Origin of the sequence: Streptomyces sp. KR80, assembly GCF_052245555.1 — a bacterium.
Classification (GTDB): Bacteria; Actinomycetota; Actinomycetes; order Streptomycetales; family Streptomycetaceae; genus Streptomyces.
In genome coordinates, this window is record NZ_JBQQCD010000007.1 from 170,139 (window position 1) to 226,626 (window position 56,488).

Sequence of the window (56,488 nt, forward strand, 5' to 3'; positions counted from 1 at the left end):
TATTTGCTGACCACCTGCGACAGATCGATGATGAACAGGTCGAGGCCGAGCTCCTTGGCCATCACCTCGGCCGCGAGGGTCTTGCCGGTGCCGGAGCCGCCCGCGAACAGCGCGGTGACGCCGAGGCCGCGGCGCAGCGTGCGGGCGAAGCCCCACTGCTGGTGGACGGTGGCCCGCTGGCGCACATGCGCGACGATCTCGCGCAGGATGCTCGTCTGCCGCTCGTGCAGCACGAGATCGTCCCAGCCGGCCTCCGGCTCGATGCGCCGGCCCAGCTCGTCCATGCCGATGCGCGCTTCGTGGAGCCCGGCCCGCCAGGCGAGCCCGGCGACGTCCAGCTGGTCCTCGTCGGCCAGATCACGGTGTACGGCGGCGGCAGCGGACCGTACGACGTGCGGGGGCAGCTCGAACTGCGCGACGAGCGACCGCAGCTCGCCCTCGCCGATCTCCGGAAGTTCCGCGAACGCGCCCGCCCACAGACCGAGTTGCTCTTCATCGTCCAGGCGCGGCACGGTGACGCGCGCGCCGCGCGGCCGGTCCGTCTGGCGCGGATCAGGACTCGATACGACGAGGGGGACGCCGGCTCCGGCGATGAACGCCTCGGTGGCGGCGTGCTGTTCGCGATCCAGCTCCCCGACCTCCAGCAGCAGCGCGGCGGGCAGCAGGATCGCCTCCCGCTGCCACAGCCGGGCGAGCCGGTCCCGCTCGGCGGCGTCGGTGGGAACGTCCTCCGCACTCATGGAGTACAGCCCGAGCCCGGAGCGCGCGGCCGCGGCGGCGGCGATATCGGCCCGGGTCCGCAGATCTCCGCCGACCAGCTCGACGAGGAGCGGCGCGTCCGGCCGCGAACCGGCCGCCCAGCCCGCGGCGACGCGGTTCGCGGCCAGGTCGTACGAGGGGGGCAGCTCGTCCGGCACGGTGGCGCGGCGCAGCTGCCCGTGCAGCCGGGCGTCCAGATAGGGCGAGCCGAGCAGAAAGTGCAGGATGCGCTCGTCCAGCCGGAGCCGTGACGTGGTCAGCCGCGTCTCGTCGTCCAACTCGACCAGCCGCCAGCGGCGCAGCGGCGCGACGGGGGTGAGCGCGCTCCAGTGCGGTTCGGCGAGCGCGGCGAGCGCGAGTGAGAGCGTGGGGTACGCGCGGTCCGGATCGCCGCTCGCCGCGGCACAGCGGCTGCCGGTGCTCGGATCCAGCTCCGCTGCGGCGGCGAGAAGGATCACTTCGCGCTCGAAGCTGCTGAGCCCGAAGCAGGTGACGAGCGCGTCGAGCGCGACGGGCCCGACCGTCGCGGCGTCCGCTTCGCGGACCCCGGACAGGGCCGGGACCGGCTCCCCGCCCTGGCCACGCCCGCCCGCGCGAGCGGACCGCCGCCCCGCGGCGTCCGCCGCCGGGCGCGGCCCCGGACCTCCGTCGGCCTCGCCTCGGGCTGGGCCGGTGGTGCGTTGCGACTCGCCGACGGGCGCATTGAACTCGCTGCCGGAAGGCGGATGTTCGCCACTCCCGGTGGCGTCCGCGTGCCCCGCGCCCGCACCGCTGCCTTGCAGGCGGACGTGGGCGGCGCGTTGTGCGTGGGCGTCGATGCGGGCGAGGACGGACCGCACGGCCGCGGCCAGCGCCCGGCCGTCCGCAGCGGCGCCCGCCGTGACGGTGCCGCTTTCGGCCCCGGTTTCGCTGAACGTGCCCATGCTTTCACCCACCCCCGTCTCTCCCACCGTGCTCAGTTCTCCTTGCCCTCAGCCCCGTCGGCGGACGTGCCGGACCGGCCGGCGCTGCGCCGCGCGGTGCTGGTGCCCCCCGACGCCTTGCGCGTACGCGCGTGCGGGGCGGCCGACTTGGCTCCGGAGCGCTTCTTCGCGGGCTGGGCCACGGCCTCGGCGGCCGTCTCGGCGCGCTCCGTCGCTGACCTCCCCTCCGCCCGGCTGACGCCCGTACCCGCCGTTCCCGCAGCTTCCGCAGCACCTGCGGTGCCCGCGGTGGACGGCGAGTCGTTCGCGGCGGCTGATGCTCCGGTGCCGGCGCGGCCCCGCCGGGCAGTGGCCTCGGTGCCGGAAGTGGGCCCCGCGTCCGTCCCACCGGGCTCCTGGGTCTCCGGTCGCTTCGTCCCGACGCCGCCACCCTTCGTCGACGTTCGCTGGTTCCTCGCTCCCCGCTCTTCGCCGCCTTCGGCCTTGGCTCGCCCTGCGGCACGCTCGCCGACGGCCGCGGGACCCGCGACCGTGGCTGTGGTGCCTCGGCCGTCGGTCGCGGAGTCGGCGTCGGCACGGCCGGAGGAAGCGCGTACGGCTCCGCCCGATTCCGCCCCTGCGGAGTCCGCCGCGCGGGTATCCGCCGACGTCGCGCCGTCCGGTGCGGTCGTCGGCGGCTCCGGTGCTCCCGGGGCGCCGAACGGCAGTACGCGGACCGTGCGTTCGCGCACCGGCGTGGCCGGGACCGGCTTCTCGCGGCCCTCGATGAGGACGAGCGCCGCCTGGTAGACGACCGACAGCGAGTACGGCGTCTGGTGCAGCATCCCCCAGAGCTTCGACGTCTCGTCGACGTCCATCACCGTCGGCGAGAAGCGCACCTTCTGCGGGGACTCCGCCAGGTCGCTGCCCGCCAGATACGGCCGCTCGGCTGCCGCCTCGATCACATCCTTCGGCAGGATGGGGATTTCGTGCAGCGTGCGCACCACGGAGCCGATCAGCCGCTGGCCGACCAGCTCCGACTCCTCCCCGTACGCGCTGATCAGGAAGTGCAGATCCAGTGCCGCGGCCGGGCGTTTGAGCAGGGTGCCGTCCGATGCCCGGGTCACCAGGTCGTTGTTGCGCATCGACGGGTTCGGCGTGACCTGGTAGAGGAAGACCGTGATGGTCGGATCGGTGGGCGGATCGGTGTAGGGCTTGCGGGTCTCGACGGAGACCGCCATGTCGATCTCGGGTTGCAGATTGTTCCCGATCAGCAGCGCCAAGGCTTGGGTGACGTGCGCGATGGCGAGTGCGTTGCTCATGAAGTCGGGCCCCCGCTCAGGCAGTTCACACGGTTGCTGCGGTTGATGCCGCTTGTGCCGCTCATGACGTCAGTTCCTCTTCTCGCCGCGCGTAAGGAAGTCGTCCAGGCTCATCGCGGGCGCGCGGCGCCCCGAGGGCTCGGAGCGGGCGCCGGCCGGGCGGTTCGCGCCTGGCCCGCCGGCGGCGCTGACCTCGAGCCGTCCGATCTGTACGTGCACGACGCGCTCGGCGGGTCGGCCACCCCGTCGTGCAGCCGCGGCCCGTGCGGCCCCCCGCGCCGCCGTCGCGTCCGCAGCGCGGGGCCGCGGGGGCGCGGGGGCGGCCAGGGGCGCGACGTTCCCGTCCGCAGGGGCGGGCTTGGGTGCCGAGGCCCACGGGGACGCGTCGGCGGCGGGCGACGCGGCCCGTCGTCCGGCACGTGGCGCTTCGGGCGGGACGGACCGCAGCAGGGGAGTGACCGGTGTGGCGGGGCGCAGCAGCGGCGCCGCGGTCCGCGCTGCGTCGACCACGGGTCGGTCCGGCTCCTCGCGCGGCACCGCCTCGGTCCGTACGACGGTGTGGCGATCGGTCCTGATCTCGCGCTCGTGCCGGACCAGAGCGCGCGCTGGAACGTCCGGTCGGGGCGCGGCCGGGAAGAGGGGCGCGGGCTCGTCCGGCTGCGGCGGGTCCGCCCGGAGGGCCTCGACCCGCTCGAACGGGCCGGGCAGCCGGGGCCGCACGCGCACCGCGGTGCACGACGCCTGAGGGGCGTGGCGCGCCAGCAGCCGGTCGAAGTAGTCAGGCATCTGCGCACAGCTCCAGGTAGTAACGGCGCCGCAGCGGGCTGAGCGCCAGGATCTCCGGCTCGCTCCAGCCGTACGCGGTGGCGAGCAGGTGGACGTCGAGCATCAGGTCCCGTGCCCAGGCGTCCAGTTCGGTCCACAGGTGGGTGGCGATGTCCAGCTCGGCCGGGGTGGCCTCGCCGCACTCCGGGCAGGCGATGTTCAGCGTCACCGCGGCGGCCGGGTCGGCCCGCTCGGCGGCCTCCGCGAGCAACCGCTGCACGGAGTCGGGCAGCTCACGCAGCCGGTCCGCGGGAACCGGCCGGCCGTCCCGTACGGCGGAGATGACGCAGCGCTCGAGCAGCACCTGTCGGGCCGCGGCCCGCGCGGTGCCGACCGCGTCTTCGCCCGTCCCGGCCGCCGGATCAGCGGTACGGGCCTCGGCGGTACGGGCCGCCGCGGTGAGGTCGGCGACGGTGGGCAGCCGGAACTCGACCGCCCAGCCGTCCGCCACGACCCGCAGCGGCTCATCGGACCGCGGCGGTCGCCCGGCGGCCTGAGGACCGTCCAGCGCCTGGGCAGCGAGCAGTTCGCGTGCGTCGACGTCGAACTCCATGCCCTCGCCGCACGCCCCGCACTCCACCAGCACCTGCATCCGGTCGCCGAACAGCGCCCGGCGCAGGCCCAGCAGATCCGCCTCCCGCTCGCCGGCCGGCACCGACAGCAGTGCGTCGGTGCCGGCGTCCGGCCGGGCCGCCCGGTGCAGCAGTAGGGCGCGTTCCGGGGCCGGGTGAGCCAGCCCCGCCTCCCAGGTCGCCAGCAGCTCCGCGGGCCCCGTGTACGCCATTCCTCACCCCGCCCCGGGCTCAGGCGGGATGGGTGAACGAGGGCTCGGTGGGTTCCGGCACCTCGTAGTCCCGCTCCCAGCCCTCGCACTCGAGCTTGAGGCTCTGGATCGCGACCGCGTTGGCGTTCGCGTCCAGCTCGCCCAGCACCTGGTACTCGCTCGGCCAGGTTCGGTAGAGCTTGTGCGAGACGGCCACCTGCCCGGCCTCGTTGAGGACCTGGATCACGATGTCCTTGCGGAAGTCCGCGAGCGAGACCTCGGAGCCGAGCCCGGCGCCCACCTGCCAGACCTTGTTGGCCCAGCGGTCGAACTCGGGGTCGTGGGTGACGCCGCGCTCGAGCGTGATGCCCTCGAACTCGGAACGGCCCGGGGACTTGCGCGGCGAACTGGGGTCGCCGCCGTGCCGGTGCTTGACCACCTCGGTGGTGCGCTTCAGCGGGCTGATCTTGCTGATGCCCGCGACCGTACGGCCGTCCCAGAGAACGAGGAACTTGAAGTTCTTGTACGGGTCGAAGCGATGGGCGTTGATCTGAAACTCAGCCATCGGGTTCCTTCGGATTCCTAGAGCTCGAACTGTCCGGCCAGCTGCTGGATCTTGACGATCACGAACTCCGCAGGCTTGACCGGCGCGATGCCGACGATGACGTTGACCACCCCGCGCTCGATGTCCGCCTCGGTGGTGGTGTCCTTGTCGCACTTGACGAAGTACGCCTCGCGTGGCGTGCCGCCCTGGAAGGCGCCCTGCCGGAAGAGGGTGTGCAGATACGCGGAGGCGTTGAGCCGGATCTGCTGCCACAGCTGCTCGTTGTTCGGCTCGAAGACGACCCACTGCAGGCCGCGGTGGAGGCTCTCCTCGACGTGCAGCGCGAGCCTGCGCACCGGCACGTACTTCCACTCGCTGTCGAGCGCGTCCGCGCCCTCCAGGGTGCGCGCGCCCCACACCAGCGAACCCACTGCGGGCAGGGTGCGCAGGCAGTTCACGCCCAGCGGGTTGAGCAGCCCGTTCTCCCGGTCGGTCAGCCGCACGGTCAGCGACCGCACCCCGGCCAACCGGGCCTCGGTGCCCGCCGGTGCCTTCCACACGCCGCGCTCGGCGTCCGTACGCGCGATGACTCCGGCGATGGCGCCCGACGGCGGGAAGGAGCGCAGCCGGCCGGTGAGCGGATCCGTCAGCTGGATGTGCGGGAAGTACAGGCCCGCGTGGTTGCCGCGCACCGGCTCGAAGGCGGCGAGCCCGGCCCGCGCGGTGTCGACGCTGACCCAGGTGGCGGGCGAGTCGACGAGGAGGAAGATCCGGCGTTCCTGGCACAGCCGCTGCGCCGCCGAGATCACCGTGATCATGTCCTCGGTGGACTCATACGCAGCCAGCTCCGGGATCGCGAGCAGGTTGACGTCGTCGACGTCGCGCAGCGCCTGCAGGCCGGTCTTGCGGGCCTCGCTCCCGATGAGGTCGCGGGGGCCCGGCGGGTCGCCGTCCACGCCGCCGCTCAGCGGGAAGACCGGCGGATTGACGGACGCCTCCAGACCCAGGTCGTTGGCGCATTCGCCGACGAAGCGGACGACGTCCTCGGGATCGGTGGACCCGGCGACGACCTGGAGCCGCCGGCCGAAGGCGGTGACCTCGGCGCCCGCGAAGGCCCGTTTGCCGGGGGCGTCGGGCAGGGCGCGCAGCTTGCGCTCCAGCAGCAGGGCCAGTTCGGTGACGGTGCTCGGCGGCTCGCCGTCCTGGTCCGGGTCGTACAGCGTGAAGTCGCGCTCCACGTCCCCGATCTTGACGGTGAGGTCGACGGCGAGATCGGGCAGTTCGGCACCGAACGGCTTGGAGACCGTGCCGGACGGGTCGGGCCGGTCCTCTTCGAGGGCCTCGACCCGGATGAGCGAGGAACCCGCGTTGATCACGGTCTCGACGAAGCGGCCGTGGCCGGGGCGCATGGAGACCCCGGTGTACGCCTCCCGGGCTGCGCCCTTCGCGTCGAAGACCTGGAGGTTGAACGTCTCGTCGGGGCATGTGGTGTCGTAGTCGACGGCCACCCGCAGGCCGTTCCCCCAGACGCCGGGCTCCTTGGCGTGGACGGTCAGCACCGGGCACTCGCTGCGGCCCTCGGTGGAGTCGAGCGTGACGCAGGCCTCCTTGCCGGAGCCTGCGGCGGCCACCCGGACGATCACTGCGACGGTGCCGCCGTTGCCGAAGAACTGGTGCACGGCGTAGCTGACCGCGCTCTGGGAGCTCAGGCCCCCGAAGCGGCGCTCGAACTCCGCGAAGCTGGTGACCCGTACGGGGCGGCCCAGTGGGCCACGGCGGGTGTGTCCCACAAAAGCGGTCACCGAGGTGGTGACCGCGGCGATGGTGCGGACGCTGCTGGGAAGTTCCTCGATATAGACGCCGGGATAGCCCGTTTGCAGCGGCATTCCCCCTCCTTTCCCTTCGCGCATCAAGAGATTCGAGAGATGAGGAGGGGACGTGAAGGGATTGCGCGCGCCACTGCCGATGGGCACACTTTCTTCACCCGGAGTTCCCCCGTCGCACACCCCGTGCGACCTCGGTACCGCACGGTCAAGCGCAGTGGCTTGTGGCTCTTGATGCATGAGTGCCACACCGAGTCTTCAGGCCCGGTCATGTTCGGGTCAAGGCGATATTCCGGTCATCCCGCCTCAGTCGACCGGCGCCGAATTCGTGCCGCTTATCGCCGGTGATTACGGGTTTGACCGGGTTAAATAGCGGACTTAATAGACGCTATTCGCGATGGTGATGAGGCTCACGCGAATGGATCAAGCCGAACCGCCGAAGGCCTCGGCGCGCCGGTTTGCGGTCCGGCGGATGGGTTGATCTGCGGAATCTGTGGCGCTATGCGAGGGAAGAGCGTTTCGTTCCTACTTGCGGAGGCATGGGCCATGCGAGCGACGCCCGCGCCCCCGCTGTGACCACCATCACCGCTCGCATGTGACCTGTGTTTTAGGGCGGTCGCTCCGACGGGGATAACCTGCGGGACGGACATGCCGCGTACTCGGCCATCGTGTGCGCCTCCGTTGTGACCGCGTCGTCACGCTGCCCGTAGCGGCACGCCCACGCAGACAACGAACCGCTCATCTCCACGACAGCGGTATTGAAGCGGTATAGAGACGCAAAGGGACGGACGCGCGTGGACCTGTTCGAGTACCAGGCGAGGGACCTCTTCGCCAAGCACGGTGTACCGGTGCTGGCCGGTGAAGTCATCGATACGCCTGAGGCGGCGCGCCAGGCGACTGAGCGTCTCGGCGGCCGCGCGGTCGTCAAGGCCCAGGTCAAGACCGGCGGCCGCGGCAAGGCCGGCGGCGTGAAGCTGGCCTCCGACCCGGCCGACGCGGTGGAGAAGGCCGGTCAGATTCTCGGGATGGACATCAAGGGCCACACGGTCCACAAGGTGATGCTCGCCCCGACCGCCGAGATCGCGGAGGAGTACTACGTCTCCTTCCTCCTCGACCGCACCAACCGCACCTTCCTGGCCATGGCCTCCGTCGAGGGCGGCATGGACATCGAGGAGGTCGCGGCCACCAAGCCCGAGGCGCTGGCCAAGATCCCGGTCGACGCCATCGAGGGTGTGACCCCGGAGAAGGCCGCGGAGATCGTCGCCGCCGCCAAGTTCCCGGCCGAGCTCGCCGACCAGCTGGTCGACGTCCTGCAGCTGCTGTGGAAGGCCTTCATCGCCGAGGACGCGCTCCTCGTCGAGGTCAACCCGCTCATCAAGTCCGGCGCCGGCAAGATCATCGCGCTGGACGCCAAGGTGACGCTGGACGGCAACGCCGAGTTCCGCCAGCCGCACCACGCCGACCTCGAGGACAAGCTCTCGGCCAACCCGCTCGAGGCCGCCGCCAAGGCCAAGAACCTCAACTACGTCAAGCTCGACGGCGAGGTCGGCATCATCGGCAACGGCGCGGGTCTCGTGATGAGCACCCTCGACGTCGTCGCGTACGCCGGCGAGGCCCACGGCAACGTGAAGCCCGCCAACTTCCTCGACATCGGCGGCGGCGCCTCCGCCGAGGTGATGGCCAACGGCCTCGAGATCATCCTCGGGGACCCGGACGTCAAGTCCGTCTTCGTCAACGTCTTCGGCGGTATCACCGCGTGCGACGCGGTCGCCAACGGCATCGTCCAGGCCCTGGAGCTGCTCAAGTCCAAGGGCGAGGACGTCACCAAGCCGCTCGTCGTGCGGCTGGACGGCAACAATGCGGAGGTCGGCCGCCAGATCCTGACCGACGCCAACCACCCGCTCGTACAGCAGGTGGACACCATGGACGGAGCGGCCGACCGCGCCGCCGAGCTGGCTGCTGCGAAGTAAGAGGGACGAGGACACCGACAACCATGGCTATCTTCCTCACCAAGGAAAGCAAGGTCATCGTCCAGGGGATGACCGGGTCCGAGGGCCAGAAGCACACCCGCAGGATGCTCGCTTCGGGCACCAACATCGTCGGCGGTGTGAACCCGCGCAAGGCCGGCACCGTCGTCGACTTCGACGGCACCGAGATCCCGGTCTTCGGCACCGTCCAGGAGGCCATCGACAAGACCGGCGCCGACGTCACCGTCATCTTCGTCCCGGAGAAGTTCACCAAGGGCGCGGTGATCGAGGCCATCGACGCCGAGATTCCGCTGGCCGTGGTGATCACCGAGGGCATCGCGGTGCACGACACCGCCGCGTTCTGGTCGTACGCCCAGGCCAAGGGCAACAAGACCCGGATCATCGGCCCGAACTGCCCCGGTCTGATCACCCCGGGTCAGTCCAACGCGGGCATCATCCCGGCCGATATCACCAAGCCGGGCCGGATCGGTCTGGTCTCGAAGTCCGGCACGCTGACGTACCAGATGATGTACGAGCTGCGTGACATCGGCTTCTCGACCTGCGTCGGCATCGGCGGTGACCCGATCATCGGCACCACCCACATCGACGCCCTGGCCGCCTTCGAGGCCGACCCCGAGACCGACCTGATCGTCATGATCGGCGAGATCGGCGGCGACGCGGAGGAGCGGGCCGCGGACTTCATCAAGGCCAACGTCACCAAGCCGGTCGTCGGCTACGTGGCGGGCTTCACCGCGCCCGAGGGCAAGACCATGGGCCACGCCGGCGCCATCGTCTCCGGCTCGTCCGGCACCGCTCAGGCGAAGAAGGAGGCCCTCGAGGCCGCGGGCGTGAAGGTTGGCAAGACGCCGTCCGAGACGGCTCGGCTCGCGCGCGCCGCGCTTGCCGGCTGACGCGTTCTCAGCTGCGCTGAGCTCTTCTGAGGGTGTGGCCCGGACCAGATGGTCCGGGCCACACCCCTTTCCGCGCCCCGCCCTGCGAGTCCGTGGACTCGCAGGGCGGGGCCATGCCCGGACGGGACACCCCCTCCGATCCCGTCCCCGGCACTACGCACCCCCAGCCGCACCCGGGAACGACGCGCAACCCTGCGCGGGGGCCTCCGTCTCGTACGAGGCTGCACGCCGGTAGCCGGGGGAGGAACGATTGCCCACAACCCGGTGGGTCAGCGGGTCTCGGGCAGCAGCGAGCCCTGCCGCGGCACGGGGCGCCCGGCCTTCCGCTGCGCGGGGCCTTGGCCGGACCGGGCATCGACCCGGTCTTCGTGGCCCGGCTCCCGCCGGTCCGGCTTACGGCTCTCCCGCCCCTCCTCCATCTGGGTCACCGGGGACGCGGTGGCCACCGACTCGCCGGGCGCCTGGGGCGCGCGGTAGCCGTCGGGCCGGACCGCCGCGACGAATGCCGTCACCACCGCGATGAGTGCGGTGAGCCCGAGGGCACCCCGCGTCCACCAGCGCGTACGGCGCTCGCTCCCGAGCCGTACCGCGTCCGCGGGACGGGTGCGCACGGGCTGCGCGGCGATGAGCTCGCCGAGCATCCGGCGCAGCGCCTCGTCCTGTTGCGAGGGGGACACGCCGCGCAGCTCCGGCAGCAGTTCGGCGACACAGGCCCGGGCGTGCGTCACCCGGCCGACGGTGGCCATCGCGCTCGCCTCGCACTCGGCGGCCGTCTCGGCGATTCCGAGACCGAGCCCGTCGTGCAGCAGCAGCGCACGGCGGTACGAGGGCGGGAGGGCGACGAATGCGGCCGCCAGCGCGGGGTGGGGTCCGGCGTCCGCCAACGGGCGCTGCCGGGCCGGAAGCAGCCGGTGCCACGGCGCCAGCGCGTACTCGTACGCCGCCGCGCGGACCCACCCGGCCGGGTCTCTGGCCACGGCCACCCGCGGCCAGCGCTGCCACGCCCGGTGAAAAGCCCGCTCGACGGCCCGGTACGCGAGACGCTGCCGTCCGGTGAGCAGACGGGTTTGCCGTACGAGGCCTGCGGCGTGCTCCGTGTAGAGCGCGTCAAAGCCGCGGGCCGCCCTGGACGCCACCTGGTGCGGCTTCGGTGTGCGGGGCCTGCGCATCCGGCCGGGGCTCCGGCGTCGTCCGCGCGACATCATGTCGCTCCGCCCGGACCGGTGCCGGACGAGAAGCCGGACCGTGCGGGCCATCTGGTGCTCCACTGCGGCAATGAGTGCATAACCACATATTGACGACACGACAGCCATTCAACGCTGCACGGACGAATGGTGTGTTGTTGGCAGCATGGCCCTGTGACACACGTGACCGAATGGACCGATGACCGCTCGGCGTCGTCCACCCCCGGCCAGGAAGGTCCGGAATTCCGGGAGTTCCGGGCCGCACGGCAAGGCGGTGACGGTCCGCTCCGCGCCCCGGCCGCCTCCGGAGAGGGGATGCTCGGCGGAGTGGTGGCCGCAGCGCTCGGGCTCGGGACGGTGACCGTCGCCGTACTCCTGCTGTGGATCACCACGCCGTACCCCGACAGCGGGCCCAGCGGGGCACTCCACGTCGCGGCAGGACTCTGGCTGCTCGCGCACGGTGTGGAGCTGGTCAGGGCCGACTCTCTGACCGGTGTCTCCGCGCCCGTCGGCGTCACGCCCCTGCTGCTGATCGCCCTGCCCGTGTGGCTGCTGTACCGGACGTCCCGATACACGGTCGAAGCGCGTGAGGACCGGAAGGGCACGGCCGGGCAGCCGCCGGCAGGTCCCACGATCGGGTGGCTGAGCGCGGGTTACCTCCTGGTCGGCGTGGTCGCCGTGCTCTACACCTCCGGCGGTCCGCTGGGCGTCGACGTGTTCAGCGCGCTGCTGCATCTGCCGGTCCTGGCGATGGGTGCCGCGGCGTACGGGGTGTGGGTGGCTCTCGAGTGCCCCTGCGAACCGCTGCCGCCGCTTGCCCTGCGGGCGCTCGACCGGATTCCGGACGGCGTGCGATCCGTCCTCACTCTCCCTCGTCTCACGGTCGCGCTCCCCGGCGCCGGGGCCGGCACGGCCGTCCTGCTGGCAGGCGGTGCCCTGCTGGTCGCGGTGTCGCTCGCCTGGCACGGCGTCACGTCCTACGAGTCCCTCGGGGAACTCACCCGGCCGTGGTCGGGGCGACTGTCGGTGCTGGTGCTGTCCCTGACTCTGGTCCCGAACGCGGTCGTCTGGGGAGCGGCGTACGGCCTCGGTGCCGGTTTCATGCTGGGCTCGGACACCTGGATGGCACCCTTCGGCGCACCAGCGCCCCCGGACCTGCCGTACTTCCCGCTGCTCACCGCGATCCCCGGACCGGGCCCGGGCGGGCCGCTCACCTGGGCGGTGCTGGTCGTACCGGTCGCGGCGGCGGTCGCCCTGGGGTGGTTCACGGCCTGCGCGGCGGTGCGTGCCGACCTGGGGTGGCGGGACACGGCGGCGGCAGCGGCGATCGGCGGCGCGGGCTGCGCGGTCGCGATGGCGCTGCTTGCCGGGGTGGCGGGCGGTTCGCTGGGGACGGGAGCTCTCGAGGAGTTCGGCCCCGCCTGGTGGCTGACGGGTGCGGCGGCGCTCTTCTGGACGACGCTGGTGGGGACTCCGGCGGCACTCGTCCTGCGATGGTGGTGGATGCGCAGGCGGGAGCGAGCGGCGGAGGCCGCGACCGAGGGCCACGCCGGCGGCCCCGGCTCGTGGCTGCGGGGTGGCCTGGCGAAGCCGGGGCATGTCTGGCGGAGGGTCTGGGGGAGTGCCCTCGGACAGCCCCTGTCACAAGGGTGGTTCCGGCTCGGTTGGTTGCGCTGGCCGGCGGGGGTGGCCGCCGGCCACGCCGCGGCGGCCGCCTCCAAGGCCGCGGCCGCGCTCTCGCATCGCGCGGGCGCGATCCTTCGCGTGCGCACCCCGTGGCCGAAGCGGTCGGCCGAGGCCGACGAGCCGACGGACGGCGGTCCCGAGTGCTCGGGGGAGGACGGCGGTTCCGAAAGCCCGCAGGGGGACGCTGATCCCCAGGGTTCAGGAGGGGACGTGGATTCCGGGCGCTCGGGGGAGCACGTTCAGTCCGAGTGCCCCGACGGGGACGTCACTCCTGCGTGCTCAGGAGCGGCCGCAGTTGCTCCGGCAGAAGCTTCTCGCACGACTGACGGGACGGCTGAGTGAGGGCGTCCTCCACGCAGGCGTAGTAGTCGCGGTAGACGATCTGGAACGTGAAGGTGGCCGCCACGATGGCCAGTGCGAGGCCGCCGGTGACCAGACCGCTGACGGCCGACGTCGTCTGGGGCCTCGAGTTCCCGGCGGGACCGGCCCCCGGACCCGCGCCGGGGCCCGCCCAGGGAGTCCTGCCCTGCCTGCCGGGCTCGGCGCCGCCCTCGGTGGCCGCGGCGTCCGCCGAGCCGGCGCTCGTACGGGCCGGCTTCCCGCGCAGCGAGCTGACACCCCAGTACATGGCCAACGCGCCCAGCAGCAGCGCGATCTCCGGCAGGCTGAACAGCGCGAAGAAGAAGCCCCACATGCCCGCGAGCAGGGCGTAACGGGCCCGCCGCTGCAGCGGGTCGGTCGGGTCCCAGCGAAGCCCGCCCGGACCGCCGTTCCCGTCCGGCCCCTTCCCGCCGTTCTGCCGCCGGCCGCCGCCCGGGCCCGTACCGAAGTCGCCGTCGTGGCGGCCGGGCTGGCGGCTGCTCCACTTGCCACCCCAGTCCGGCTGCTGGTCCCGGCTGTCGGGCCCGGCATGGTCGCCGCCGCCGGGGTCGCCGTCCTGGCCGTCGGGCCCGGCTTCGTCGGGGCGGCCGTGGGCGCTGTACGGGGAGCGAGGACGCCAGGGCTGGTCCGGCCGGTCCTCGGGCGGCGGCGCGAAGGGGTTGTCCTCGCTCTCCGGGGGCCGGGACGCAGACGAGGACGATCGGCGCTCACGCAGCAGCGGCTCGGCGAGCGCGCGCTCGCGCGACGACGTCGACGGCATCCGCAGCATCGTCGACGGGACCCGCAGCGGCACCGTCGCACCTGGCAGTGCCGCGGGCCCGGGTCCCCCCTGCCGCGGATCGACGTCCCCTGGCCTGCGGCATGGGGAACCCCAGGACGGTGCCGTGGGCAGCGGAACGCTGAGGGCCGCGCTGCGGCGTCGGTCCGGCATCTGGAGTGTGTCTTCCCCTTGTGTCGTCGTCCCGCCCTCCCCTACCCGGCAAGACGGTTCCCTGTCTCAGACGCTACCTCCCGCGCCTGCCCCCGTCCCATGGGGGCCGCCGGGTGTGCCGGTATCGTTGCTGACGGTCTGCGGCTTCGTAGGGTCTTCCGGATTCCGGGATCCCCTCGCTTGTACGACCCTACGATCCGAAAAGTTCCGAAACCCGCCCAGAGGGTCCTTCCCCCACCTTCGGCTGGGGGAGGCCCACACCCCCTCGGCTCCGCCGGGAGGGACTTCCACGAAAGAGCCCGCTGTGACCTCGCTCCTCCCCAAGGCCGGTCCGGCCCGCCTGGTCGTGCTGGTCTCCGGCTCAGGCACCAACCTCCAGGCTCTGCTCGACGCGATCTCCGCCGACCCGGAGGGCTATGGCGCGACGGTCGTGGCCGTGGGCGCCGACCGCGACGGCATCGCCGGACTCGAGCGGGCCGAGCGCGCCGGGATCCCCACGTTCGTGTGCCGCGTCAAGGACCACCCGACGCGCGAGGCGTGGGATCTCGCCCTGGCCGAAGCCACCGCCGCGTACGAGCCGGACCTCGTCGTCTCGGCGGGCTTCATGAAGATCGTGGGCAAGGAATTCCTCGCCCGGTTCGGCGGCCGGTTCGTCAATACGCACCCCGCCCTGCTGCCCAGCTTCCCCGGCACCCACGGCGTCCGCGACGCGCTCGCGTACGGCGTGAAGGTGACCGGGTGCACCGTCCACTTCGTCGACGACGGCGTCGACACCGGCCCGATCATCGCCCAGGGCGTGGTCGAGGTACGGGACGGGGACGACGAAGCCGCTCTGCACGAGCGGATCAAGGAAGTCGAGCGCCGCCTGCTCGTCGAGGTCGTGGGCCGTCTCGCCCGCGACGGCTACCGCATTGAGGGACGAAAGGTACTGATCCCGTGACCGCCACCTCTGAAGCCACGAAGCGCCCCATTCGTCGTGCGCTCGTCAGCGTCTACGACAAGACAGGTCTGGAGGAGTTGGCCCGCGGCCTGCACGAGGCGGGTGTCGAGCTGGTTTCCACCGGCTCCACCGCGGCCAGGATCGCCGCCGCCGGGGTCCCGGTCACCAAGGTCGAGGAGCTGACGGGCTTCCCCGAGTGCCTCGACGGCCGCGTCAAGACGCTCCATCCCCGGGTGCACGCCGGCATCCTGGCCGATCTGCGGCTGGACACCCACCGCGCGCAGCTGGCGGAGCTCGGCGTCGCCCCGTTCGAGCTGGTGGTCGTCAACCTCTATCCGTTCCGCGAGACCGTCGCCTCCGGCGCGACCCCGGACGAATGTGTCGAGCAGATCGACATCGGCGGCCCCTCCATGGTCCGCGCCGCCGCCAAGAACCACCCGTCCGTCGCCGTGGTCACCAGCCCCGAGCGGTACGCGGACGTGCTCGAGGCGGCGCGCGGCGGTGGCTTCGACCTGACCGCTCGCAAGCGCCTCGCGGCGGAGGCGTTCCAGCACACGGCCGCGTACGACGTGGCCGTCGCGTCCTGGTTCACCAGCGGCTACGCGCCCGAAGACGAAGGCGGCAACCTGCCGGAGTTCGTCGCGGGCAGCTGGGAGCGCAAGAGCGTCCTGCGGTACGGCGAGAACCCGCACCAGGCCGCCGCCCTCTACACCGACGGGACCCCCGAGGGCCTCGCCAACGCCGAGCAGCTGCACGGCAAGGAGATGTCCTTCAACAACTACATCGACACCGAGGCCGCCCGCCGCGCCGCCTTCGACCACGACGAGCCGTGCGTCGCGATCATCAAGCACGCCAACCCGTGCGGCATCGCGATCGGCAGGGACGTCGCCGAGGCACACCGCAAGGCCCACGCCTGCGATCCGCTCTCCGCGTTCGGGGGCGTCATCGCCGTCAACCGCCCGGTGACCGTCGAGCTGGCCGAGCAGGTCGTGGAGATCTTCACCGAGGTCATCGCCGCTCCGGCGTACGAGGACGGCGCGGTCGACGTCCTGGCCCGCAAGAAGAACATCCGCGTGCTGCGGGTGGCGGGCTCCCCGGCCCGCCCCACCGAGCTCAAGCCGGTCTCCGGCGGCGTACTGGTGCAGCAGAGCGATCTGTTCCAGTCCGCTGGCGACGACCCGGCCCACTGGACCCTCGCCACGGGAGAGCCGCTGGACGTGGCCGGCCTGCGCGAACTGGCCTTCGCCTGGCGGGCCTCCCGCGCCGTCAAGTCCAACGCGATTCTGCTCGCCAAGGACGGCGCGACGGTCGGCGTCGGCATGGGCCAGGTCAACCGGGTGGATTCGGCGCGGCTCGCGGTCCAGCGTGCGGGCCAGGAGCGGGCTGCCGGCTCGTACGCCGCATCCGACGCGTTCTTCCCGTTCCCGGACGGCCTGGAGGTGCTGACGGACGCGGGCGTCAAGGCCGTGGTGCAGCCGGGCGGCTCGGTCCGCGACGAGCAGGTGATCGAGGCGGCGAAGAAGGCGGGCGTGACGATGTATCTCACCGGCACCCGCCACTTCTTCCACTGAGCCGCCGCTCGGTGTCTCACCCTCCCCCGGGGGACTCCCCCAGCTAGCCCCGGGGGACCCCCCGCCCGGACCGTTAGGCCCAGGGGGACTCCAGCTGGGCGGTGGCGTTGGGCACCGTCGCGCCGAGGTCCCCACCAGGCCGACGGTCGCTGCGTTCAGTGGCTACTGACGGGCCGATGAGAGCCGCAACGCGGCTCGAGGGCGGCTGCCCATGGCGTAGCAGAACGGTCTGCGAATCACTGGGACTTGATGACCACCGAGCTCACGATCTTGTCGGCGAAGGTCTGCTTCTTCGCGTCCCAGGCCGGCCACAGGTAGCCCAGGCAGAGCGGGAAGAAGGGAAGAGCATCCACGATGTGGAGCAGACGCCGGGCGAATGCCATGCCGAAGCCGAGTGGCTGTCCGTCACGCTCGCGCAACAGGCGAATGCTGACGGCCCTCTTGCCGATGGTCTGGCCGGTCTTGCCCTCCTGGTAGATCATCCAGATGCCGAGGCCGATGGCCACAAGCCAGCCGAGGATCGTGACGATGACAGCGGCGGCGACGTTTTCGCCGCCCCCGGACACCGCCCCGGCGATGCCGGCGAGGATCGAGAACGGCACGCCGATGATGAGCCCGTCGAGCAGCGATGCTCCGAACCGGGACCACCAGCCCGCGTAGCCGGGCATCGCACCGGGCTGGGCGTAGCCGCCGCCGTAGCCGGGCTGCTGCTGCGGGTAGGCGCCGTACGGCTGGCCGCCCGGCTGCTGCTGCGGGTAGCCATAGGCCTGGCCGGGCTGCTGCTGGGGATACGCGGGGGCCGGGCCGGGCTGCTGCTGCGGGTAGCCGCCGTATGGCTGGCCGGGCTGCTGCTGCGGGTACCCGTAGGGCTGGCCCTGCGGAGGCTGCGCGTACGGGTTGTTCGGATCGCCGGGTGGCGGGGGGTAGCTCACGTGAGATCCTCCGAGCGGAAGAAGACGGTGGGGCCGAGGTGCCCGGGCGAACGCGCTCGGACGCAGCTGTTCTCTCGAATGAGCTGTGCGACCCATGCGGCGTGACTTCCCCCGAGATGCCCGCCGCTGAGGTTCGGCCCCCTGACGAGATGGCGACGGCGCCACCATCGTGGTCGCCGCATACTGATGCTGTCCAGTCAAGATCTGCAGATGTGGCGAATCTGCAATACGGTGCCGCACGAGCCTGCCCTGATTGGAATGAGGGCGGCTCGATCCGGGAGGATGGACCCATGACCGCCCAGATTCTCGATGGCAAGGCCACCGCCGCAGCGATCAAGTCCGAACTCGCCGCCCGCGTGGAGGCGCTCAGGGCCCGGGGCGTCACGCCCGGGCTCGGGACCCTGCTGGTCGGCGACGACCCGGGCAGCAAGTGGTACGTCGCGGGCAAGCACCGCGACTGCGCCCAGGTGGGCATCGCCTCCATCCAGCGCGAGCTGCCCGACACCGCCACTCAGGAGGAGATCGAGGCGGTCGTACGGGAACTCAACGAGGATCCGGCCTGCACCGGCTACATCGTCCAACTCCCGCTCCCCAGGGGGATCGAGGTCAACCGGGTGCTGGAGCTGATCGACCCGGCAAAGGATGCCGACGGCCTGGCCCCGATGAGCCTCGGGAAGCTGGTCCTGAACGAGCCGGGGCCGCTGCCCTGCACGCCCAACGGCGTCATCCAGCTGCTGCGCCGGCACGGGGTGAAGATCGCCGGGGCGCATGTGGTCGTCGTCGGCCGCGGCGTCACCGTCGGCCGCTCGATCGGGCTGCTGCTGACCCGTAAGTCCGAGAACGCCACCGTGACCCTGTGCCACACCGGCACCCGTGACCTGAGCGCGCAGCTGCGCCAGGCGGACATCATCGTGGCGGCGGCCGGCTCGCCGCATATCGTGAAGCCGGAGGACGTGAAGCCGGGCGCGGCCGTGCTGGACGTCGGCGTGAGCCGGGACGAGCACGGCAAGATCGTCGGCGATGTCCACCCGGGTGTAGCCGAGGTCGCGGCCTGGCTCTCCCCGAACCCGGGCGGCGTCGGCCCGATGACCCGTGCCCTGCTGCTGCAGAACGTCGTCGAGGCGGCCGAGCGCGGCCTGTCCGCGGCGGGCTAGCGGGGAAGGAAGGGGCTGCCACCCATGGCTGGGGAAGCGCACGCGAACGGTGGACCCGCCGCTTCGGGCGGCGCGGCTCGCCGTACCGGTGAGGGCGCAGGGTCGCGCCGGGGCACCGGCCCCGGCGCGCACGACGGCACGGGCACGCCCGCGTTCGCCGGCCGGTCCGAAGCCCGGTCCGGGGAGACGCCGCCGGTCAAGGCCGACAGCGGTCAGCCGTCGGCGGGCGGACAGCCCGGCGGTCCCGGGCAGCGGTCGGCGGAGACGCCACGTAGCCGGCGGTTCCCGCGCGTCACCCAGGACACCGCGCGCCCCGAGGGCGGCGGACGAGCCGCCTCGGGGGACGCGCCTGCGCCTGCGCGGCAGTGGCCGCTGCTCAGCGTCCTCGGCGGGACCGCCGTCGGGCTGGTGGTGGTCGCGGCCGACGCCGTCCGGATCGGCACGATCATCATCGGTCTCGCCCTGATCGCGGCGGCGGTGATGCGCCGGGTGCTGCCGTCGGTCGGCATGCTGGCCGTCCGGTCCCGCTTCACGGACATGGTGACGTACGGCGCCCTGGGAGTCGTGATCGTGCTGCTGGCGATGATGGCCCAGCCCAATCCGTGGCTGGAGATCCCCTGGCTGAAGGACGTGGTGCACTTCACCGTGCGCTGAGGCCTGGGGGCACTCCCCCAGCCACCGCCGGGGGTACCCAGCCCGGACGGAGTCTGGGGGACGGCCGGCGGATGGGCGGCGGGTCCGTCCCGTACGGGCAACGGCGCCCGTCCTCTCCCCCGGGTGTGAGGACGGGCGCCGTCGCGTTCGGAAGGCGACTGCCGCAGTCGCCCGGCACCCCCTTGTGCCGGTATGGGTGACGCGGTCCCTTCCGCGCACGAGGATCTTGGACCCCGGTCAGGGGCTCAAGGACCGCCGACGCTCTGTGGCACGGTGGTGACCGTTCCGGCGCACTCCCGAGTCCGTGCAACAACCGTCACGGAACGGTGCCGGCGGTCCGGCGCGCGGAGGCTTCGGGGGGCGCGCAGGCGCCCGGCCCCCAATGCATATGCCCCCCGTGCGAACGGCCCGCGGGAACTGACATTCTTGGTGCACGCATCCCAGGGAGTAGTTCCGGACAGGGGTGCCAGGTGCCATGGGGGGCACGCGGCGCCGGGACACATGCACGATTCGGGGGGAACAGGGGGAGGCACATGCCTCGTTGGAAGGCCCTGCCGGATGAACTGGATCCGCAGGTAAGGGAGTTCGCCAGTCAACTCCGCAGGCTCGTCGATCGCAGCGGGCTGAGCATCGCCACGGTCGCCGACCGGACCGGTTACAGCAAGACGTCATGGGAGCGGTATCTGGGCGGCAGACTGCTGCCGCCGGAGGGGGCCGTCGTCTCGCTCGCCGAGGTGACCGGGGCGAACCCCGCCCATCTGACGACGATGTGGGAGCTCGCGGAGCGCGCCTGGAGCCGTTCCGAGATGCGGCACGACGTCACGATGGAGGCGATACGCGTCGCGCAGGCGCGGGCCGCACTGGGGGAGTTCGGCGCACCGGCCGCGAAGTCCGGACACCGGGGCACGGCACGCCCGCAGGCCGCGCCCCCCGCCGGCCCCGCGCACGGGTACCACCCCACCGGTGCCGTCCGCCCGGCCCCGCCCGGCGACGGCCCCCGAGGAAGGGGTCGTTCGCGCCGGGTGCCGATGTTCATCGCCGGTGCCGTCGGTGGGCTGCTCGTCGTGGCCGCCGTCGTCCTGCTGCTCGACCTCGGCGGGAACGACGAGGCCGGAGCGGTCAAGATGCCGCCGTCGCCGACCGCTTCCCAGAAGCCCGAGGTGCCGGCCGGGGTGAAGTGCACCGGCGACGACTGCTCGGGAGCGGACCCGGAGGCCATGGGCTGCGGCGGGCAGTACGCGCAGACCGTGGCCGACGGAATCGTCGGCGGCGCGTTCATCGAGGTTCGCTACAGCGAGGTGTGCAAGGCGGCCTGGGCACGCATCACCGAAGCCGCACCGGGAGACACCGTCCGGATCGTCGGGGCGAAGCAGACCGAGAGCGGCACCGCGGACCAGGGCGGCGAGGCGTACACGATGATGGTCGCCGTGAGCGCCCCGGGCGGGGCGAAGGCGTGCGCGGAGACGTCGGCGGGCGTGAGCGGCTGCACTCGGCCGGGCCGCGAGCAGAGCGCGAGCCCGGGCGGAACCTGAGCTCGGGCCGACACCGCGTCGCCTCCGCGCCCGCACCGCCGCCGGGGACCAGCCGGCGGAACCGGCCGCAAAAGTGGCTGATACACGTAGGCATGCCTGCCGCGATCGAGGGCAGGCGAACCGCACCCCCCACGGGTGCCGTGCACCCCGGCGGCCGCCCGTCTCCCCTCATCCCGCGGGCGGCCGCCACTTGAGCATGGCCGGGAAGCAGCCACGTGACCGTGGCCGGGAAGGGGAAAGCGAGACATGGGCCGGGCGGCCCGAATCCGTCGCGCGGTGGTCGAGTACGCTGACGCCGAGTTCTCTTGATGCCGAGAGATCTCGCGTGCGAAAAAATAGACATGGGCAGGGACACCCGCCGCCAGCATGGACGTCTGGGGGCCGCCCCAGAGAACACAGCGCAGGAGATCGCCATGACCCGCACTCCCGTCAATGTCACCGTTACCGGCGCGGCCGGCCAGATCGGCTACGCGTTGCTCTTCCGCATCGCCTCCGGTCATCTTCTCGGCGCGGACGTGCCGGTCAAGCTGCGCCTGCTCGAGATCCCGCAGGCGGTCAAGGCCGCCGAGGGCACGGCCATGGAGCTCGACGACTGTGCCTTCCCGCTGCTCCAGGGCATCGAGATCACCGATGACCCGAACGTGGCCTTCGACGGCACGAACGTCGCCCTCCTCGTCGGCGCCCGCCCCCGTACGAAGGGCATGGAGCGCGGCGACCTGCTCGAGGCCAACGGCGGCATCTTCAAGCCGCAGGGCAAGGCCATCAACGACCACGCCGCGGACGATGTGAAGGTCCTGGTCGTCGGCAACCCGGCCAACACCAACGCGCTGATCGCGCAGTCCGCCGCCCCGGACGTACCGGCCGAGCGGTTCACCGCCATGACCCGCCTCGACCACAACCGCGCGCTCTCGCAGCTGTCTAAGAAGACCGGTGTCGCGGTCTCCGAGATCCGCAAGCTGACCATCTGGGGCAACCACTCGGCGACCCAGTACCCGGACATCTTCCACGCCGAGGTCGCGGGCAAGAACGCGGCCGAGGTCGTGAACGACGAGGCGTGGCTGGCCGACACCTTCATCCCCACGGTCGCCAAGCGGGGCGCTGCGATCATCGAGGCCCGTGGCGCGTCCTCGGCCGCCTCCGCCGCCAATGCCGCGATCGACCACATCCACACCTGGGTGAACGGCACGGCGGACGGCGACTGGACCTCCATGGGCATCCCGTCGGACGGCTCGTACGGCGTCGCGGAGGGCCTGATCTCGTCCTTCCCGGTCACCTGCAAGGACGGCAAGTACGAGATCGTCCAGGGCCTGGACATCAACGACTTCTCCCGCACCCGCATCGACACCTCGGTCGCGGAGCTGGCGGAGGAGCGCGACGCCGTGCGCGGCCTCGGCCTCATCTGAGCCCGGATCCGACGGACCGGATCCGTCCTCGGACCCGAGCCCCGGCCGATCAGCGGAAGGCCCCGGTTTTGCCACCGGGGCCTTCCGCGTTTCTCTATGCTGTGACCCTCGTCATACGGTCAACTCCCATGAAATGAACGGGAGTTCGAGCATTCGGGGGACATGTGTCAGTTCAGCGCATCCCGACACAGCCCGCTCCGTCAGCGTCGGCCGCGTCGGACGCGCCGGCCCAACCGACCCAACTGGCCGAACCGGCCGCCGACCCCGCCGCCAGCGAGGCCACCCGGCTGCTGTGCGCCGGCACCTACCTCGACGACGACTTCCGTGACGCGGTCGTCGACGAGCTCTACCTCCACGAGGAGCGCATCGCCGCCCCGTCCCTCGGCATCGACGCCGCGCGGGTGCTCGCGCATGCGCTGCGCGCCCGTCGCCTCGAAGCGGTCTGGGCGGTGGCCATCGTCGCCCTGTGGGTGCTCGCCTTCGTGCTCGCCGGATCCTTCTTCTCGGCCTTCCTGATCCCCTGTGTCCTGTTGGTGCTGGCGACCCGGCTGCGCGGCGGCGCTTCGGGCTCCTTCCGCGCCGACTACCCGGGCGCCCAGCGCCTCCCCCGGTACCGCCGGGTGGTGGCCGGCTATCTGCGGCTCTCGAGCTGGCTCTCGCTGGTGCTCTACGCGGTGTCGGCCACCTCGTTGGCCGTGGCCGGCGACGAGACCCGCTACGAACTGCAGAACATGGGCCTCATCGGTATGGAGGACGCCGCCGCGGCCTGGTTCGCCCTGATCATTCCGCTGGCGATGGCCGCCTGCATCGCCGCCCACCGTGAGCAAGTGGCCCGGGTCATCTCCGGCGAACTGCACCCCCGGGCCTTCGCGGACCCGGACCGTCCCGATGTCGCCGAGGCCACGGGCGGGGAACGCTTCGCGCGCCTGCAACGGCTGATCCGGGCCGAGCAGCACTCGCCCTTGGTCTACTACCACTCGCAGCACCCCTTCCTGGGGGCCGGCAGCCCCCAGGACCCCTGGACGCTCGCCGTCGAGCTGCGCCGGAACCCGGAGAAAAAGCGGCATGCCGCGCTCAACAACCGGGAGATCATCAAACGCGTCACACCGCTGGTCGAGGCGTTGCGCAAGCCCTCGAACCCCGACACGCCGCAGGCCGCCGCGGTCCGTGACCGGCTGCGCGGTCTCACGGCGGACGAGTGCGTCTTCGTACCGCTGACGGGCATCCCGGTGCGGGCCCAAGCCCCGCTGAAACCCGAGCACTTCGACGCCGAACGGGAGCGCGCCGTCGAGGAAGGCGGGGAGGGCCGCCGGCACTTCCTGCGCATCCGGGTGGGTGCCTGGGAGGAGGAGGTCGTCACCACGGTGTTCGTCCGGGTCCACACCCAGGGCGGGATGCTGATGCTGGAGATCGCCCCACATGTGCTGCGGCCGGTCCGCCCGGAGTTCCGGGCCGTGGACCGGGTCAGCGACACCTACCGCCGCGGCGGTCCGGTCGGCAAGGCGGTCTGGGCGCTCGGTCAGCTGCCGACGGGTGCCGGCCGGTCGGTCGTCCATGTCCTCCGCCAGCTCGCCTTCCTGTGGCGCGCGTGGTCCGGCGGCCAGGCGGCGGCCCTGCCCGACGGGCCCTGGGCGTCCGTACGGGAGCTCGGCAGCGACCAGGGGGCCTCGCTCTTCCAGGAGATGGACGTCAGCCGCTACCTCAAGAGCATCCAGGACCGGGTCGCGAGCGGCGTACGGGAGGCGCTCGACGCGGCTGGCTGGGAGACCGGCGAGTTCGTCCAGCAGGTGGTCAACGTCAGCGGGGTGTACATCGGCTCCGCCGAGAACAGCGCCATCGCCGTCGGTCAGGACATCGACCAGGACAACACGTACCTGAAGAAGGCAGGAGGCAGCCATGGGGGCGGCTGACGCGGCTGACGACGCCAGGGGCGTCCGCATCAACGACGTGACCGGCAGTGCCGTGGTGATCGGCAGCAACAACCAGGTCAGCAACACCGTGGGCCCGGCGGCGAAGGACGAGGGTCACGAGCGGCTGCTGCAGGCCGTGCTGCAGCTCAAGGACGATCTCGGGCGGCTGATCGAGACCCCGGAGATCGCCGCGCTGCGGGACGAGCTCGACAGCACCGAGGGTGAGATCCGGCGGACCGGGGAGGCGGACCCGAGCCGGTTCGCAGGGCTGCGGCGACTGCTGCAGGACGCCGCCGCGGGCGTCGGGGCGCTGGCCTCCGCGGTGGCCGTCGGGCAGGCGCTGGCCGCGCTGGGCGGTTGAGATGGGCGAAGGCGAGGCCGGGCCGTACTGGGACGAGACGACCAAGCGCTGGGTCATGGGGACTGCGGCCCCACCGGACCCGTACGGCCCGGGTCCGCGGCCGACGCGGACCTGGGTGCCGCCGACGGCCCGCACCCGGATCGCCGTCCTGCTGGCCGTCGCGGCCGTGCTCGGCGGTGGGGCTGGGTTCGGCACCTGGGCGCTGCTCCGGGACAGCGGTGACGGTGACCCCGCCGACGCGCGGCCGGGGACGAGCGTTGGCGCGCTCCCCACGGAATCCGGGTCCCCCTCCGGTCCCGACGCCGGGTACGTAGACCCTTCCCCGACTGCGGAGGCGGACGCGCCGCCGGACGGCTTCCGCAGGGTGCAGGACCCCGATGGCTTCACGCTGGACGTGCCTGTGGGATGGCAGCGCAGCGAGGACGAGACCGGCGTCTTCTACAGGTCGGCCGATGAGAGCGGCCTGATCCAGGTCTTCCACCTGGACGGTCCTGAGGAGACGCCGTACCAGGCCTTGGAGGAGGCGGAGAGGTTCCTCAAGCGCAACCGGGACTACGAGCGGCTCCGGCTGGAGCGGATGGGTCAGGGCGAGAGCGCCGACGCGGAGCTCGAGTACTCCTATACGAGCGACAAGGCCGGCGGCCCGCGCAGGGTCCTCGACCGGGTGCTCACCGCCGCGGACGCCGAGATGTACGCCGTGCTGGTCGCGGGTCCGGCCGAGGACTGGCCGGAGCAGCAGGAGGTCCAGCGGGTCGTGTTGGACGCCTTCTGCCCGGCGGGCCACTGCCCGGCGAGCGGGGACGTCACACCCTGAGACGTCACACCTTGAGTGGGCGGTCGGTCGGGGTTATGGGGGCCGGCAGCACCGTGGAGCCGGTCAGATAGCGGTCCACGGCGGCCGCGGCGGCCCGGCCCTCCGCGATCGCCCACACGATCAAGGACTGGCCGCGGCCCGCGTCGCCCGCCACGAAGACCCCGTCCGGCCCGCGGGTTCCGGTCGGCGCGGCCGCGAAGTCCGGATCGCGGGTGAAGGTGCCCCGGGCGTCCAGTCGGAGGGCGAGCTGGTCCGCCAGACCGCTGTCCCGTTCCGGGCCCGAGAACCCGAGCGCGATCAGCACCAGTTCGGCCGGGAGCACCCGCTCGCTGCCCGGCAGCGGCCGGCGGCCCTCCGGCTCCACTTCGGCCAGGTGGAGTGACCGGACGGCTCCCTGTTCGTCCCCTTCGAAGCGCAGGGTGGCGGCGGAGAAGACCCTCGGGTCCGCGCCGGCCCGGCCGCGCGCCTCCTCATGGGCGTGGGAGATCCGGTAGACCCTCGGGACGGTGGGCCAGGGTTCCTGCTCCGGCCGCTCGTCCCCCGGCTCCGGGTTGATGTCCAGCTGGGTCACGGAGGCCGCGTGCTGGCGGAGGGCGGTGCCCAGGCAGTCTGACCCGGTGTCCCCGCCGCCGACGATCACCACATGCCGGTTCTCGGCGGTGATGGGCGGCGCGTCGTAGTCGCCCTCCCGCACCCGGTTGGCGAGCGTCAGATACTCCATGGCCTGGTGAATGCCGCGCAGCTCGCGGCCGGGCACCGGGAGCTCGCGCCCGGCGGTCGCCCCGACCGCGACGACCACCGCGTCATGGCGCCTCCTGAGGTCGGCGGCGTCGAGGTCGGTGCCCACGGCCACGCCGGTGCGGAACTTGGTGCCCTCCGCCTGCATCTGCTCGATACGGCGGTCGAGGTGGCGCTTCTCCATTTTGAATTCGGGAATGCCGTAGCGCAGCAGCCCGCCGATGCGGTCGGCGCGCTCGTAGACCACGACGGTGTGCCCGACGCGGGTGAGCTGCTGGGCCGCCGCCAGTCCCGCCGGTCCCGAGCCGACGACGGCGACGGTCTTGCCGCTGAGCCGGCCCGGCGGCTGTGGCGGCGCGTATCCCTCGTCCCAGGCCCGGTCGGCGATGGCGGCCTCGACGTTCTTGATCGTCACCGGGTCGGAGTTGATCGCCAGGACGCAGGAGTCCTCGCACGGCGCCGGGCACAGCCGTCCGGTGAACTCGGGGAAGTTGTTGGTCGCGTGCAGCCGCTCGGCGGCGGCCCGCCAGTCCTCCCGCGCGGCGTAGGCATTCCACTCGGGTATCAGGTTCCCCAGCGGGCAGCCGCTGTGGCAGAACGGAATGCCGCAGTCCATGCAGCGCCCCGCCTGCTCCGTCACGATCGGGAGGAGATCCTGGCCGGCGTAGACCTCGTTCCAGTCGCCCAGCCGCTGCTCGACCGGGCGAGCCGGGTGGGACCGGCGCGGGGTGGTGAGAAAGCCGTGGGGATCGACCATCGACGCCTCCGTAGCTCACACATGGGCACCAGGGCGTAAGAGGAGGATCACCCGGGCCCGCGACGTTCCCCACCCGGACTCCGTCGGGGGTGACGGTACCTCTGGTCTAGTCCTGTGGGTAGCCCTCAGGAGTCCAGTGGCAGCCAGGGGAGAGTGCCCTCTGCGCCGACGCCCGGGCCGATCCGCGTTGATCCCTGGATGTGCGCCCTGGGCGTTCCGGCCACCCTACGCCTGTTTTGCCCTGGATAGCGAGGCAGGAGGCGGGCGGTCCTCCCCGCCTCGGTGAGGGACGCGTCGCTGTGCGCAGCGTGAAATGGGTCACTGTGGGTGAAATTTTGCGCATGGCTTTGCGGCTTCGGGGCAGGGGTCCCGGCTGCCGGTGCGACCGGCGCGGAACATTTCAGGCAGGGAAGGCAGAACCGAACGTGTCGGTTATCGAGAGCATTCATATCGACGGGGTGTGGCGTACCGCCATGTCCGGCGCCAGCCGCGAGGTCCTCGACCCGGCTGACGCCAAGCCCCTGGCGCTCGTCGCCGAGGCCGGCACCGAGGACACCGACGCCGCTGTCGCCGCCGCCCGCCGTGCCTTCGACTCCGGCGCGTGGCGGGGTACCGGAGTCGCCGACCGCGCCGCGCTGCTGCGCCGCGTCGCAGACCTGCTCCAGCGCGACCGCGAAGAGCTCGCGCTCATCGAGAGCCGGGACACCGGCAAGACTCTGGAGGAAGGCCGGGTCGACGTCGACGACGTCACGAGTGCCTTCCGGTACTTCGCCGACCTCGTGGTGGGCGAGAGCGGACGCGTGGTGGATGCGGGAAGCCCCGACGTGCACAGCGTCGTCGTGCACGAGCCCGTCGGGGTGTGCGCCCTGATCACCCCCTGGAACTACCCGCTCCTCCAGGCCAGCTGGAAGATCGCCCCGGCGCTCGCCGCCGGCAACACCTTCGTCGTCAAACCGAGCGAGATCACCCCGCTCTCCACCCTCCACCTGGTCAAGCTGCTGGTCGAGGCCGGACTACCGGAGGGTGTCGCGAACGTCGTCACCGGCGCGGGCGACCCCGTCGGCGCCCGGATGTCCGAGCACCCCGACGTGGATCTGGTCTCCTTCACCGGCGGGCTGACCAGCGGCACCAAGGTCATGCAGGCCGCCGCGCCCACCGTGAAGAAGGTGGCCCTGGAACTGGGCGGCAAGAACCCCAACGTCGTCTTCGCCGACGCCTGCGCGACCGAGGAGGGCTTCGACACGGCCGTCGACCAGGCGCTGAACGCGGCCTTCATCCACAGCGGGCAGGTCTGCTCGGCCGGCTCCCGGCTGATCATCGAGGAGTCCGTGCGCGACCGCTTCGTCACCGAGCTGGCGCGCCGCGCGCAGAAGATCAAGCTCGGCCGCGGCACCGAGGACGGTGTCGAATGCGGCCCGCTCGTCTCCGCGCAGCAGCTCGCCAAGATCGAGGAGTACGTCCGGTCCGCCCGAGACGAAGGCGCCGTGGTGCGCTGCGGCGGCTCCCGCCCGGAGTCCTCCGACGTACGGCCCGCCACTGGATACTTCTACGAGCCCACCGTCCTCGACTACTGCCATGGCGAGATGCGGGTCGTCCGGGAGGAGACCTTCGGCCCGATCCTGACTGTCGAGACCTTCCACACCGAGGACGACGCGGTGGCCCTCGCCAACGACACCGAGTACGGTCTGGCGGGAGCCGTGTGGACCTCCGACGCGGGCCGCGCGCGGCGCGTCGCCACCCGCCTCCGCCACGGCACGGTGTGGATCAACGACTACCACCCGTATCTCCCGCAGGCCGAGTGGGGCGGCTTCGGCAAGTCCGGCACCGGGCGGGAGCTCGGCCCGTCCGGTCTGGCCGAGTACCGCGAGACCAAGCACATCTACCAGAACCTCGATCCGCGCCCGGTGCGCTGGTTCGCAGGCTGACCCGGCCCATTTGTTTCGCGTACCAGGGACACGCACGCACCTTGCAGAGGAGCAACACCCCCATGGCCCCCTCCCCTGAGGACACCACGTTCGACTACATCGTGGTCGGCGGCGGCACCGCAGGATCGGTGATCGCCTCCCGGCTCACCGAGGACCCCGGTATCCGGGTCGCCGTCATCGAGGGCGGCCCCTCGGACATGGACCGGCCCGAGGTGCTCACCCTGCGCCGCTGGCTCGGCCTGCTCGGCGGGGAGCTCGACTACGACTACCCGACGACCGAGCAGCCTCGCGGCAACTCGCACATTCGGCACAGCCGGGCCCGGGTGCTCGGCGGCTGCTCCTCGCACAACACCCTGATCAGCTTCAAGCCCCTGCCGTCCGACTGGGACGAGTGGGCGGCGGCCGGTGCCACGGGCTGGAACGCGGCGGCCATGGACCCGTACTACGACCGGCTGCGCAACAACATCGTGGCCGTCGACGAGAAGGACCGGAACGCCATCGCGCGTGACTTCGTCGCCGCGGCACAGGGCGCGCTCGGAGTTCCCCGGATCGAGGGCTTCAACAAGAAGCCGTTCCACGAGGGTGTGGGCTTCTTCGACCTCGCCTACCACCCGGAGAACAACAAGCGGTCCTCCGCCTCCGTCGCGTATCTCCACCCGCACATGAAGTCCGGCGACCGGCCGAACCTCCACATCGTGCTGGAGACCTGGGCGCACCGGCTTGAGCTGGACGGCACGCGCGCCACCGGCGTGCATGTGCGCACCAAGAGCGGTGAGGAGATCCTGGTCAGCGCCACGCGTGAGGTCATCGTCTGCGCGGGCGCGGTGGACACCCCCCGGCTGCTGCTGCACTCCGGCATCGGCCCGCGACAGGACCTGGAAGCGCTCGGGATCCCCGTCCGGCACGACCTGCCCGGCGTCGGCGAGAACCTGCTCGACCACCCCGAGTCGGTGATCGTCTGGGAGACCGAGGGCCCGATCCCGGAGAACTCCGCGATGGACTCGGACGCCGGCCTCTTCGTCCGCCGGGACCCCGAGTCCCAGGGGCCGGACCTGATGTTCCACTTCTACCAGATCCCCTTCACCGACAACCCGGAGCGGCTGGGCTACGTCCAGCCCCGGCACGGAGTGTCGATGACCCCCAACATCCCCAAACCGCGCAGCCGCGGCCGCCTCTACCTCACCAGCGCCGACCCGGCCGTCAAGCCCGCCCTCGACTTCCGCTACTTCACGGACGAGGACGACTACGACGGCCAAACGCTCGTCGACGGCATCAAGATCGCTCGGGAGATCGCCAAGACCGAGCCGCTCGCCCAGTGGCTCACGCGCGAGGTGTGCCCGGGCCCGGACGTCACCGGCGACGAGGAAATCGGCGAGTACGCCCGTAAGGTCGCACATACCGTCTACCACCCGGCCGGCACCTGCCGGATGGGCGCACCCGACGATGCACTCGCCGTCGTCGACCCGGAACTGAGGGTCCGCGGGCTGGACGGGATACGGATCGCCGACGCGTCCGTTTTCCCGACCATGCCGGCCGTCAACCCCATGATCGGCGTCCTGATGGTGGGGGAGAAAGCCGCAGAACTGCTTGTCCAGAAGTCGACACCGGGAGGTGACGCGTGATGTCCGAGAGCCTGGCCACCGATCCGGTGTTCTCCGTCCGCAATCTGTGGAAAGTCTTCGGCCGCAAGGCCGAACGGATCCCCGGCAGCCCGCACGCCGAGCTGTCCGCCGAGGAGCTGCAGCGGCAGACCGGCTGTACGGCTGCTGTACGGGACGTCTCCTTCGACGTCCGCAGGGGCGAGGTGTTCGTCGTTATGGGCCTCTCCGGCTCCGGCAAGTCCACCCTCGTCCGCTGTCTGACCCGGCTCATCGAGCCGACCTCCGGCTCCCTGGAGATGGACGGGGAGGACGTCCTCGCCATGGACAAGAACCGGTTGCGCGAGCTGCGCCGGCACCGCGCCTCCATGGTCTTCCAGCACTTCGGACTCCTGCCGCACCGCAGCGTGATCGACAACGTCGCCTACGGGTTGGAGATTCAGGGCAAGAGCAAGGCCGAACGCCGTGAGCGCGCGGCCGAGATGGTGGAGAAGGTGGGCCTCGCCGGACTCGGCGAGCGGCGTCCCGGCCAGCTCTCGGGCGGTCAGCAGCAGCGCGTCGGCCTCGCCCGCGCCCTCGCCGTCGACCCCGAGGTCCTCCTCTTCGACGAGCCGTTCAGCGCCCTGGACCCGCTGATCCGCCGGGACATGCAGGAGGAGGTCATCCGGCTGCACCGCGAAGAGGGCCGCACCATGGTCTTCATCACCCACGACCTCTCCGAGGCGCTGAAGCTGGGCGACCGGATCGCCCTGATGCGCGACGGCGAGATCGTCCAGCTGGGCACCCCTGAGCAGATCGTCGCCAACCCGGCCGACGCCTACGTCCGGGACTTCGTCCGCGATGTCCCCCGCGAGCAGGTCATCACCGTACGCCGCGCCATGCGCCCGGCCGCCAGCGCCGAGACCGAGACGGGCCCGGCCGTCGCGCCCGGCACCAAGGTCGTCGACGCGATCGAGGCCGTCGCGCGCGGCGGGGAGCACGTCCGCGTCGTCGAGAACGGCCGCACCCTCGGCGTCGTCGACTACGAGCAGCTGCTCACCGTGGTCGCGGGCCTCGACGAGGAGGCCGAGGGCGAGGGCGAACGGGAGGTGGCGGCCGTATGAGTGCCGCCCCGACCACGCTGACGAAGGCCGGAGCCGGTGCCGTGGCACCGGATACGGCCGCGCGTACCGGTCCCGGCCTGCTTCGGCGGCTGCCCGGTGGCCCCCGGACCCTGCTGCTCGCCGCTGTGTTCCTGACGGTGGTGGTCAGCGCCGTGGTGAGCGGTTCCGGCCTCTGGCCGGGCGGGTTCACCGTCGACGTGCGCACCCCGCTGCAGGACCTCAACAGCTGGCTCGCGGAGAACCGCGACGAGCACTGGATCTTCCTCTACTTCCTGCTGCACATCAGCAACACCGCCGAGGCCTCCGTGGACGGCCTGGCCGGGCTCTTCGAATCGCTCGGCTGGATCGGCGTCACGGTGCTGGGCACCCTGCTCGCCTGGTACGCGGGCGGCGCCGGGCTGCGCAAGCGCGCGCTGCGGACGGCCGGTACCGCACTCGGCGTCTTCGCGGTCTGCGGGCTGCTGGGCATGTGGGAGCCCACCATGGAGACCCTGGCGCTCATGACGGTGGCCGTCGCCGTCTCCGCCCTCCTCGGACTGCTGCTCGGCCTGGCCGCCGGGCTGTCCGACGTCTGCGACCGCATGCTGCGGCCGGTGTTCGACACGATGCAGGTGATGCCGGCGTTCGCCTACCTGCTGCCGTTCGTGCTGCTCTTCGATGTCGGCGTCCCCTCGGCGCTGATCGCCACCGTCATCTACGCGGCTCCGCCGATGGCCCGGCTCACCGCGCTCGGGCTGCGCGGCGCCGACCCGGCCGCCCTGGAGGCTTCCGCCTCGCTCGGCGCGAGCTCCTGGCAGCGGCTGCGTACGGCACGGGTGCCGCTGGCGCGCAAGGAGATGCTGCTCGGCCTCAACCAGACGATCATGATGTGCCTGTCGATGGTCGTGCTCGCCTCCGTGGTCGGCTCCGGCGGCCTCGGTGATGAGATCTACACCGCGCTCAGCAAGCTGAACGTCGGACAGGCGCTTGCCGCGGGTATCGCCATCGTGCTGCTGGCGGTCCTGCTGGACCGTACGACCGCGGCCGCCGGTGAGCGGATGGCCGAGGCCACCACGTACGGGCCCGACTCCGGCCCGGCTGCGCGGCTGCGCGGCTGGCCGTCCTGGGCGGGGCTCGCGGCGCTCGGCGGTGTGCTCGCCGCCGTGGGCCCGAGGCTGGGGCAGCAGGAGTGGCCGCTGGACTGGACCGTGAACATCGCGGCTCCGGTCAACGACTTCACCGAGTGGTTCGAAGCCCATCTGGGCGAGGGCATCCCGGTCGTCGGCGGCACCATCACCTGGGCCGAGAACTTCGCCAACTGGGTGCTGAACCCGCTGCGCAGCGGTCTGGAGTCCACCCCCTGGTGGGCGTTGCTGCTGCTGGTTGCGGCGCTGGCCTGGTCGGCGGGCCGCTGGCGGGCCGCGATCACCGCCACCGCGGCCATGGCGCTGACCGGTGTGCTGGGCCTGTGGACCAAGTCCGTGGACACCCTCTCCCAGGTGCTGGTCGGCCTGCTGCTGACGATGGTCCTGGGCTTCCTGATCGGCATCCTGGCGGCCCGCGTGGAGCGGGTGGAGCGGCTGCTGCGGCCGGTGCTCGACACCATGCAGACGATGCCGCAGTTCGTCTATCTGGTGCCGATGGTCGCTCTGTTCGCCGCGGGCCGCACCGCGGGCATCGCCGCGGCGGTGGTCTTCGTGCTGCCGGCGGTGGTCCGGATCACCGCCCAGGGCATCAAGCAGGTCGATCGGGCCGCCGTCGAGGCCGCCCGCTCGATGGGCGCCACCGGGTGGCAGGAGCTCCGTCAGGTGCAGTTGCCCCTGGCCCGCAACGCGCTCCTGGTCGCTGTGAACCAGGGCGTGGTGCTGGTCCTGTCCATGGTCGTCATCGGCGGCATGGTCGGCGGCGGCGCCCTCGGCATCGACGTGATCACCGGGCTTTCGCGGGCCGACCTGGCGCTCGGTCTGCCCGCCGGCGTCGCCATCGTCTGCCTCGGCATCGTCCTGGACCGGGTCACCCAGCCCGGTACCCGCCTTGCGGACCGCCGATGAAGACCACCGACGAGGACACCGCCGGTACAGGCACTGCCGTCGAGGCGCCTGTGATGCCCGGCACCGCCGACAAACGACCGATAGAACCCCGGCATTACTGCCGTAACTCGCAAGAAAAGGTAAGAACGTGAACAGAAACCAGCGGATACGTATGTCCCTCGTGGCCGGTGCCGGCGTGCTCGGCATGGTCGCCCTCAGCGCCTGCGGCGCCGCCAAGACCGATGCGGGCGCCGACGGCGCCAAAGAGGTCACCTTCGCCGTCCCGTCCTGGGTCGGCGCACAGGCCAACGTCGCGGTGGCGGCCAAGCTCCTCGAGGACGAGCTGGACGTGACCGTCAACCAGAAGCAGATGGACGAACCGGTCGCCTTCGACGCCCTGAACAGCGGCAAGGCCGACGCCATCATGGAGGACTGGGCAGGCGTTCCGGACAAGGAGAAGCTCTACGTCGAGCAGAAGAAGACCGTCGTCAAGGGCGGCGACCTCGGCGTCGAGGGGCACATCGGCTGGTACGTCCCGAAGTACTACGCGGACAAGCACCCCGAGGTTCTCGACTACAAGAACCTCAACAAGCTCAAGGACGACTTCAAGACGTCCGAGTCCGGTGACAAGGGCCAGTTCCTGGGCGCCGCCCCGTCGTACACCTCGTACGACAAGGAGCTCATCGCCAACCACAAGCTGGACTTCAAGGTCCTGCCGAGCGGCGCCGAGGCGGCCCAGCTCAAGGAGATCCAGCGGCTCTACCAGGCCAAGAAGCCGTTCCTCACCTACTGGTGGCAGCCGCAGTGGATGAACGCGCAGATCAAGATGGTCGAGGTCAAGCTGCCGGAGTACACCGAGGGCTGCAACGAGCCCAAGGAGCAGACCAAGTGCGGCTACGAGACCCTCATGCTGCAGAAGTACCTCAACGCGGACTTCGCCAAGGACGGCGGTGCCGCCGCGGAGTTGGTGAAGAACTTCGAGTGGACGACCGAGGACCAGAACGAGGTCGCCAAGATGATCGCCGGTGACGACATGAGTCCGGAAGACGCCGCGGCCAAGTGGATCGCGGAGAACAAGTCCACCTGGGAGAAGTGGCTTCCCAAGTCCTGACGGCCCGCTGAGGACGGTCCGAGTCGGCCCGACCTGAGAAATACGGGACGGCCCCGGGAACGCATGGCGTTCCCGGGGCCGTCCCGTCTTTTGACAGCCGTTTGACAGGAGCGGGCTGCGGACTTCACCGTGGACACATGATCAGGCACTTGTTCGGCACGGTGGGACCTCTGCGCGTCCCGGACCGGAACGGGTGTGAGCGGTCGGGTCTGTAGCTCCTCGGGAGCCGGCTGCCTGATGTGGCAGCCAGGACACGCTACGCCCCCGAACCGCCGAGACCGCCGACCGGTCTCTCCTGATGCTGGAAGGACTCACCCATGACCGTCGTTGAATCCGGGCTGCCCACGCTGCGCGAAGCACGCGTTCCCGAGGGTGGGATGTACGAGGGCCGGCGGATGCTCCGCCGCGTGCCCGAGGGGTGGCAGGAGCGCCCCTACCGACGCTTCGAGATCGTGCCGCTGGGCCGCACGATCGGAGCCGAGGTGCGAGGCACCGACCTCTCACGCCCGCTCGGCCCCGCGCTGCGGGAGGAGTTGAACCGCGCCCTGCTGGAGTGGAAGGTGCTCTTCTTCCGCGGCCAGCACCTCACCTCCGCGCAGCAGCGCGACGTCGCCCGGCACTGGGGAGAGCTGGAGACCAATCCCCTCCTCGCCAGGGGCTCCAGCCAGGACGTCGTCCGCTTCGACAAGAGCGGCATCGCCGCGCCCACCTTCGAGAACGTCTGGCACGCCGACGTCACCTTCCGGGAGCGGCCCGCCCTCGGTGCCGTGCTCCAGCTGCGCGAGGTGCCGCCGATCGGCGGGGACACCCTGTGGGCGGACATGGCCGCCGCGTACGACAACCTCCCGCAGGAGGTGAAGGACCGCATCGACGGCGCCACCGCTGTGCACGACTTCATCCCCGGCTTCGCCCGCTTCTACGGCCCCGAACGGCTCGCCCCCCTCCAGGACGACTTCCCGCCCGTGGAGCACCCGGTGGTGCGCACCCACCCGGAGACCGGGCGCAGGACGCTCTTCGTCAATGCCTCCTTCACCACCCGTATCACCGGCATGCAGCGCGAGGAGAGCGACCGGCTGCTGCGCTACCTCTGGCAGCAGGCGCACGTTCCGGAGTACCAGGTCCGCTTCCGCTGGCAGCCGGGCGATGTCGCGTTCTGGGACAACCGGGCCACCCAGCACTACGCGGTGGACGACTACGTTCCGCACCGCCGCGTCGCCGAGCGCGTCGCCATCGCGGGCGACCGGCCGTTCTGAGGCCGGAAGCAGCGGGCCACGGCCCCCGGCGCACAGTGTCCCGCCGCATGCCCGTAGGCTGATCACTGCTCAGGGCATGCACACAACAGGGGGCGGCACTTCCATGGCAGCGGCACGGCGACGGTTGCGGTCGAGCACGGTGATTCTCGGTGGGATGGGCACGCTCGCCGCGGTGCTCACCTCCTGCGGATCCGAGCCCGACAAGCGCTGCGTGGACCGCGACAGTTACGACTACCTCAAGGGCTACCGGATCGTCGACGCCAAGGCGTGCTCCGGCTCCTCCTCGTCGTCCTCGACCGGCGGGCGGGGCTCCAAGAAGGGCCGCTCCGGCCAGCGGGCCGGCGACGCTCAGTGGTACTACGACCCTGAGGCGGAGGGGCGCTGGGCGGACTACGGGACCTTCAGCAAGAGCCAGGCCGTGGAGCGCGGCGGCTTCGGCTGCTCGGGCTCCGGTTCTGGCGGCGGCTGAGCCCCTCGGCGTAACCAGCACACGATGAAGCGTCACACCATCGAACCGCGGCCCAACTGGCAGCGGATCGTCGAGGAGCAGGGGCTCATCTACCCGCTCACCCGCTACCCGGACGGCTCGCTGCGCCCGTACTGGGACGAGAGCGCGTACTACGAGTTCTCGCTGGCCGAAGTCGAGGCGCTCGAAGAGGTCGTCGAGGAGCTCCACCGGATGTGCCTGGCCGCGGCGGCCCATATCGTCGACGAGGAGCGCTTCGCCGACCTCGGCATCACCGATCCGCGGCTGGCCGGACTGGTGGCCGAGTCATGGCGCCGCCGGGCCGAACAGCCCTCCATCTACGGCCGGTTCGATCTGCGCTACGACGGCACGGGGCCGGCGAAGCTGCTGGAGTACAACGCCGACACGCCCACCTCGCTCGTGGAGGCGGCCAGCCCGCAGTGGTTCTGGATGGAGGACCGCTTCCCCGGCGCCGATCAGTGGAACTCGCTGCACGAGCGGCTGGTCGACGCGTGGAAGCGACAGGCGCCGCTGCTGCCGCCGGGACCGGTGCACTTCGCGCACTCGGAGGCGGACGAGCTCGGCGAGGACCTGATGACCGTCGCGTATCTGCGCGAAACCGCCGAACAGGCCGGGATCGAGGCGCGGTCCATGTCGATGGAGGCCATCGGCTGGGACCGGATCTCGGGGCGCTTCGTCGACGAGCGGTACGCCTTCATCCGCAGCTGCTTCAAGCTCTATCCGTGGGAGTGGCTGACCACGGACGCGTTCGCCCCGCACGTCCTGGACACCCTCGACAACGGCGGCGGCACCGGCACCACCTGCTGGATCGAGCCCGCCTGGAAGATGCTGCTGTCCAACAAGGTGTTGCTGGCGGTGCTGTGGGAGCTCTACCCGGGGCATCCGAATCTGCTCCCTGCCTATCTGGACGGCCCGCGCGAGCTGGCGGCGACCATGGGGTACGTCGCGAAGCCGCTGTTGGGCAGGGAGGGCGCGGGAGTCACCATCCACGAGCCCGGCTCACCGGCCGCCGTGCGGGAGGAAGCCTGCTGCTACCAGGAGCTGGCGCCGCTGCCCGCATTCGACGGCAATCGCGTGGTGCTGGGGGCGTGGGTCGTGGAGGACGAGGCGGCGGGACTCGGCATCCGCGAATCGGCCGGCCTGGTCACCGACGAGTACGCGCGGTTCCTCCCGCACGTCATTCTCTGAACCACCTCGCCGAGCCCCCACCGCCATGTCCCTTGAGGCGGAGGGCGGTTCGGTTGCGTTGTCCGTACGGCGACGACGGCGGCGCGTTACGCCGTCACCGTCACCGCCGTACGGCACTGGACACGGCCTAGCCGCGGAGGACCGCCCGGAGCCGGTCCAGGCCCCAGTCCAGGTCCTCTTTGCTGATGACCAGCGGCGGGGCGAGCCGGATCGTGCTGCCATGGGTGTCCTTGACCAGCACACCCTCGTCCATCAACTTCTCCGAGATCTGGCGTCCCGTGCCATGGCGGGGGGAGATGTCCACGCCCGCCCACAGCCCCCGGCCGCGCACCGCGTCCACCGCGCCGCCGCCCACCAGCAGGCCCAGCTCGGCGTGGAGGTGCTCGCCCAACTCGGTGGCCCGCTGCTGGAACTCGCCGGTGCGCAGCATCGCGATCACCTCCAGGGCGACGGCACAGGCGAGTGGGTTGCCGCCGAAGGTGGAGCCGTGCTCGCCGGGGCGGTAGACGCCGAGCACCTCGCGGGACGACACCACGGCGGAGACCGGGACGACGCCTCCGCCGAGGGCCTTGCCCAGCAGGTACATGTCCGGGACGACGTCCTCGTGCTCACAGGCGAAGGTCCGGCCGGTGCGGCCGAGACCGGACTGGATCTCGTCCGCGATGAACAGCACGTTCCGCGCGCGCGTCAGCTCCCGGACCGCCGGCAGATAGCCGGCCGGCGGCACCAGCACCCCGGCTTCGCCCTGGATCGGCTCCAGCAGCACCGCCACGGTGTTCTCGGTGAGGGCCCGCTCGAGCGCGGTCAGGTCGCCGTAGGGCACGATCTCGAAGCCCGGGGTGAAGGGGCCGTAGTCGGCGCGGGCCTCGGGGTCGGTCGAGAAGCTGACGATGGTGGTCGTCCGGCCGTGGAAGTTGTTCCGGGCGACGACGATCTTCGCCTGGCCGTCCGGGACGCCCTTCACCCGGTAGCCCCACTTACGAGCGGTCTTGATCGCCGTCTCGACGGCCTCGGCGCCGGTGTTCATCGGCAGCACCATCTCCATGCCGCACAGCTCGGCCAGCTGCGTACAGAAGTCGGCGAACCGGTCGTGGTGGAAGGCCCGGGAGGTGAGGGTCACCCGCTCCAGCTGGGCCTTGGCGGCGTCGATCAGCCGCCGGTTGCGATGGCCGAAGTTCAGGGCGGAGTACCCGGCGAGCATGTCGAGGAAGCGCCGCCCCTCGATGTCGGTCATCCAGGCGCCTTCCGCCGACGCGACGACGACCGGCAGCGGGTGGTAGTTGTGTGCACTGTGCGCCTCGGCGGCGGCGATGCTGCGTTCCGTAGTCGTCACGGGGCTGCTCCGTTCGGTCTCGCGGCGGGTCCGGGATCATTTCTATCGTCGCTCGGGTGGATTGCGAAGAAACCTTTCGGGACCGCTCCCGGACCTCCCGGGCAATAGACTGTGCGAGCACATTGCGACTGGCGAGCGTGGAATCGACCACGAGGGAGCAGTGTGTGGACACCCCGCACGAGGTGCCGTACGCCTGGGCACCCCGGGATCGTGAACCGACCCACGGATCGACCCGGAGGACGCCATGACCGTGTCTCTCACCCACCGTGCCCTTTCCGCCGCCGACCCCGAGCTCGCCGCGATGGTCGCCGCCGAGGAGCAGTTGCAGTCCGACACACTGCGGATGATCCCCAGCGAGAACTACGTCTCGCAGGCCGTGCTCGAAGCCACCGGGACCGTCCTCACGAACAAGTACAGCGAGGGCTACCCCGGCAAGCGCTACTACGAGGGCCAGCAGAACATCGACCCCATCGAGCGGCTGGCGGTCGAGCGGGCGAAGTCGCTGTTCGGCGCCGAGCACGCCAACGTCCAGCCGTACTCGGGCTCTCCGGCCAACCTCGCCGTCTATCTGGCCTTCGCCGAGCCGGGCGACACCGTGATGGGGATGGCGCTGCCCATGGGCGGCCACCTCACCCACGGCTGGGGCGTCTCCGCCACCGGCAAGTGGTTCCGCGGCGTCCAGTACGGCGTTCGGGCCGAGACGGGTCTCACCGACTTCGACGAGGTGCGCGACCTCGCCCTCAAGGAGCAGCCGAAGATCATTTTCTGTGGCGGCACCGCCGTGCCCCGGACCATCGACTTCGCTGCGTTCGCCGAGATCGCCCGGGAGGTGGACGCCGTACTCGTCGCCGACATCGCCCATATCGCTGGCTTGATCGCGGGTGGTGCCCACCCGTCCCCGTTCCCGCACGCGGACGTCGTCTCCACGACCACCCACAAGACCCTGCGGGGCCCGCGCGGGGCGATGCTGCTCTCCCGTGAGCCGAGGGCCAAGGCACTCGACAAGGCCGTCTTCCCCGGCCTCCAGGGCGGCCCGCACAACCACACCACAGCCGCCATCGCCGTCGCGCTCCACGAGGCCGCACAGCCCGTCTTCCGCGACTATGCGCACGCCGTGGTGGCCAACGCGAAGGCACTCGCCGCCGAGCTGCTGGAGCGCGGTTACGACCTCGTCACCGGCGGCACGGACAACCACCTGATCCTGATGGACCTCACCCCCAAGGAAGTGCCGGGCAAGATCGCGGCGAAGGCCCTGGACCGGGCGGGCATCGTGACGAACTACAACACCGTGCCCTTCGACCCCCGCAAACCGTTCGACCCGTCCGGCCTCCGCATCGGCACCCCCTCCCTGACCTCGCGCGGCCTCGGCACCGAGCACATGCCGCTCGTCGCCGACTGGATCGACCGGGGTGTGACCGCCGCCCGCGCGGGCGACGAGGACGCCCTCACCACGATCCGCGCCGAGGTCCGCGACCTGATGGCCGCCTATCCGGCCCCGGGCCTCCCCACCGCCTGACGCCCCAGTCGCTGCTGAAGCACTGGCAGCACTGGCTGGCCGCGGTCCGCACCGGCTCTGTACGACGGCGCCCTGACGCGCCGATGAACTGCGTCTCGAGCCGGTGCGGTTCCGCGAGCCGAAGCCGGAGCCGGGGCCCGCCCGGCCCGGCATGGCGGATCGGCACCTGTCGTCGGCGTCACCGACGGGTCGTACCGCACCTTCACACCGCCCAAGGCGAACCAGTCCGTCACCGCCGCCCGCACCGGAGGCGTCAGCGCCAACACGACCAGCAGGCCGCACACCGCCGCCATCAGAGACCGCCACCGCGCCCGTGCCCACGCCCGCAGCCGCGCACCACGGCCCGGCGGATCCGCCTTCGGCACCGGCTCGCCCACCAGCCCGGCGAGCACCTGCTCCACCATGGTCTCGGCATCCACCGGAGGTATCCGCAGATCCCTCCCCAGCGCCCGCAGCTCGTCCGGCAGCGGGCCTGCCCCGACTGTGCGGCCCCTGCCGGCGTCCCCCACGCCCCGGTCGCCCGGGCGCCGGTCACCCAGGCCCCGGTCGCCTCTGTCCCGGTCACCCACGCCTGTCACCTCCCTTCCATTCTCGGGTCGCCACCCTTCCGTCTGCCTCGAGTGCCTCCCGTCCCTCCGGGCCGAGCAGGCGCTTCAGCCGCCGCAGGGCTCTGCTCAGCCTGGACTTCACCGTGCCGCGCGCCCAGCCGAGCGTCTCCGCCGTCTCCGCCTCGTCCAGATCCAGCAGATAGCGGCAGATGACCACCTGGCGGTGCTCCTCGCTCAGTTCGTCCAGTGCCGCCAGCAGCTGCGACCGCCGCTCGCCCGCGACCGCCGCGGCTGCTGGATCGGCCGACTCCGGTATCAGCGGCTCGGCTTCCGCCAGCGCCGCCTCCCGCCCCACTGCCGCCCGGAGCCTGCTCGCCGACCGCACTGTGTTCCTCGTCTCATTGGCGACGATCCGCAGCAGCCACGGCCGGAAGGCAGCCCCCTCCCGGAAGCGCCCCAGCGACTGGTACGCCTTCAGAAAGGCGATCTGCACAACGTCCTCGGCATCCGCACCGGCTCCGAGCAGGACCGCAGTGCGGTGCGCGATCTCCGCATGCGCCCGCACCAGATCGGCGTACGCCTCCCGATCCCCGGCCCGTACACGCGCGATCACCGCGGCTTCGTCGACAGCGATCCGCGCCCCCTCCCGTGTCCTCACACTGTTCCTACACCGGAGGCCGGATCTCGGTTCCACACCTGAGAGAATGGGCGGCATGGCCTTCGACAGTCCTCGTGTGCTCTCCGGCATCCAGCCCACCGCAGGCTCGTTCCACCTCGGGAACTACCTGGGTGCGGTCCGGCAGTGGGTGGCGCTGCAGGAAACCCACGACGCGTTCTACATGGTGGTGGACCTGCACGCGATCACCGTTCCGCAGGACCCGGCCGAGCTGCGCGCGAACACCCGGCTCGCCGCCGCCCAGCTCCTCGGCGCCGGACTCGACCCCGACCGCTGCACGCTGTTCGTGCAGAGCCACGTCCCCGAGCACGCACAGCTCGGCTGGGTGATGAACTGCCTCACCGGCTTCGGCGAGGCCTCCCGCATGACCCAGTTCAAGGACAAGGCGGCCAAGCAGGGCACCGAGGGGACGACCGTCGGCCTGTTCACATACCCGGTCCTGCAGATCGCCGACATCCTGCTCTACCAGGCCAACGCCGTGCCCGTCGGCGAGGACCAGCGCCAGCACATCGAGCTGACGCGCGACCTGGCCGAGCGATTCAACGCCAGGTTCGGCAAGACCTTCACCGTCCCGGAGCCGTACATCGTCAAGGAGACGGCCAAGATCTTCGATCTCCAGGACCCGTCGATCAAGATGAGCAAGTCGGCCTCCGCGCCGAAGGGCATCATCAACCTCCTCGACGACCCCAAGGCCTCGGCCAAGAAGATCAAGAGCGCCGTGACCGACACCGGCACGGAGATCCGCTTCGACGAGGTCGAGAAGCCCGGCGTGAGCAACCTCCTCACGATCTACTCCACGCTCACCGGCACCGGCGTCGCGGAACTGGAGCGGACGTACGAAGGCAAGGGCTACGGTGCGCTCAAGACCGATCTCGCAGAGGTCCTGGTCGAGTGGGTGACCCCGTTCCGGGCCCGCACCCAGGAGTATCTGGACGACCCCGAGACCCTGGACTCCATCCTGGCCAAGGGCGCTGAGAAGGCCCGTGCGGTCGCCGCCGAGACACTGGCCCAGGCCTACGACAGAGTGGGCTTCCTGCCGGCCAAGCACTGAGACGAGGCGCCCCGCCGCCGCGGAGCGAGCGGAGTGAGACGCAGGCGACAGCGACGCGGGCGCCAGAACGCGGATACTGAGACGAGCGCACCGAGACCGGGCACCGCAGTACAGATGAGGACGAAGGCCCGGGGGCGGACCAGCACCACCAGCGCGACCGGCACCACCAGACCAGCAGCACGACCGGAACGACGAGCACGACCTGCACGACCTGCACGACGACGCGGACAGACCGAGGGCCCCGGGACCGGGGTCCCTCGCCTGCCCGCCGAGGACCGAGGGCCCGCTCGCGACGGGGGCGGCGTACCCGCCACACTGGCTTGACCGTCAGGCAAAGGCACCAAGCGAAGGAGAACGACGTGGGGACCGTAACGCTCGGCGTTTCGATCGCGGTCCCGGAGCCGTACGGCAGCATGCTCCAGGAGCGGCGCGCGGGCTTCGGCGACCCCGCCGCGTACGGCATCCCCACCCACGTCACCCTCCTCCCGCCGACCGAGGTCGACGCCAGCATCCTCCCCACCTTCCGCCATCACCTGACGCGGGTCGCCGCCGCCGGCCGCCCCTTCCGGATGCGGCTCGCGGGCACCGGCACCTTCCGCCCCCTCTCGCCGGTGGTCTTCGTCAAGCTCGCGGAAGGCATCCGCGAGTGCACGGAACTGCAGGAGCGGGTCCGCTCCGGCCCGGTGCAGCGCGAGCTGCAGTTCCCGTACCACCCTCATGTGACGGTCGCGCACGGCATCGCGGAGGACGCGATGGACCGGGCGTACGAGGAGCTGTCCGACTACGCCGCGTGCTGGAGCGCCGCCGGCTTCGCGCTCTACGAGCAGGGCGATGACGGCCACTGGCGGAAGATGCACGACTACCCTTTCGGCAGGGGTCTGCCCGCGCCCGGCGTACCCGCCCAGTCGGCTCCGGTGGACTCGCCCGCCGCACCCTCACTGCGCCCCTGATCACGCCCGCCGGTCACCCCGGGTGATCGAGGTCCCTCGAACGGGTGCGGCGATCACTGTCGCACAGCGTGTCGGGCCCCATCTGAGCCGCCAGATCACCGTCGCCGGGTAGGCGTCGCTGCATGAAGTGGCTGACCAGACTGCCGGTGATCGGTCCCGTCGTCGTACGGCTGATGCGTACGCACGCCTGGCGGGCCTACGAGCGGCTGGACGCCGTGCACTGGACGCGCCTCGCCGCTGCGATCACCTTCCTCAGCTTCGTCGCGCTCTTCCCCCTCATCACCGTCGGCGCCGCCATCGGCGCCGCGCTCCTCAGCGACCGCCAGCGGACCAAGATCCAGGACGAGCTCGTCGAGCAGGTCCCCGGCATCTCCGACCAGCTCGACATCGACCGGCTCGTCGCCAACGCCGGGACCGTCGGAATCATCGGTGGAGTGCTGCTGCTCTTCACCGGCGTCAGCTGGGTCGGCTCCCTGCGCGAGTGTCTGCGCGCCGTCTGGGAGAAGGAGGAGAGCCCCGGCAATCCATTGCTGCTCAAGGCCAAGGACGCAGCCGTGCTGGTCGGACTCGGCGTGACCGGCCTGGTGGCCTTCGGCGGCTCGGTCTTCGCCGTGAGCGGCGTCGGCCGGCTCGCCGAGGCGCTGGGGCTCGCCGAGGGCGGTGCCAGCACGGTGCTGCTGTTCCTCGTAGGCGTGGCGATCGCCCTGCTCGCCGACTTCCTGCTGCTCGTCTATGTGCTCACCCGGCTGCCACAGGTTCACCCGGACCGGCGCGCGGTCGTCGTCGCCGGGCTGATCGGCGCCATCGGTTTCGAGCTGCTGAAGATCCTGCTGAGCAGCTATCTGCAGGGCGTCGCCGCACGGAGCATGTACGGGGCCTTCGGTGTCCCGATCGCCCTGATGCTCTGGATCAATTTCATGGCCAAGCTGCTGCTGTACTGCGCGGCCTGGACGGCGACGCAGCGCAGCAGCGAGGCGGAGGCGGACGTCAGTCCCGGGAACGGCGGCGCACCAGCTCCGGAAGCGGCCACCGGCGGTGCACCAGCAGCGCACCCACGGCCAGCGCCACGATCACCCCGCCCGTGACCCCGACGGCCGTCCAGACCCCGCCCGAACGCCTCTGCTCGGCCGCGACCGACGCCTTCGACGAACCCTGGCGGCCCTTGCCCTGGGCACCCGCCGAATTCTTGCTCTGGGCGCTCTTGGGCGGTACGAGCTTCCCGACCGGTTCCACCTTCCCCGAGGCCTTGAAGCCCCAGTCGAAGAGCGTGGCGGTCTCCTTGTAGACCTTGTTGTGTTCCTTGTCCGACGGGTTCATGACGGTGACCAGCAGGACGCGGTCCCCGCGCTGCGCCACTCCGGTGAACGTCCAACCTGCGTGCGAGGTGTAGCCGTTCTTGACGCCGGCGACGCCCTCGTACGGGTTGAGGCCGTAGTCCCCGGTGAGCAGCCGGTTGGTGTTCTGGATCGCGAAGGTCTCGCGCTTCTTCTTCCCGCCCTTCTTGCCCTTCTTGCCCTTCTTATCCTCGCCCGGGAACTGCGCGGTGGCGGTCGAGCAGTACTCGCGGAAGTCCGCGTTCTGCAGCCCGGAGCGGGCGAAGAGCGTCAGGTCGTACGCGCTGCTGACCTGGCCTTTGGCGTCGTAACCGTCCGGGGAGACGACATGGGTGTCTTGAGCGTTGAGCTCCCGGGCGCGGTTCTGCATGTCCCGTACGGTCTTTTCCTTGCCGCCGTTCATCTCGGACAGGACATGGACCGCGTCGTTGCCGGACCGAAGGAACACGCCCAGCCAGAGGTCGTGCACCGAGTAGGTCTGCTTCTCCTTGATGCCGACCAGGCTGCTGCCCGCTCCTATGCCGGCCAGCTCGGACGGCTCGACCGTGTGCTTGTGCTCCCGGGGCAGGCTCGGCAGAACCGTGTCCGCGAAGAGCATCTTGAGGGTGCTGGCCGGAGGAAGCCGCCAGTGCGCGTTGTGCGAGGCCAGCACGTCGCCCGACTCGGCGTCCGCGACGAGCCACGCACGGCCCGTGAGCTGCTTCGGCAGCTGCGGCGCGCCCGGTCCCGGCCGCACCTGGGTGCCGGGCCGGCCGAGCAGCTCGCCGCCCACCGTCGACATCTGCGCGGGCGGCTTGGGCTGTTTCTCCTCGCTGTCGGCCTTGCCCGTGGCGAACGCCGGCGCCGCCGGGGCGGCGACGGCCAACGCGGGCAGCAACGCGGCGGAGGCGAGGGCCAACGCGTAGCTGCGGCGCGGGAGGAGAGACGGACGGCGGGCATGGGGGGAGGAGAGGAATCCAGGCACGGAGGTGAACGTACAGGGCGTGGGACGGCGGCGGACCACCGAGGTGGGGAACTGGTGTACTGCGGCCCTCGGGCCGTCGTTCCGGCCGGGATCCCGGCGGCCGTCCGGGCCGTCGTGCCCAACCTGCCCCGCAAGCCGATCCCCGACATCGCTCGGGACATTACCCCCGGCATCACCGAGGACCTCACCCCGGCCGTCACTGCCCGTGGCCCGCGGTGATACTGGAACACATGAAGCTGTCCCGCCCCGTGTCATGGTTCCTCCTCGCCTTCGGGGTGTGGAGCTGGTTCATCTGGATCACTTTCGTCAAGAACCTCTGGAACGACGCGAGTGGACTCGCGTTCGACGACGTGGGTGACCCGACGGCGTACTTCTGGGTGCATCTGGCGCTCGCCGTGACGTCCTTTCTGCTGGGGACGGTGATCGGCGCGATCGGGTTGCGGGGACTTCGGTCGCTGCGCCGCGAGTCTGCCGAGCCCGTCGCTCCGGCCCGCTCCGAGGAAGCCAACGACACCCCGGGTGCGCCGGACGCGGCGCGCTCGGACGGTTGAGGGAGCGGGGGATGGGCGTCTTGATCTTCGTCCTCGTCCTGGTGGCCGTGCTCTCGGTGTTCACCGCCATTCACTGGTATCTGTGGCGGCGTCTGGTACGGGACACGACCACCGTGGGTGGGTGGGGCCGACGCGCCGGGACGGCCGCGGCCGTCGTCCTGCCGCTGACCACGTTCGCCGCGCTGGTCAGTGGCCGTGCCGACGCGCCCTTCGCCGTGCAACAGGCCTTGTCCTGGCCCGGTTACCTATGGCTCGCGCTGCTCCTCTACCTGACCCTGGCCCTCCTGGCGGGGGAGGCGATCCGCCCCTTGCTGACCCGGTGGCTCCCCGCCAGGCCGGCTGCCGGACCCGCGCCCGTAACCGCCGCGGAACCGACCCCCGACGGGACGTCCGCTGCCGTGGAGCCCTTGTCGGCCATCGGCTCAGAACGCGACGTTCCTCACGGGGCCACTGCCATCGGTGCGCCCGAGCGCCGACCACTCGCCGTGGCGCCCGCCCCGGCTCACGCCGGGAGCGAGTACGCCACTTCCGACGGCCCGGCGAACACCGAGTCCGCGACCCCGGCGGAGTCCCGCGCTCGCTACGGCAGCGCGGATGACGACGGTGCGACGCCCATCAGCCGCAGGCTGTTCGTCGCGCGAACCGTGGCCGTGACCGCCTCCGCCGTGGCGGCGGGCACCGTCGGGTACGGCACGTACGACGTGCTGGACGGCCCCATTCTCAAGCGGGTGCGGGTGCCCCTCCCGAAGCTCCCGCGCGCCGCACACGGCTTCCGTGTCGCCGTCGTCAGCGACATCCACCTCGGGCCCGTCCTCGGCCGCGCGCACACCCATCGGATCGTGGACGCGATCAACGCCACGCAGCCCGACCTCGTCGCCATTGTCGGCGACCTCGTCGACGGCAGCGTCGCCGACCTCGGACCCGCCGCCGAGCCACTGGCCCGACTCCGCTCCCGGCACGGCTCGTACTTCGTCACCGGCAACCACGAATACTTCTCAGGCGCGGCCGAGTGGGTCGACCACGTACGCGAACTCGGCATGCACCCCCTGGAGAACGCGCGCGTGGAGCTGCCGGGCTTCGACCTCGCCGGCGTCAACGACATCTCCGCCGAACAACTCGACCCCGCGCTCGGCCCGGACTTCGAGCGGGCTCTCGGCGATCGCGACCCCGCACGCGCCTCCGTGCTGCTCGCCCACCAGCCGGTCGTGATCCACGACGCCGTCAAGTACGGCGTGGACCTACAGCTCTCCGGCCATACGCACGGCGGCCAGCTCTGGCCCGGCAACTACCTCGCCGCGCTCGCCAATCCGACCGTCGCCGGTCTGGAGCGCTACGGCGACACTCAGCTGTACGTCACGCGCGGCGCCGGCGCCTGGGGCCCGCCCGTCCGCGTCGGCGCGGAGTCCGACATCACGGTGGTCACCCTGGCCTCCCCCGACGCCTGAGCGGTCGTACGCACCCCCTGGCGCGCGTCCGTCGGCACCGGCGACCGGCAGGGCCGTCAGCCGCTCGTAGTGGCGCAGAAGTGCGCGGCACGAGCGGGCGAGCTGCTGCGCGTGTCTCACCGCGGAAACCAGGCCCGGGCCCGCGTTCGCCTGCAGCTTCCGGCGGGCCTCGCCCACACCGGCGTACGCCCTGCGGCGCACCGAGTCGTCCCTCGGCAGGGGCACGGGCGCGGTCCGCGATCTCCGCGATGAGAGGTCGCAGCGGCGGCGGTCAGGACTGCATCGAGGTCGCCGCACACCCGAGCAGTGGACGGCGTTCGTCGCCTTCGCAGCCGCCCACCCCTCCGTCTGACGCACGTCGGTCCCACCGGATCGCGAACACCGCGACCCGGTGGGACCAGGGTCCCGTGGGCTCAGGAAGAAGAACCGTCCAGCAGCAACGGGTTGATCCGGCCCACCACCGCCTCCAGATGCGGCCGGTCCACCACGGGCCACAACACCGCCCGCGCGTCTCGGTACTTGACCATCAGCCGGGCCCGCTGCTCCTCCGGCAGCGCGGCCATCCGGTCGGGCCGCGAGTTGTGGGCGTTGTCGGCGATCTTGACGAGGGCGGCGTCCTCGTTCTCCGCGATAGCGCGGATCATGTCCGCGTACGCAACGCCCGGCTTCTTCGTCACGGCGTCGACCAGCGCCACCACGTCCGCCCGTACCCCGGCCGCCAGCAGCCCGTCGAGGGTCCAGTCCGTGTCCTCGACGATGTCGTGCAGCAGCCCGGCCTGGGCCAGGCGCTCGCTGACCGCCGCGAGTCCATGGGCCACGGCCCGTACGTGCTCCACGTACGGCACGCCGATCAGATCCATCTGACCTGCGTGCGCCTCGGCCGCGAGCGCGTCAATCTCGGCGAGACTCAGCGCACCGCGATCCCCGTAGTCGAACCGCATACCCGCGAGCCTAGCCCTGGCACCCCCGAGGAGACGACGCGCTGTCGACGAGCAGGGGCATGCCAGTCTGCACAGAGCCAGGCGGCACAGTGCCATGAGACTTCCGGAAGCCTGCCGCCCGAAGTTCCTGGCCATCGCCTGCAGCCGACCCGATCATCAACAGCGCGTGCGATTCGTCGTCACGTCGCTTTTCCGGTTCGACGATCGGAGCCCGCACCTGCCCGCCACAAGCAGACCACGAGCAGACCACGAGCAGACCACGAGCAGACCACGAGCAGGCTGACGACAGCAGGAGGCGTACCCAAATATGCTGACCCGTGCAGGAATCTGGTTGCGCCGTGAGGCCGCACCAAGCGAACAGCGGACCCCGCTCGTACCCGGCGACGCAGCCAAGCTCATCGCGGAGGGCGTACCGGTCACCGTCGAGGAGTCCGCGAACCGCTCCTTCCCGATCGACGAGTACGCGGCGGCGGGGTGCCATGTGGTGCCCGCTGACACCTGGCCCGATGCGCCACCCACCGAGGTCATCCTTGGCCTGAAGGAACCGTCGTTGGCATCGACGCCGCTCGCCCACCGCCACGTCTTCTTCGGCCATGCGTACAAGGGCCAGGACGGCGGACCGGCACTTCTGCGACGCTTCGCCGAGGGCGGTGGCACCCTGCTCGACCTGGAGTACCTGACGGACGAAGCCGGCCGCCGGGTCGTCGCCTTCGGTTTCTGGGCCGGCTACGTGGGTGCCGCGCTCGCGGTACTGCATTTCAGAGGCCAACTAGCCGCTCCGCTCGGCTCGTTGACTCGACCCGATCTCGACCGCAGGCTGAGTTGCACCAGAGAGGGCGAGAAAGCCCTGGTCGTAGGGGCACTTGGCAGATCCGGGCGTGGGGCGTGCGAGGCACTGGCCACTGCAGGCGTGCCGACCACCCAGTGGGACGTCGACGAGACCCGGCAGCTTGATCGGGCAGCTCTGCTGGACCACGACATTCTCGTCAATACCGTCTTCGCCTCCGAACCGGGCACGCCGTTTCTCGTGGCAGATGATCTCAAGCGTGGTAGCCGCAGGCTCTCGGTGGTCTCCGATGTCACGTGCGACGTGGCATCGGCCTGCAACCGCCTCCCGATCTATGACCGGGTGACCGATTGGACTGTTCCGGTCCGCCGTCTCGTCGCCGCGCCACCCCTGGATCTGATCGCCATCGACAACCTTCCCTCCCTGCTGCCCAAGGAGTCGAGCACGGCGTTCTCTGCGGGTCTGTTGCCCTATCTGGCGGTACTGCCTCGCGGGGGTGCCGTCTGGACCCGCTGCGAGGAGCACTTCCACCACGCCCGCGCACTGCTGACAGGCGATCAAGTGAGGAATCATGGCTGAGTTGATCACTCCGACCGGGCGTGTGCACTGGATCGGGACCGGGATGTCCACCGGCAGCGGCTTGGGGCTGGTGTGCGAGGGTGCATCGACAGTCCTGTGGGGCCGCACCGTCGAGAAGGCCGAGACCTGTCTCGCGCGCCTGGGCCTCCAGGGCAAAGCCGCGACGCGTGCGTACGATGCCGAGTCGCTTGCCGCCGAGCTGGCCGCCGGAGACATCGTGGTATCCATGGTGCCGGTAACCGAGCACCCCACGCTGGTGGAGATCGCCCTGGAGCAGGGCGCGCACTTCGTCTGTTCGAGCTACGTGAGCCCGGGGATTTCCCTGCACGCCGGCACCGCTGTGAGGCGCGGATCGGTCCTGCTCACCGAGATCGGGCTCGACCCCGGCATCGATCACCTCCTCGCCCACGCATTGGTACGGAAGGCCAAGGAAGTAACCGGGGACCTGTCTGCGACAGTGCGGTTCACCTCGTACTGCGGCGCCAACCCTGCAGTGCCGAACGACTTTCGATACAGGTTCAGCTGGGCGCCACGAGGCGTGCTGACGGCATTGCTGACGCCCGCCCGGCTGATCGAGGACAGTGTCGAACGAGTCGTCGACCGCCCCTGGGAGGCCGTCGCGCCCCGGGTCGTCGGCAGCGAGACCTTCGAGGTCTACCCGAATCGCGACAGCGTCTCCTTCATCGAGACGTACGCGTTCCCTGCCGCGTGGACGGTGGATACGTTCGTTCGCGGAACGATGCGCCTCGACGGTTGGAGTGCGGCGTGGAAGCCGATCTTCGACGAGCTTCCGGTTGCCACCCATGAGCGGATCACAGAACTCGCCGAGGAACTGGCCGCCCGCTATCCCACGACGCCGGCGGATCACGACCGAGTCGTGATGTCCGTGAAGCTGGACGTGGAGATGGACACCGGGCAAGCCTGGTCCGGTGAATACGTGCTCGACGCGGTCGGCGACGCTACGGAGGGCGCGACGCCCCGCCTGGTCTCCGTGCCACTGGCGTGCGCGATCCTCGATATTGCCGACGGACGGATGGGTCCCGGCCTCCACCAGGCCTCCGACACTTCGGAAACGGCACAGCGGTGGCTGAATTTCCTGCGCGTCCATGGGATCAGCGCCACGTACCGCGGAGCCTGAGCAATGTGAACACCGCTGGTCACGCCTAACCCGCGGCCGGAACGTTCGTGCCGTAAGGCCCGAAGCCGGTTCCGGCGCCCTGATCGACCCAGAAACCCGCGAGGGCCCCGCTGCTGTACGGATACGGTCAGCGGGGCCCTCGGCGCGCGTGGAACGGCCGGTCCGGCGAGGTCAGAAGCGGCGCGTGATGAGCGCCCGCTTGACCTCCTGGATCGCCTTGGTGACCTCGATGCCGCGCGGGCACGCGTCGGTGCAGTTGAAGGTCGTGCGGCAGCGCCACACGCCGTCCTTGTCGTTGAGGATCTCCAGCCGCTGCTCACCGGCCTCGTCGCGCGAGTCGAAGATGAAACGGTGTGCGTTGACGATCGCCGCCGGGCCGAAGTATTGGCCGTCGTTCCAGAACACCGGGCACGAGGTGGTGCACGCGGCGCACAGGATGCACTTGGTGGTGTCGTCGAAGCGCTCGCGGTCCTCGGCGGACTGCCGGCGCTCGCGCGTCGGCTCGTTCCCCGTGGTGACGAGGAAGGGCATCACGTCGCGGTAGGCCTGGAAGAACGGCTCCATGTCGACGACCAGGTCCTTCAGGACGGTCAGGCCCTTGATGGCCTCGATCGTGATCGGCTTCGACCCCTTGCCGTCCTTGATTTCAGTGATGTCCTTGATCAGCGTCTTGCACGCCAGCCGGTTACGGCCGTTGATCCGCATCGCGTCGGAGCCGCAGATGCCGTGCGCGCAGGAGCGCCGGAAGGTCAGCGAGCCGTCCAGCTCCCACTTGATCTTGTGGAGCCCGTCGAGCACCCGCTCCTTCGGGTCGATCTCGATCTGGAAGTCCTCCCAGACCGCCTCGGCCGCGATCTCCGGGTCGAACCGGCGGATCCGGAAGGTGACGGTGACGTACGGCGAGGGCGCGGCGGCCGCTGCGGGCTGGGCGTCCTCGGTCTTCTCCAGAGTCGGAGTGCTCATCAGTACTTACGCTCCATCGGCTGGTAGCGGGTCTGCACGACCGGCTTGTAGTCGAGGCGGATGGACTCGGTGCCGTCGTCGCCCACCTCCCGGTACGCCATGGTGTGGCGCATGAAGTTGACGTCGTCGCGGTTCGGGTAGTCCTCGCGGTAGTGGCCGCCGCGCGACTCCTTGCGGGCCAGGGCGGACACGGCCATGACCTCGGCCAGGTCGAGCAGGTTGCCCAGTTCCACGGCCTCCAGCAGGTCGGTGTTGAACCGCTTGCCCTTGTCCTGGATCGCCACGTTCTTGTAGCGCTCGCGGAGCTCGCCGATCTTCTCGACGGCCGTCTTGATGGTCTGCTCGGTGCGGAACACCATCACGTTGGCGTCCATGGTCTCCTGCAGCTCCTTGCGGATCTGGCCGACCCGCTCCTCGCCGGTGGAGCCGCGCAGGTTCTCGACCTGGTCGACGACCCACTGACCCGGGTTCTCCGGCAGCTCGACGTACTCGTTCTTCGCCGCGTACTCGGCGGCGACGATGCCGGACCGGCGGCCGAAGACGTTGATGTCGAGCAGCGAGTTCGTGCCCAGGCGGTTGGCGCCGTGCACCGAGACGCAGGCCACCTCACCGGCCGCGTACAGGCCCGGGACGACGGTCGTGTTGTCGGCCAGCACCTCACCCTCGACGTTGGTCGGGATGCCGCCCATGGCGTAGTGCGCGGTCGGCTGGATCGGGATCGGGTCCGTGTAGGGCTCGATGCCGAGGTAGGTGCGGGCGAACTCGGTGATGTCGGGCAGCTTGGCGTCCAGCTGCTCCGGCGGCAGGTGCGTCAGGTCGAGGAAGACGTGGTCGCCCTCAGGCCCGCAGCCGCGTCCCTCGCGGATCTCGGTGTAGATCGCGCGGGAGACGACGTCACGCGAGGCGAGGTCCTTCATGACGGGCGCGTACTTCTCCATGAAGCGCTCGCCGTCCTTGTTGCGGAGGATGCCGCCCTCGCCACGCGCGCCCTCGGTGAGCAGGATGCCCATGCGCCAGATGCCGGTCGGGTGGAACTGGAAGAACTCCATGTCCTCCAGCGGCAGCCCGCGCCGCCACACCGCCGCCTGGCCGTCGCCCGTCAGGGTGTGGGCATTCGACGTCACCTTGAAGAACTTGCCGGTGCCACCGGAGGCGTAGATCACGGCCTTCGCCTGGAAGACGTGGATCTCGCCGGTGGCCAGCTCGTACGCGACGACGCCGGCGGACTTCTTGACCCCGTCGACCTCGGTGATCAGCTGGTCGAGGACGTAGAACTCGTTGAAGAACTCCACGCCCTCCTTGACGCAGTTCTGGTACAGCGTCTGGAGGATCATGTGGCCGGTGCGGTCCGCGGCGTAGCAGGACCGGCGGACCGGCGCCTCGCCGTGGTTGCGGGAGTGGCCGCCGAAGCGGCGCTGGTCGATGGTGCCGTTCGGGGTGCGGTTGAACGGCAGGCCCATCTTCTCGAGGTCCAGGACCGCGTCGATGGCCTCCTTCGCCAGGATCTCGGCGGCGTCCTGGTCGACCAGGTAGTCGCCGCCCTTGATCGTGTCGAAGGTGTGCCACTCCCAGTTGTCTTCCTCGACGTTCGCGAGCGCGGCGGCCATGCCGCCCTGCGCGGCGCCGGTGTGGGAGCGGGTCGGGTAGAGCTTCGTCAGCACGGCGGTACGGCTGCGCTTCGTCGCCTCGATGGCCGCGCGCATGCCGGCGCCGCCGGCGCCGACGATGACGGTGTCGTACTTGTGAATCTGCATGTCTTGCGTCAGCCCCGGGCTCTAGCGGATGTTCGGGTCGAAGGTGAAGATCACCAGCGTGCCGAGAAGGACGGTGAACACCGTGGCGGTGTACAGCAGCATCTTCAGCCAGAGGCGGGTGTTGTCCCGCTCGGCGTAGTCGTTGATGATCGTCCGCAGGCCGTTGCCGCCGTGCAGCATCGCGAGCCACAGCATGATCAGGTCCCAGGCCTGCCAGAAGGGCGAGGCCCAGCGGCCGGCCACGAAGGCGAACCCGATCTTGCTGACCCCGCCGTCCAGCACGAGCTGGATCAGCAGGTGCCCGATGACCAGGACGACCAGGAGGATGCCGGACAGCCGCATGAACAGCCAGCCGTACAGCTCGAAGTTGGTCCGGGTCGCCTTCGGCGTCCTACGGGTACGGGCGCGCGGCGACTCGATGACCGGAGCCGGATTGTCCGGGCCGTAGCCGGTGTCGGTGAGCTCGACGGAGCCCGTGGGAGAAGTCTCAGCGGTGGCCATGTGTGTCAGCTCCCGAACAGCTCGCGCGCGGCGTGGTTGAGGATGGGGTACACGGCCCCGGCCATCAGCACGACCCAGATGCCCATGACGGTCCAGAGCAGCTGCTTCTGGTACCGGGCGCCCTTGGACCAGAAGTCCACGGCGACCACGCGGAGGCCGTTGAGCGCGTGAAAGAGGATGGCGGCGACGAGGCCGTATTCCATCAGGGCGACGAGGGGTGTCTTGTACAGCGCGATGGTGTCGTCGTACGCCTCGGGGGAGACGCGGACGAGAGCGGTGTCGAGGACGTGAACGAACAGGAAGAAGAAGATGAGGACGCCGGTGACTCGATGAGCCACCCAGGACCACATGCCTTCCCGGCCGCGATACAGCGTTCCAGCCGGCACGGAAAACCCTCCGGGAGCGGGGATCGGGGTCGGCCGCCAGGCGTCTACTCAGGAAGTACTTGCACTGTCGGTCTGGCCCGGCCGGGTACGGTCCACCGGCCCTGGCCATCGTAGCGACGGGTTGTCGGTTCACCCGCCCGGGGTGCCAAGGTGTGATCAAAGAGGCACGTACGGGCTATCAGGTGGTTCGAAAGAGCGCGATTCCGGATGGTCCGTTACGAGGCGGACAAGTCGCCCGCGGGCGGTCCGGCGCAGCTCGTCGGCCGTGACCGATCGTTCCTGCTCCACTTCATGGCCGAGCCGTGCACGGATGCCGACGAGGACGTGATTGAGCAACTCGTGGGGGTGCAGCTCGTCCAGGCAGATCACGAACGCGTGCCCGAAGCGGCTCTCGTACGCGGCATGGGCGGCGCGCAGTGCGGTCTGGACTGCGGTCTGCGCCGCGGATCCGGCCGGCTTGTCGAGCAACTGCCCGTGCGGTCCGCGCTGCCTCAGGTCGGAGGAGGCTTCGCGGACCAGCGCTTCGGCGAGGTCCGCGGGCGTCAGGTCGTAGCTCGCCTCGTCGGCGGCGGCGAGGAGGGCGTCGACATCGGGGTACGGGCGGTGGGCGGCGAGCCGGAGCGCCCAGCGGCGGCTGCCGCAGCAGGCGAGCAGGGCGGCCTCGACGGCAGGCGGCGAGGCGGCGTTGAAGCGGTCCAGGCCGGAGGGAGGGATGCCACCGCGGCTCTGTGCGGGCAGGCCGCCGGCGCCCCCGGGAACCTGAGTGGCGAACCCCCGCGGCGGGACGGCCGGAGTGTCGCTGGTCGGCATGGGCTCCTCTGAGTTTCCCCTGCATTTCCGTGCTTAACGGGCCAGGAGAGGGAGAGGTAGGGCAGGAGGTACGAGTGAGATGCAACCGTAACCAGGTATGCCTGCCGCTGTTCGACGGATTCGTGAATTTCACCCGTACGGGAGTGCGTTCGCGCGCGTGATGGACAGCATCACGTAAGCGGGGGCTTACCTTCGTCCTTGAATGGGAGGTTTGCGGTGGTGCGGTGTGCGACAGAGGCGGCAGGGTTGGCAGGGACGACGGTGCGGGCAGGGCAGCGGGCGAGGCAGGGGCCGGGGCGGTGGGCCTCCTGGGTCGCCGCGGCCGCGGTCCTGACCGCAGCCCTGGGCGCGTGCTCGAACGGCGACGACGGGCATCCGCGTGACGACGACCGCTCGCCGGTGAGCAGGGCACCCGGGGGTCGCACCCCCACCACGCATCCACGGTCCTCCCCGCCTCGGACCATCCCCGCCGTCCGTGCGTACGACCCGGGTACCGGGCCCGGCTGGAAGCCCGGCCCGGACAGCCGCGTCGTGGCCCCGGACGGGCCGCTCGCGGACGAGGCCCGGATGCTCGCCGACGAGCTGGGCGCCGAGTACGCGAAGCCACCTGCGCGCCAGGGCGACGTCGAGCTGGTCCTCGGTCCCGGGCAGCGCGGCGGCCCCGAGGCGTACCGGCTCACTACGCGCGACGGCCGGGTCCGGATCACCGGCGCGGCCGACGCGGGGGTCTTCTACGGCACCCGCACGGTCCTCCAGACCCTGCGGTCCGGCGGCCGAGTCCCCGAGGGCGTCATTGACGACCGGCCCGACCGCCCCCAGCGCG

The 56,488-nt window shown here is 71.0% G+C and carries 50 protein-coding genes, 1 pseudogene and 1 riboswitch (2 of these 52 only partly in view); of the genes and pseudogenes, 30 read left to right on the forward strand and 21 right to left on the reverse strand.

Features of this window, described 5'->3' with window-relative positions; translation table 11 throughout:
* From ACTWQI_RS13330 to ACTWQI_RS13355, 6 genes are all read right to left on the reverse strand, one after another.
* Positions 1 to 1,682, reverse strand: the 5' portion of a protein-coding gene (locus ACTWQI_RS13330; protein WP_443270333.1) for an ATP-binding protein. Its footprint begins 526 nt before the window's first position; only the first 1,682 of its 2,208 coding nucleotides appear in the window; it begins with the start codon at positions 1,680 to 1,682; its stop codon lies beyond the left edge, outside the window.
* 32 nt (positions 1,683 to 1,714) lie between these two features.
* Positions 1,715 to 2,983 carry a Pvc16 family protein gene (locus tag ACTWQI_RS13335; RefSeq protein WP_443270165.1) on the reverse strand — a complete coding sequence of 423 codons (1,269 nt, stop codon included), beginning with the start codon at positions 2,981 to 2,983 and terminating at the stop codon, positions 1,715 to 1,717.
* A gap of 69 nt (positions 2,984 to 3,052) precedes the next feature.
* A complete protein-coding gene (locus tag ACTWQI_RS13340; RefSeq protein WP_443270167.1) occupies positions 3,053 to 3,769 on the reverse strand; it encodes a hypothetical protein in 717 nt (238 codons plus the stop codon).
* Positions 3,762 to 4,592 (reverse strand): T4 family baseplate hub assembly chaperone, encoded by an 831-nt coding sequence (locus ACTWQI_RS13345; protein ID WP_443270169.1) that lies wholly within the window; start codon positions 4,590 to 4,592, stop codon positions 3,762 to 3,764. The genes ACTWQI_RS13340 and ACTWQI_RS13345 overlap by 8 nt, the downstream gene beginning before the upstream one ends.
* Before the next feature lie 19 nt (positions 4,593 to 4,611).
* Positions 4,612 to 5,136: a phage tail protein gene (locus tag ACTWQI_RS13350; RefSeq protein WP_443270171.1), complete on the reverse strand. Its 525-nt coding sequence runs from the start codon at positions 5,134 to 5,136 to the stop codon at positions 4,612 to 4,614.
* 17 nt (positions 5,137 to 5,153) lie between these two features.
* Entirely contained in the window at positions 5,154 to 7,001 is a 1,848-nt protein-coding gene (locus ACTWQI_RS13355; protein ID WP_443270173.1) for a phage tail sheath family protein, read from the reverse strand.
* Between the two features lie 731 nt (positions 7,002 to 7,732).
* Between ACTWQI_RS13355 and sucC the strand changes: the two genes are divergently transcribed.
* Both sucC and sucD read left to right on the forward strand, forming a co-directional pair.
* On the forward strand, positions 7,733 to 8,908 hold the full coding sequence (sucC, locus tag ACTWQI_RS13360) for an ADP-forming succinate--CoA ligase subunit beta (RefSeq protein ID WP_443270175.1): 1,176 nt from the start codon (positions 7,733 to 7,735) through the stop codon (positions 8,906 to 8,908).
* 23 nt (positions 8,909 to 8,931) lie between these two features.
* Positions 8,932 to 9,816 carry a succinate--CoA ligase subunit alpha gene (gene sucD, locus ACTWQI_RS13365; protein ID WP_443270176.1) on the forward strand — a complete coding sequence of 295 codons (885 nt, stop codon included), beginning with the start codon at positions 8,932 to 8,934 and terminating at the stop codon, positions 9,814 to 9,816.
* Between the two features lie 269 nt (positions 9,817 to 10,085).
* On the opposite strand, the gene ACTWQI_RS13370 is transcribed toward sucD, so the two are convergent.
* Positions 10,086 to 11,072, reverse strand: a complete 987-nt coding sequence (locus tag ACTWQI_RS13370) for a hypothetical protein (protein ID WP_443270177.1) — start codon at positions 11,070 to 11,072, stop codon at positions 10,086 to 10,088.
* 102 nt (positions 11,073 to 11,174) lie between these two features.
* Here ACTWQI_RS13370 and ACTWQI_RS13375 point away from each other — a divergent pair, with 102 nt between their 5' ends.
* On the forward strand, positions 11,175 to 13,028 hold the full coding sequence (locus ACTWQI_RS13375) for a cell division protein PerM (protein WP_443270179.1): 1,854 nt from the start codon (positions 11,175 to 11,177) through the stop codon (positions 13,026 to 13,028).
* On the opposite strand, the gene ACTWQI_RS13380 is transcribed toward ACTWQI_RS13375, so the two are convergent.
* Complete coding sequence (locus ACTWQI_RS13380; RefSeq protein ID WP_443270181.1) at positions 12,952 to 13,998, reverse strand: hypothetical protein; 1,047 nt, start codon at positions 13,996 to 13,998, stop codon at positions 12,952 to 12,954. The genes ACTWQI_RS13375 and ACTWQI_RS13380 overlap by 77 nt on opposite strands.
* A gap of 304 nt (positions 13,999 to 14,302) precedes the next feature.
* Between ACTWQI_RS13380 and purN the strand changes: the two genes are divergently transcribed.
* The gene (purN, locus tag ACTWQI_RS13385; protein ID WP_443270182.1) at positions 14,303 to 14,938 is read left to right on the forward strand and encodes a phosphoribosylglycinamide formyltransferase; all 636 of its coding nucleotides are present in this window, start codon (positions 14,303 to 14,305) and stop codon (positions 14,936 to 14,938) included.
* Positions 14,935 to 16,509 carry a bifunctional phosphoribosylaminoimidazolecarboxamide formyltransferase/IMP cyclohydrolase gene (gene purH, locus ACTWQI_RS13390; RefSeq protein ID WP_443270184.1) on the forward strand — a complete coding sequence of 525 codons (1,575 nt, stop codon included), beginning with the start codon at positions 14,935 to 14,937 and terminating at the stop codon, positions 16,507 to 16,509. Before purN ends, purH begins: the two co-directional genes overlap by 4 nt.
* 236 nt (positions 16,510 to 16,745) lie before the next feature.
* Here the strand turns inward: purH and ACTWQI_RS13395 are convergent, their stop codons facing one another.
* On the reverse strand, positions 16,746 to 17,441 hold the full coding sequence (locus tag ACTWQI_RS13395; protein ID WP_443270185.1) for an RDD family protein: 696 nt from the start codon (positions 17,439 to 17,441) through the stop codon (positions 16,746 to 16,748).
* Positions 17,442 to 17,731: 290 nt separating this feature from the next.
* Between ACTWQI_RS13395 and ACTWQI_RS13400 the strand changes: the two genes are divergently transcribed.
* From ACTWQI_RS13400 to ACTWQI_RS13430, 7 genes are all read left to right on the forward strand, one after another.
* Complete coding sequence (locus tag ACTWQI_RS13400) at positions 17,732 to 18,595, forward strand: bifunctional methylenetetrahydrofolate dehydrogenase/methenyltetrahydrofolate cyclohydrolase (RefSeq protein ID WP_443270187.1); 864 nt, start codon at positions 17,732 to 17,734, stop codon at positions 18,593 to 18,595.
* 24 nt (positions 18,596 to 18,619) lie between these two features.
* Positions 18,620 to 19,249, forward strand: a complete 630-nt coding sequence (locus ACTWQI_RS13405) for a DUF3017 domain-containing protein (RefSeq protein ID WP_443270189.1) — start codon at positions 18,620 to 18,622, stop codon at positions 19,247 to 19,249.
* A gap of 533 nt (positions 19,250 to 19,782) precedes the next feature.
* Positions 19,783 to 20,781 carry a helix-turn-helix domain-containing protein gene (locus ACTWQI_RS13410; protein WP_443270190.1) on the forward strand — a complete coding sequence of 333 codons (999 nt, stop codon included), beginning with the start codon at positions 19,783 to 19,785 and terminating at the stop codon, positions 20,779 to 20,781.
* Between the two features lie 413 nt (positions 20,782 to 21,194).
* Positions 21,195 to 22,184 (forward strand): malate dehydrogenase, encoded by a 990-nt coding sequence (locus tag ACTWQI_RS13415; RefSeq protein ID WP_443270192.1) that lies wholly within the window; start codon positions 21,195 to 21,197, stop codon positions 22,182 to 22,184.
* Between the two features lie 164 nt (positions 22,185 to 22,348).
* Positions 22,349 to 24,094: a hypothetical protein gene (locus ACTWQI_RS13420; RefSeq protein WP_443270194.1), complete on the forward strand. Its 1,746-nt coding sequence runs from the start codon at positions 22,349 to 22,351 to the stop codon at positions 24,092 to 24,094.
* Positions 24,081 to 24,455 carry a hypothetical protein gene (locus tag ACTWQI_RS13425; protein ID WP_443270195.1) on the forward strand — a complete coding sequence of 125 codons (375 nt, stop codon included), beginning with the start codon at positions 24,081 to 24,083 and terminating at the stop codon, positions 24,453 to 24,455. The genes ACTWQI_RS13420 and ACTWQI_RS13425 overlap by 14 nt, the downstream gene beginning before the upstream one ends.
* A gap of 1 nt (position 24,456) precedes the next feature.
* The gene (locus ACTWQI_RS13430; protein WP_443270197.1) at positions 24,457 to 25,269 is read left to right on the forward strand and encodes a hypothetical protein; all 813 of its coding nucleotides are present in this window, start codon (positions 24,457 to 24,459) and stop codon (positions 25,267 to 25,269) included.
* Between the two features lie 4 nt (positions 25,270 to 25,273).
* Here ACTWQI_RS13430 and ACTWQI_RS13435 read toward each other — a convergent pair whose 3' ends face one another.
* The gene (locus ACTWQI_RS13435; RefSeq protein WP_443270198.1) at positions 25,274 to 26,764 is read right to left on the reverse strand and encodes a glutamate synthase subunit beta; all 1,491 of its coding nucleotides are present in this window, start codon (positions 26,762 to 26,764) and stop codon (positions 25,274 to 25,276) included.
* A gap of 473 nt (positions 26,765 to 27,237) precedes the next feature.
* Here ACTWQI_RS13435 and ACTWQI_RS13440 point away from each other — a divergent pair, with 473 nt between their 5' ends.
* The 8 genes from ACTWQI_RS13440 (at position 27,238) to ACTWQI_RS13475 (ending at position 37,438) form a co-directional block, all read left to right on the forward strand.
* Positions 27,238 to 28,689 (forward strand): aldehyde dehydrogenase family protein, encoded by a 1,452-nt coding sequence (locus ACTWQI_RS13440; RefSeq protein WP_443270335.1) that lies wholly within the window; start codon positions 27,238 to 27,240, stop codon positions 28,687 to 28,689.
* Between the two features lie 62 nt (positions 28,690 to 28,751).
* On the forward strand, positions 28,752 to 30,311 hold the full coding sequence (locus ACTWQI_RS13445) for a GMC family oxidoreductase (protein WP_443270200.1): 1,560 nt from the start codon (positions 28,752 to 28,754) through the stop codon (positions 30,309 to 30,311).
* Positions 30,311 to 31,390 (forward strand): quaternary amine ABC transporter ATP-binding protein, encoded by a 1,080-nt coding sequence (locus ACTWQI_RS13450; protein WP_443270202.1) that lies wholly within the window; start codon positions 30,311 to 30,313, stop codon positions 31,388 to 31,390. The genes ACTWQI_RS13445 and ACTWQI_RS13450 overlap by 1 nt, the downstream gene beginning before the upstream one ends.
* Complete coding sequence (locus ACTWQI_RS13455) at positions 31,387 to 33,420, forward strand: ABC transporter permease (protein ID WP_443270203.1); 2,034 nt, start codon at positions 31,387 to 31,389, stop codon at positions 33,418 to 33,420. The genes ACTWQI_RS13450 and ACTWQI_RS13455 overlap by 4 nt, the downstream gene beginning before the upstream one ends.
* Before the next feature lie 151 nt (positions 33,421 to 33,571).
* Positions 33,572 to 34,510 (forward strand): ABC transporter substrate-binding protein, encoded by a 939-nt coding sequence (locus tag ACTWQI_RS13460; protein WP_443270337.1) that lies wholly within the window; start codon positions 33,572 to 33,574, stop codon positions 34,508 to 34,510.
* Between the two features lie 317 nt (positions 34,511 to 34,827).
* A complete protein-coding gene (locus ACTWQI_RS13465) occupies positions 34,828 to 35,763 on the forward strand; it encodes a TauD/TfdA dioxygenase family protein (RefSeq protein WP_443270204.1) in 936 nt (311 codons plus the stop codon).
* Between the two features lie 103 nt (positions 35,764 to 35,866).
* Positions 35,867 to 36,232: a hypothetical protein gene (locus ACTWQI_RS13470; RefSeq protein WP_443270205.1), complete on the forward strand. Its 366-nt coding sequence runs from the start codon at positions 35,867 to 35,869 to the stop codon at positions 36,230 to 36,232.
* Between the two features lie 24 nt (positions 36,233 to 36,256).
* Positions 36,257 to 37,438, forward strand: coding sequence for a glutathionylspermidine synthase family protein (locus ACTWQI_RS13475; protein ID WP_443270206.1), 1,182 nt, complete (start codon positions 36,257 to 36,259; stop codon positions 37,436 to 37,438).
* 127 nt (positions 37,439 to 37,565) lie between these two features.
* Here the strand turns inward: ACTWQI_RS13475 and rocD are convergent, their stop codons facing one another.
* Complete coding sequence (gene rocD, locus ACTWQI_RS13480; RefSeq protein WP_443270207.1) at positions 37,566 to 38,771, reverse strand: ornithine--oxo-acid transaminase; 1,206 nt, start codon at positions 38,769 to 38,771, stop codon at positions 37,566 to 37,568.
* A gap of 114 nt (positions 38,772 to 38,885) precedes the next feature.
* A riboswitch (ZMP/ZTP riboswitch) is annotated at positions 38,886 to 38,977 on the forward strand.
* Positions 38,978 to 39,015: 38 nt separating this feature from the next.
* Here rocD and glyA point away from each other — a divergent pair.
* A complete protein-coding gene (glyA, locus tag ACTWQI_RS13485) occupies positions 39,016 to 40,287 on the forward strand; it encodes a serine hydroxymethyltransferase (RefSeq protein WP_443270208.1) in 1,272 nt (423 codons plus the stop codon).
* Here the strand turns inward: glyA and ACTWQI_RS13490 are convergent.
* Both ACTWQI_RS13490 and ACTWQI_RS13495 read right to left on the reverse strand, forming a co-directional pair.
* Positions 40,257 to 40,856 carry a hypothetical protein gene (locus ACTWQI_RS13490; protein ID WP_443270209.1) on the reverse strand — a complete coding sequence of 200 codons (600 nt, stop codon included), beginning with the start codon at positions 40,854 to 40,856 and terminating at the stop codon, positions 40,257 to 40,259. The genes glyA and ACTWQI_RS13490 overlap by 31 nt on opposite strands.
* Positions 40,849 to 41,493 carry an RNA polymerase sigma factor gene (locus ACTWQI_RS13495; protein WP_443270210.1) on the reverse strand — a complete coding sequence of 215 codons (645 nt, stop codon included), beginning with the start codon at positions 41,491 to 41,493 and terminating at the stop codon, positions 40,849 to 40,851. Before ACTWQI_RS13495 ends, ACTWQI_RS13490 begins: the two co-directional genes overlap by 8 nt.
* 55 nt (positions 41,494 to 41,548) lie before the next feature.
* Between ACTWQI_RS13495 and trpS the strand changes: the two genes are divergently transcribed.
* The 3 genes from trpS (at position 41,549) to ACTWQI_RS13510 (ending at position 44,597) form a co-directional block, all read left to right on the forward strand.
* Positions 41,549 to 42,562, forward strand: a complete 1,014-nt coding sequence (gene trpS / locus ACTWQI_RS13500) for a tryptophan--tRNA ligase (protein WP_443270211.1) — start codon at positions 41,549 to 41,551, stop codon at positions 42,560 to 42,562.
* 359 nt (positions 42,563 to 42,921) lie between these two features.
* Positions 42,922 to 43,512, forward strand: a complete 591-nt coding sequence (locus ACTWQI_RS13505) for a 2'-5' RNA ligase family protein (protein WP_443270212.1) — start codon at positions 42,922 to 42,924, stop codon at positions 43,510 to 43,512.
* 122 nt (positions 43,513 to 43,634) lie between these two features.
* On the forward strand, positions 43,635 to 44,597 hold the full coding sequence (locus tag ACTWQI_RS13510) for a YihY/virulence factor BrkB family protein (RefSeq protein ID WP_443270213.1): 963 nt from the start codon (positions 43,635 to 43,637) through the stop codon (positions 44,595 to 44,597).
* Here the strand turns inward: ACTWQI_RS13510 and ACTWQI_RS13515 are convergent.
* Positions 44,500 to 45,810, reverse strand: a complete 1,311-nt coding sequence (locus tag ACTWQI_RS13515; protein ID WP_443270214.1) for a D-alanyl-D-alanine carboxypeptidase family protein — start codon at positions 45,808 to 45,810, stop codon at positions 44,500 to 44,502. The genes ACTWQI_RS13510 and ACTWQI_RS13515 overlap by 98 nt on opposite strands.
* Before the next feature lie 54 nt (positions 45,811 to 45,864).
* Here ACTWQI_RS13515 and ACTWQI_RS13520 point away from each other — a divergent pair, with 54 nt between their 5' ends.
* Genes ACTWQI_RS13520 through ACTWQI_RS13530 form a run of 3 tightly spaced genes read left to right on the forward strand, consistent with a single transcriptional unit; the run spans position 45,865 to position 47,806 of the window.
* Positions 45,865 to 46,029, forward strand: coding sequence for a hypothetical protein (locus ACTWQI_RS13520; RefSeq protein WP_443270215.1), 165 nt, complete (start codon positions 45,865 to 45,867; stop codon positions 46,027 to 46,029).
* 11 nt (positions 46,030 to 46,040) lie between these two features.
* Positions 46,041 to 46,361: an SCO4848 family membrane protein gene (locus ACTWQI_RS13525; RefSeq protein ID WP_443270216.1), complete on the forward strand. Its 321-nt coding sequence runs from the start codon at positions 46,041 to 46,043 to the stop codon at positions 46,359 to 46,361.
* Positions 46,362 to 46,372: 11 nt separating this feature from the next.
* Positions 46,373 to 47,806 (forward strand): metallophosphoesterase, encoded by a 1,434-nt coding sequence (locus ACTWQI_RS13530; protein WP_443270217.1) that lies wholly within the window; start codon positions 46,373 to 46,375, stop codon positions 47,804 to 47,806.
* Positions 47,807 to 47,884: 78 nt separating this feature from the next.
* Here the strand turns inward: ACTWQI_RS13530 and ACTWQI_RS13535 are convergent.
* Positions 47,885 to 48,301, reverse strand: a pseudogene (locus ACTWQI_RS13535) (DUF6415 family natural product biosynthesis protein); the annotation flags it as partial.
* A complete protein-coding gene (locus ACTWQI_RS13540; RefSeq protein WP_443270218.1) occupies positions 48,220 to 48,747 on the reverse strand; it encodes an HD domain-containing protein in 528 nt (175 codons plus the stop codon). The pseudogene ACTWQI_RS13535 and the gene ACTWQI_RS13540, both read right to left, overlap by 82 nt.
* A 307-nt stretch (positions 48,748 to 49,054) precedes the next feature.
* Between ACTWQI_RS13540 and ACTWQI_RS13545 the strand changes: the two genes are divergently transcribed.
* A complete protein-coding gene (locus ACTWQI_RS13545; protein WP_443270219.1) occupies positions 49,055 to 50,113 on the forward strand; it encodes a saccharopine dehydrogenase in 1,059 nt (352 codons plus the stop codon).
* Positions 50,106 to 51,251, forward strand: coding sequence for a saccharopine dehydrogenase C-terminal domain-containing protein (locus tag ACTWQI_RS13550; RefSeq protein ID WP_443270220.1), 1,146 nt, complete (start codon positions 50,106 to 50,108; stop codon positions 51,249 to 51,251). Before ACTWQI_RS13545 ends, ACTWQI_RS13550 begins: the two co-directional genes overlap by 8 nt.
* A gap of 171 nt (positions 51,252 to 51,422) precedes the next feature.
* On the opposite strand, the gene ACTWQI_RS13555 is transcribed toward ACTWQI_RS13550, so the two are convergent.
* From ACTWQI_RS13555 to ACTWQI_RS13575, 5 genes are all read right to left on the reverse strand, one after another.
* A complete protein-coding gene (locus ACTWQI_RS13555) occupies positions 51,423 to 52,214 on the reverse strand; it encodes a succinate dehydrogenase iron-sulfur subunit (protein ID WP_443270221.1) in 792 nt (263 codons plus the stop codon).
* The gene (gene sdhA / locus ACTWQI_RS13560) at positions 52,214 to 53,968 is read right to left on the reverse strand and encodes a succinate dehydrogenase flavoprotein subunit (protein ID WP_443270222.1); all 1,755 of its coding nucleotides are present in this window, start codon (positions 53,966 to 53,968) and stop codon (positions 52,214 to 52,216) included. Before sdhA ends, ACTWQI_RS13555 begins: the two co-directional genes overlap by 1 nt.
* 21 nt (positions 53,969 to 53,989) lie before the next feature.
* Positions 53,990 to 54,469 (reverse strand): succinate dehydrogenase hydrophobic membrane anchor subunit, encoded by a 480-nt coding sequence (locus tag ACTWQI_RS13565; protein WP_443270223.1) that lies wholly within the window; start codon positions 54,467 to 54,469, stop codon positions 53,990 to 53,992.
* A 5-nt stretch (positions 54,470 to 54,474) separates the two neighbouring features.
* Entirely contained in the window at positions 54,475 to 54,855 is a 381-nt protein-coding gene (gene sdhC / locus ACTWQI_RS13570; protein ID WP_443270224.1) for a succinate dehydrogenase, cytochrome b556 subunit, read from the reverse strand.
* Positions 54,856 to 55,011: 156 nt separating this feature from the next.
* Positions 55,012 to 55,665 carry a 2-oxo-4-hydroxy-4-carboxy-5-ureidoimidazoline decarboxylase gene (locus ACTWQI_RS13575; RefSeq protein ID WP_443270225.1) on the reverse strand — a complete coding sequence of 218 codons (654 nt, stop codon included), beginning with the start codon at positions 55,663 to 55,665 and terminating at the stop codon, positions 55,012 to 55,014.
* A gap of 246 nt (positions 55,666 to 55,911) precedes the next feature.
* Here ACTWQI_RS13575 and ACTWQI_RS13580 point away from each other — a divergent pair, with 246 nt between their 5' ends.
* On the forward strand, positions 55,912 to 56,488 hold the 5' end (the start) of the coding sequence (locus ACTWQI_RS13580) for a beta-N-acetylhexosaminidase (protein ID WP_443270226.1). The gene runs 1,049 nt beyond the window's last position; the window shows 577 of its 1,626 coding nt (coding positions 1–577); the start codon lies at positions 55,912 to 55,914; its stop codon lies beyond the right edge, outside the window.

Coding starts and splice junctions, on each gene's coding strand:
- ACTWQI_RS13335 (WP_443270165.1), bottom strand. CDS start 2,983: ATGAGCAACGCACTCGCCATCGCGCACGTCACCCAAGCCTTGGCGCTG.
- ACTWQI_RS13340 (WP_443270167.1), bottom strand. CDS start 3,769: ATGCCTGACTACTTCGACCGGCTGCTGGCGCGCCACGCCCCTCAGGCG.
- ACTWQI_RS13345 (WP_443270169.1), bottom strand. CDS start 4,592: ATGGCGTACACGGGGCCCGCGGAGCTGCTGGCGACCTGGGAGGCGGGG.
- ACTWQI_RS13350 (WP_443270171.1), bottom strand. CDS start 5,136: ATGGCTGAGTTTCAGATCAACGCCCATCGCTTCGACCCGTACAAGAAC.
- ACTWQI_RS13355 (WP_443270173.1), bottom strand. CDS start 7,001: ATGCCGCTGCAAACGGGCTATCCCGGCGTCTATATCGAGGAACTTCCC.
- sucD (WP_443270176.1), top strand. CDS start 8,932: ATGGCTATCTTCCTCACCAAGGAAAGCAAGGTCATCGTCCAGGGGATG.
- ACTWQI_RS13370 (WP_443270177.1), bottom strand. CDS start 11,072: ATGGCCCGCACGGTCCGGCTTCTCGTCCGGCACCGGTCCGGGCGGAGC.
- ACTWQI_RS13380 (WP_443270181.1), bottom strand. CDS start 13,998: ATGCCGGACCGACGCCGCAGCGCGGCCCTCAGCGTTCCGCTGCCCACG.
- ACTWQI_RS13400 (WP_443270187.1), top strand. CDS start 17,732: ATGACCGCCCAGATTCTCGATGGCAAGGCCACCGCCGCAGCGATCAAG.
- ACTWQI_RS13405 (WP_443270189.1), top strand. CDS start 18,620: ATGGCTGGGGAAGCGCACGCGAACGGTGGACCCGCCGCTTCGGGCGGC.
- ACTWQI_RS13410 (WP_443270190.1), top strand. CDS start 19,783: ATGCCTCGTTGGAAGGCCCTGCCGGATGAACTGGATCCGCAGGTAAGG.
- ACTWQI_RS13415 (WP_443270192.1), top strand. CDS start 21,195: ATGACCCGCACTCCCGTCAATGTCACCGTTACCGGCGCGGCCGGCCAG.
- ACTWQI_RS13425 (WP_443270195.1), top strand. CDS start 24,081: ATGGGGGCGGCTGACGCGGCTGACGACGCCAGGGGCGTCCGCATCAAC.
- ACTWQI_RS13430 (WP_443270197.1), top strand. CDS start 24,457: ATGGGCGAAGGCGAGGCCGGGCCGTACTGGGACGAGACGACCAAGCGC.
- ACTWQI_RS13435 (WP_443270198.1), bottom strand. CDS start 26,764: ATGGTCGATCCCCACGGCTTTCTCACCACCCCGCGCCGGTCCCACCCG.
- ACTWQI_RS13440 (WP_443270335.1), top strand. CDS start 27,238: ATGTCCGGCGCCAGCCGCGAGGTCCTCGACCCGGCTGACGCCAAGCCC.
- ACTWQI_RS13445 (WP_443270200.1), top strand. CDS start 28,752: ATGGCCCCCTCCCCTGAGGACACCACGTTCGACTACATCGTGGTCGGC.
- ACTWQI_RS13450 (WP_443270202.1), top strand. CDS start 30,311: ATGTCCGAGAGCCTGGCCACCGATCCGGTGTTCTCCGTCCGCAATCTG.
- ACTWQI_RS13455 (WP_443270203.1), top strand. CDS start 31,387: ATGAGTGCCGCCCCGACCACGCTGACGAAGGCCGGAGCCGGTGCCGTG.
- ACTWQI_RS13460 (WP_443270337.1), top strand. CDS start 33,572: ATGTCCCTCGTGGCCGGTGCCGGCGTGCTCGGCATGGTCGCCCTCAGC.
- ACTWQI_RS13465 (WP_443270204.1), top strand. CDS start 34,828: ATGACCGTCGTTGAATCCGGGCTGCCCACGCTGCGCGAAGCACGCGTT.
- ACTWQI_RS13470 (WP_443270205.1), top strand. CDS start 35,867: ATGGCAGCGGCACGGCGACGGTTGCGGTCGAGCACGGTGATTCTCGGT.
- ACTWQI_RS13475 (WP_443270206.1), top strand. CDS start 36,257: ATGAAGCGTCACACCATCGAACCGCGGCCCAACTGGCAGCGGATCGTC.
- glyA (WP_443270208.1), top strand. CDS start 39,016: ATGACCGTGTCTCTCACCCACCGTGCCCTTTCCGCCGCCGACCCCGAG.
- trpS (WP_443270211.1), top strand. CDS start 41,549: ATGGCCTTCGACAGTCCTCGTGTGCTCTCCGGCATCCAGCCCACCGCA.
- ACTWQI_RS13510 (WP_443270213.1), top strand. CDS start 43,635: ATGAAGTGGCTGACCAGACTGCCGGTGATCGGTCCCGTCGTCGTACGG.
- ACTWQI_RS13525 (WP_443270216.1), top strand. CDS start 46,041: ATGAAGCTGTCCCGCCCCGTGTCATGGTTCCTCCTCGCCTTCGGGGTG.
- ACTWQI_RS13530 (WP_443270217.1), top strand. CDS start 46,373: ATGGGCGTCTTGATCTTCGTCCTCGTCCTGGTGGCCGTGCTCTCGGTG.
- ACTWQI_RS13540 (WP_443270218.1), bottom strand. CDS start 48,747: ATGCGGTTCGACTACGGGGATCGCGGTGCGCTGAGTCTCGCCGAGATT.
- ACTWQI_RS13545 (WP_443270219.1), top strand. CDS start 49,055: ATGCTGACCCGTGCAGGAATCTGGTTGCGCCGTGAGGCCGCACCAAGC.
- ACTWQI_RS13550 (WP_443270220.1), top strand. CDS start 50,106: ATGGCTGAGTTGATCACTCCGACCGGGCGTGTGCACTGGATCGGGACC.
- ACTWQI_RS13555 (WP_443270221.1), bottom strand. CDS start 52,214: ATGAGCACTCCGACTCTGGAGAAGACCGAGGACGCCCAGCCCGCAGCG.
- sdhA (WP_443270222.1), bottom strand. CDS start 53,968: ATGCAGATTCACAAGTACGACACCGTCATCGTCGGCGCCGGCGGCGCC.
- ACTWQI_RS13565 (WP_443270223.1), bottom strand. CDS start 54,469: ATGGCCACCGCTGAGACTTCTCCCACGGGCTCCGTCGAGCTCACCGAC.
- ACTWQI_RS13575 (WP_443270225.1), bottom strand. CDS start 55,665: ATGCCGACCAGCGACACTCCGGCCGTCCCGCCGCGGGGGTTCGCCACT.